We start from the raw sequence: 43,922 nt of genomic DNA, 5'->3' as shown, positions 1-43,922 counted from the left end.
TATTCGGCGGCGAGCACGGCGGTGTAGTCGTCCACCTGCTCACACAACGTTGCGACGATGTGGGCCAGTGCCGTCGAGTCATTGGGGTCAGCGCTGTCGTCCCGCATCCGCTTCGCCACCGACACCAGCCCCGGATCGCCCTCCCACCATCCGACGCCGTGACAGCCGATCCAGCTCAGGCCGGTGCCGAACAGGGCCAGTACCGGTCCGTAGGGCATGGCGTCGAGAGGTTCCAGGCCCTCGTGTTCGCACCAGTCCCCAGTCGGCGACCACCTGGCGGCGTCTGGCCACTCGGCGAGGTCGTCGGTGTCATCGGCCAGCAGCTCGTCGATGGCCGTGATGATGTCGGCGGGCATGGGTTTGAGGATACGTGGACATTGGAACACCGGGCGTGCGCCGACGTTTCGTGTCCCAATGTCCGCACGTTGTGCCGGCAATGCACGCCGAGCCACTGGGCCAGAAGCCTAGGAATTCTTTATGAACACCCCCTGTACATCTTCCGTTAACCTCTCGTTCAGCTTTACGCTAGATGTGCGTCACTTTTCGGCAATCGTCACACAGGCGGAAACCATGAGGATCAACGCACTCACCGCGGCAGTGGCCCTCGCACTCGCGGCGGGCGCAATCGCCGAAACTCCATTGGCGCACGCCGGCGCCCCGGCGATGAACGGCGTGTACCGATATACCGACGAAGACGGCGCCACCGGAACGTGGGTGATCAGCACCACGTGTACACCCGGTTGCGTCGCGCATGTGACGACCGCGCCGGGTCACGGGTTCGACGCACCGCTCGTCGACGGCCGCTACGTCGTCACGCGGGATATTCCCGAAGCCGTCAGGTGCCCCACGTTCACCACCGTGGACAGCGGCGTCGTATTCGGGGGCAGCAAGCACCCGGTCACCGTCACCCAATCGTGGGACCCCATCACTCTCACCGGCGAAGCCATCTACATCGCGAGCACCGCGCCCTGCGGCTTCGACACCACTGAGAGTTTTTCGCTGACGAAGTTCAATTAGCAACAGTGAAAACGGCGACGGAGCACTGCGCCGCCCGGATCGACTCACCATGCCGCATCGCAACGCAGACCGTCGTCGGAGGACGCCGCTTGCGCACGGTCAGGGACGACAAGTTCTCAGCAACCGTTTCTTACCAGCCAGCCATCGATCCGTTCGGCAACCTGACGCCATCCCGGTTCCAGCATCATCTCATGGCCAAGCTCTCCGAAGATCTCCGCCTCCGCACCGTATACCGTTGCCGTGCGCTGAATTTCATGGGGCAAGACCATGGCGTCGTGCTCGGCACCCAGGATCAGCATTGCGCCCGGGGTTACCCTCTTGGTTTTCACCAAGTCCAATACCAGCATGTCCAAGAATGCCCGATACGACTCGTTCTGCAACCGCTGGCGACATTCATCCACACAGGAATCGGGCGCCTGCGGAGCGAACAGCATTTCACGGGCCAGACCCTCTGTCTCCATCACCGGAGCCAACGTCATCCCTGCGTTGATCTTGGCGAATGTGAGGGGATGATGTCGAGCGATCTGCATCGTGATCCGTCGCGCGCCGGTAGGCGGAATCGGAGCAAGCAGGACGGTCCTCTCAGCCGCGTGATCCTGGAGGTAGTGCTGAAGCACGAAACCCCCCATGGAATGCCCAATGAGAACCGGTTGGGTAGGCAATTGCGCTACCACCTGGGCAACGTCGTCGACATAGTCCCGAATCCTCGTCCAGCGCAACCGTTCCGCGCCGGAACTCCGGCCATGGCCGCGCAGGCTCGGGGCATGACACTCGTATCCCCGGTCGGCGAAGAAATCCAGAAAATGGTCCTCCCAGCACCACGCCGCGTGCCAGGCGCCATGCACGAACAACAACGGCACCGGATGGCGTTCGGTAGCGGTCCCCCGGGAAATCACTTCGAGCATGGGTCTCCAAATGTTGGTAAGCGAACAGCGCTGCATCTCCCAATCTCCCCGAAATTTGCCCAGCGATTCGTTGAAAGTCCACCAAGGAGCGGGGCAGCCGGCAAGCCCGTCACCGGCTGGTGGGTCACAGTGCCGCCACGACATCCTCGGCACGGTGGAGCTGCTCGATGTCCGAGCTGGTCGGGATCAGCTGTACCTCGTCGGTGCCGATTTCCGCGAACCGTCTCAGCACCGCTGTCAGCTCGGCTTCGTTGCCCGCCCAGCCGGTGACAGGCGCCATGGCATCGACGTACTCGGCGGGGATCCAGTTCATATACCGCCGCAGATGGCGATGGATCTGGGCGCGGGCTCCGTCGGCGGCTCCGAACGCAAACCAGAACGACGTCGCCAGGTGGGGCTCGGGTTTGCCCGCCTGAGCCCAGGCTGCCCGCGCCACGTCGAACAACTCATTTTGCTTGACGACGTCGAGATCCAGTGTGGTGCCGGCCAATCCGTCAGCCCATGCCGCCGCGCTGCGGACGGTCCTGGGCCCGATGGTTCCGACGTGCAATGGCGGGCCGCCGTCCTGAACGGGCTTCGGTCCGACCGGCAGCACCGAGTCGGTGATCTTCTGTCCCGCCCACACCCGCTTCATCACCGCAACCCGCTCGGCCATCCCGCGCATCGTCTGCGTCTTGGTGTCGGCGCCGACGGCGTTGTAGTCCTCATGTCTGCCGCCCACGCCGATACCCACCGTCAGGCGTCCGCCGCTGAGCAGGTCACCGGTCGCCAACGCCTTGGCGAGCATGACGGGGTCGTGCAGTTGCGGCACGATCACCGTCGCCACCAGCCGTACCCGCTCGGTCCAGGCCGACAGCGCGCCGAGCAGCGTCAGGCTGTCGGGGTTGCCGAAGGCTATCCGCTCGCCCCAGCACAAGGACGAGAACGGACCCCGGTCGATCCTCCGCGCCCAGTCACTCAACACCACCCGATCCAGGTCGGGCTCCATCACCGGCATGGTCATACCTATCTGCACACCGACGATTCTGGCAGCCGCTCGGCGACCTGCGGCGGGATGGCGACGGCAACACCGTCTCCTCGGCGAATTGAGGTGTGGCCCTACGCCCGGCCGTACCGCCCGCGTTCCTGGTCGCGGTAGTCGTCGGCCAGCCTCACCACGTGCCCGGGCAGCCGGCCCGCGGCGACGTCGGCCAACGTCGTCGATTCGAGCACCGAGCGCATACTGGCACGCAGCGCCCGCCACAGGTCGGTCAGTGGCAGCGTCGGCCCGGAATAGGGCAGGTCACCGAGGCCGATATCGCGGACGCTTGCCAGCGGACCGTCGATGCAGCGCAGCACGTCGGCGATGGAGATGGTGCTGCCCGGCCGAGCGAGTTCGTAGCCGCCTTCGCGACCGCGGTGGCTTCGCACCAGCCGATCGGTGCGCAGGTTGGTCAGGATGTCGACCAGGAATTGCGGCGGGATGCCCTGGGCCTGGGCCAGGTCGTCGGTTTTGACCAGGGTGCCGCTCGGCGCGGCGGCCAGCTGGACCATGGCTCGCACGGCGTATTCCGCCTTGGCCGACATCCGCATGGTTGAGGATTGTGCCAGCCGCACTTCGCCCACACCCCACGGTGCCGCGAGCCGGAGCCGCGCGGGGGTTTTTCTACGGATGAACTTCGAGCATGTCGACCACGCTCTGGGCCTGATCGTCGATGCTGTAGTCCGGGGTGAGCCGCAGGTCGGGCTTCTTCGGCCGCTGATACGGACTGTCGATCCCGGTGAAACGCGTGATCTCCCCGGCGCGGGCCTTGGCGTACAACCCTTTTGCGTCGCGCCGTTCGCACTCCTGCAATGGCGTGTCGCAGAACACCTCGAATATCTCGAACCCGGCGTCGTCGTGGATCTTGCGGGCCATCTCCCGGTGTTCGGCCAGCGGGCTGATGGCCGGGACCAGAACGATCTGGCCCGAGTCGGCCAGCAGGGTCGCGACATGCGCCAATCGCCGCAGGTTCTCCGTCCGGTCGACCATGCTGAAGCCGAGGTCGGCGTTCAGGCCGTGCCGCAGGTTGTCTCCGTCGAGAACGTATGCGGGTATTCCGGCTTCGAGTAGCTTCTGCTCGACCCGCATTGCCACCGAGGACTTCCCGGCTCCGGACAGGCCGGTGAACCACACGGTCCTGCCCTGGGTCATCCGGTCCGCGGCGGTGACCAGCGACTGGTGCCGCGAGGTGTTGGGGCTGGCCTGCTGGGCCGTGACGTCGCGCAACACCATGCCCGCCGCCACCGTGCCGTTGGTGTCGGGGTCGATGAGGATGAATGATCCGGTGCTGGCGTTACGGGAGTACTCGTCGAGCAGCAGCGGCACCCGGGTGTGCAGCGAAATACGTCCGAGTTCGTTGAGTTTCAACGCCGTTGCCGTCTTGTCGCGATGCAGGGTGTTGACGTCAAGCCGATAGTCCAGCTCGGTGACCCTGGCCCGTGTCGTGCGAGTCGTATGTTTGATGACGTAGTCGCGGCCGGGTTCCAGAGCCGCATCGTCGGCCATCCAGCACACGGTCGCGTCGAATTGCTGCGCGATTCTGGGGTGGTTGTTGGTGCGGGCGATCATGTCGCCGCGTGAGATGTCGATATCGTCGGTCAGGCTCACCGACACGGCCATCGGCGGGAATGCTTCCGTCAGTGCGCCATTGGGGCCGTCGATCGCGGCGATTCGCGTCGTCTTGCCGATCGGCAGAACCACCACTTCGTCGCCGGGACGCATCACACCGCTGGCCACCGTGCCCGCGTAGCTGCGGTGATCCCGGTGCTCATAGGTCTGCGGCCGGATCACGTACTGGACCGGAAACCGCACGTCCACCAGGTTGCGGTCGCCAGCGATGTACACCTCTTCGAGGTGTGACAGCAAGGACGGCCCCTCGTACCACGGCGCCCGATCGGATTTGGTCACCACGTTGTCGCCGTCGAGCGCCGAGATCGGGATGGTCGCCACATCCTGTACGTCCAGGCGTGCGGCGAACGCGTGGAACTCCTCGCGGATGGCCTCGAATTTCTCTTTGTCCCAGCCGATCAAGTCCATCTTGTTGACCGCGAGCACGATGTGCTGGATACCCAGCAGCGAGGCCAGGAAAGCGTGCCGGCGCGACTGCTCCAAAAGCCCGTGGCGCGCGTCGACGAGTACAATAACCAGTTGCGCGGTCGACGCCCCGGTCACCATGTTGCGGGTGTACTGGATATGGCCGGGGGTGTCGGCGATGATGAATTTCCGCTTGGCAGTGGCGAAATAGCGGTAGGCAACATCGATGGTGATGCCCTGCTCGCGCTCCGCACGCAAGCCGTCGGTGACCAGCGCCAGGTCGGTGTACTCGTGGCCGCGGTCTTTGGATGTCCGTTCGACAGCCGCCAACTGGTCCTCCATGACGGCCTTGGAGTCGTACAGCAGGCGCCCGATCAGCGTGGACTTGCCGTCATCGACAGAACCGGCGGTAGCCAGCCGCAGCAACGTCGTCATCAGAAGTACCCCTGCCGTTTCCGGTCTTCCATGCCGGCTTCGGAGATCCGGTCGTCGGCCCTGGTCGCGCCGCGCTCGGTGAGCCGGGAGACCGCGGTCTCCGCGATGACCTCATCGACAGTGACCGCGTCGGATTCAACACACCCGGTGCAGGTGACGTCGCCGACGGTGCGGAACCGCACCGACGTCTCGAACACCGGTTCGTCGGCCCGCGGCTGCAAGTGCCGGTGCACCGCCAGTAACATGCCGTCGCGCTGAAAGACCTTGCGCCGGTGCGAGAAATAGATCGACGGCAAGACGATTTCCTCGGCACCTATGTAGGACCAGATGTCGAATTCGGTCCAGTTGGACAGCGGGAAGACCCGAATGTGTTCACCCTTGCGGTGGCGTCCGTTGTAAATGCTCCACAGCTCCGGACGCTGGGCTTTGGGGTCCCACTGGCCGAACTCGTCCCGGAAGCTGAAGACCCGCTCCTTGGCGCGCGCCTTCTCCTCGTCGCGGCGCGCCCCACCGAATGCCGCGTCGAACTTGTTCTCACCGATGGCACGCAGCAACGTGACGGTCTGGATCGGGTTGCGCGAGGGGAAGCTCTCGACAACCCGTCCGGCATCGATGTCGTCCTGTACCGATGCCACCACCAGACGCACACCGGATGCCGCGACCAGTTCGTCGCGGGTTGCGATGACCTCATCGAAGTTGTGTCCGGTGTCGACATGCATCACAGGGAACGGAAGCCGGCCCGGCCGGAACGCCTTGATCGCCAGGTGAAGCATGACGATGGAGTCCTTGCCGCCGGAGAACAGCAGAACCGGGCGCTCGAATTCGGCGGCGACTTCCCTGATGATGTGGATCGCCTCGGCCTCAAGCAGCCGCAGATGGCTCAATTCGTACTGGCCGGCCGCCGGGCCGGCCGCCACATCTATCGTCATAAGCCGCCATTTTCAGATCAAGTTGGCCTAATTGACCATATTTACTCTTATTACCTGACCTGGAACCAGGCGAGGTGAACGGTGTCAACGCGCGCGGGCCCGGGCCCCCGCCGTGCCAGGCCCCCAGCACCCAAAATCCCGCGAGCGTAACGCCAGTGCGAAAAAACAAACGCAAAACCGCACTGGCGTTACGCTCGCGAAGCGCCGCGGACGCTCGGGCGCACCAGCGCGGGAACTGGGGCCGGCCGGCCGCCGGGCCGCGAGCGCGCGCCGGCACCCCAAGATCCCGCGAGCGTAACGCCAGTGCGAAAAATCAAGCGCAAAATCGCACTGGCGTTACGCTCGCGAAGCCGGGCGCCCGCCGTCCGCCGCCCGCCGCCCGCCGTCCGCCGTCCGCCGTCCGCGGGAATTTACAGCGTGACTTCTTCGAGTTTGCCGGTCGCGACGTCGAAGACGAACCCGCGCAGCGACACGTGCTTGGTGACGAACGGGCTGTTCTCGATGCGACGCATCGACTGCCGGACATCCTCGGCCACGTCCGGGAACGCCTCGGCCGCCCAGGGCGGCTTGACCCCGACGTCGTCCTGGATGCTGCGCTTGAACTCATCGTCGGTGAACGTCAGCATCCCGCAATCGGAGTGGTGAATAAGGATGATCTCCTCGGTCCCCAGCAGTCGCTGGCTGATGGCCAGCGACCGAATCGCGTCGTCGGTGGCGACCCCGCCGGCATTGCGGATGACGTGCGACTCCCCCTCCTCGATGCCAAGCACCCGGTACACGTCGATCCGGGCATCCATACACGCCAGCACCGCGACATGCCTGCTCGGTGGCATCGGCAGCGGCCCCTGGAAGGTGCTCGCGTATTTCGCATTGTTGGCCAGGTAGTCGTCGGTAACCGTCACGCAGGGCTCCTCGGTATCGCGGCTTGTCATGTGCGGCGCACATCCATATCGCGCCGGATCGTACCAATGGCTCCGCGCGGTTTCGTCGGCCCCGATCGGCCAAAGCCGAATGATCCCCCGCGCCCCCCGGTCGTCACAACCTCACCGCGGCGCTCGCTACCCTGTCCCCATGCGGGGTCCCCATGCGGCAGCGTGATCAGACGTGACGCGCTTTCTGCTGCGCCGGCTCCTCAAGTACGTCGTGCTGCTGTTCCTGGCAACGTTTTTGACCTTCTGGCTGACCTCGGTGACGTTTCGGCCCTTGGACAGCCTGATGCAACGCAATCCCCGCCCGCCGCAGTCGGTCATCGACGCCAAGGCCCACGATCTCGGCCTGGACCAACCGGTTCCGATTCGCTACGCCAACTGGGTAGCACACGCCGCACATGGCGATTTCGGCAAGACGGTGACCGGCCAGCCGATCGGCGCCGAACTGGGGCGTCGGATCGGGGTGAGCCTGCGACTGCTGGTGCTCGGATCGGTCGCCGGCACCCTGCTGGGTATTGGGCTCGGCGCCTGGGGGGCGATCAGGCAGTACCGGCTCAGCGACCGCGTCGTCACCGTCTCCGCACTGCTGGTGATCAGCACACCGACATTCGTCATCGCCACCCTGCTGATCATCGGCGCGCTGCGCACCAACTGGGCGCTGGGCATCCAGCTCTTCGACTACACCGGCGAAACCTCACCCGGTGTCGCCGAGGGAACCTGGGCAGCCGCCGGGGACAGACTCAAGCATCTGGTGCTGCCGTCGCTCACCCTCGTGCTGGGCGCCGCCGCCGGCTACAGCCGCTACCAGCGCAACGCCATGCTCGATGTGCTCGGGCAGGACTTCATTCGCACCGCCCGCGCAAAGGGATTGACCCGCCGGCGCGCGCTGGTGAAACACGGTTTGCGCACCGCGTTGATCCCGATGGCCACGCTGTTCGCCTACGGAGTGGCCGGGCTGTTCGGGGGCGCGGTATTCGTCGAGAAGATCTTCGGCTGGCATGGCATGGGCGAGTGGACGATTCGCGGCGTCGCCACCCAGGACACCAACATCGTCGCGGCCATCACACTGTTCCTGAGCACCCTCGTCCTGTTGGCCGGCCTGCTCTCCGACATCTTCTACGCGGCACTCGATCCCCGGGTACGAGTCTGATGATTGTCGCTGAGAACGCGGACGCAGAGCCGCCCACCCCGGAACAGACCGGCGCAGCGGAATTCACCTCCCGACGCACCCTGGTGCTGCGAAGACTGCTGCGAAGCCGTTCCGCGGTGGTCGCCCTGGTGCTCCTGGTGCTGCTGTTCGTCGGCTGCTACGCGCTGCCACCGCTGCTGCCGTACTCGTATCAGGACCTCGATTTCGACGCACTCCTGCAACCGCCGAACACCCGGCACTGGCTGGGCACCAACGCGATCGGCCAGGACCTGCTGGCCCAGACACTGCGCGGCATGCAGAAGTCGATGCTGGTCGGCCTCTGCGTCGCGGTGATCTCGACCGGCATAGCCGCCACCGTCGGGTCGATCGCCGGCTACTTCGGGGGGTGGCGGGACGCCGCACTGATGTGGCTGGTCGATCTCATGCTGGTGATTCCGTCCACCTACCTGATACTGATCGTCTCACCGCGGACCCGGAACTCGGCCAACATCGTTTCGTTGATCCTGCTGCTGGCCGGCTTCGGATGGATGATCAGCTCCCGCATGGTCCGCGGCATGACGATGAGCCTTCGTGAACGCGAATTCATCCGCGCCGCACGATATATGGGGGTTTCCAACCGCCGAATCATCGCCCACCACGTACTACCCAACGTGGCATCCATCCTCATCATCGACGCCACCCTCAACGTCTCGGCCGCAATCCTGGCCGAAACCGGGTTGAGCTACCTCGGTTTCGGCGTCCAACCTCCCGACGTGTCGCTGGGCACCCTGATCGCCGACAGCACCCAATCGGCAACAACGTTCCCCTGGGTGTTCCTGGTTCCGGCCGGGGTGCTGGTGCTGATCCTGTTCTGCGCCAACATGGCCGGCGATGCTCTGAGGGACGCCCTGGACCCCGGCGCCGGGTCCCTACGGCGCGGCGGCGGAGGCGGCGAATGACACCGTTACTCGAAGTCCGGGACCTGGCTGTCACCTTCCCGACCGACGGCCGGCCGGTCAACGCGGTACGCGGAATCAGCTATCACCTCAACTCCGGCGAAGTGGTGGCCATGGTCGGCGAATCCGGCTCCGGCAAGTCCGCGGCCGCTATGGCGGTGGCCGGCCTGCTCCCGGAGTACGCGAACGCGACCGGCTCGGTGCGGCTGCAGGGCACCGAACTGCTGGGTATCGACGACGACGCGATGTCGCAATTCCGCGGCAAGTCCATCGGCACGGTGTTCCAGGATCCGATGTCGGCGCTCACGCCGGTATACACCGTCGGCGATCAGATCGCCGAGGCCATCCGGGTGCACCAGCGCGGTATCGGGAGGAAGGCCGCTGAACTGCGTGCGGTCGACCTTCTCGATCTCGTCGGTATCTCCCAGCCGCAGCAGCGGGCCCGCGCCTTCCCACACGAACTGTCCGGAGGCGAACGACAGCGGGTGGTCATCGCGATCGCGATCGCCAACGATCCCGACCTGTTGATCTGCGACGAACCGACCACCGCGCTGGATGTGACCGTGCAGGCGCAGATCCTGGAGCTGCTGAAAAAGGCCCGTGACGTCACCGGCGCCGGGGTGCTGATCATCACCCACGATCTCGGGGTGGTAGGCGAGTTCGCCGACCGCGCACTGGTCATGTACGCGGGCCGGGTGGTGGAGTCCGCACCAGTGGATATTCTCTACCGAGATCGTCAAATGCCCTACACCATAGGTCTATTGGGGTCGGTCCCCCGGCTCGATGCCCCGCAGGGCACCCGGCTGATCCCGATACCCGGCGCTCCCCCGTCGTTAGCCAGCCTGGATCCGGGATGCCCATTCGCGCCGCGATGCCCACTGGTCGTCGACGAATGCCGCACCGCCGAACCGGACTTGATCGAGGTTGGCACCGATCATCGGGCCGCGTGCATTCGTGTCCCTGACGCAATCGGGCGCAGCGCCGCCGATATCTACGGAGTCGACATCGGACGCAGCGGCCCGGCCCCGGATGATTCGAGAACTGTCATCCGGGTCCGCGACCTGGTAAAGACCTATCCACTGACCAAGGGCGTGCTGCTGCGCCGCAAGGTCGGGGAGGTCCGCGCGGTGGACGGCGTCAGTTTCGAACTCCTGCAGGGACGCACCCTGGGAATCGTCGGAGAATCCGGCTCCGGAAAGTCCACCACCCTTTATCAGATCCTGGACCTCGTTGCGCCACAATCGGGGTCGATCGAAGTGCTCGACGCGGACGTCGCCGCCCTGAACAAAGACGACCGGCGCTCACTGCGGCGCGACATACAGTTGGTCTTTCAGGATCCAGCGGCTGCGCTGGATCCACGGCTGCCGGTATTCGATCTACTCGCCGAACCGCTGCGGGCCAACGGGTTCGGCGACGACGAAACCAACTCCCGGGTCGCCGAACTGCTGGAAACGGTCGGATTGGGCAGGTCCTATGCCAGCCGATACCCCGCCGAATTCTCCGGCGGACAGCGACAGCGCATCGGCGTAGCCCGCGCGCTGGCGTTGCGGCCCAAGATCCTTGCCCTCGACGAACCGGTATCCGCACTCGACGTATCCATTCAGGCCGGCATTATCAATCTCCTGCTCGACCTGCAGGACGAACTGGGTCTGTCGTACCTTTTTGTCTCCCATGATCTTTCGGTCGTCAAGCACCTCGCCCACCAGGTCATCGTGATGCACCGCGGTGTTGTCGTCGAGCAGGGTGACAGCCGGCAGGTGTTCGATGATCCGCAACACGAATACACCCGGCGGCTCCTCTCCGCGGTACCGCGAACGGGACAGCGCGATGGCTAGCCGCGGACTGCGCGCGCTGGCAACCGCGGTGTTGGCCGGCACTGTGCTGGTGTCCGGATGCTCCGGAGGCACCCTGCCAACACCCCCGGGTCCGGGCACCGGCGTCCTCGGCGCCGGCAGCGACATCAACGCCCAGGACCCCGCGACTCTGCGCGAGGGCGGCGATCTTCGGCTTGCGCTCGGCGATTTCCCGCAGAACTTCAACGTGCTGCACATCGACGGCAACGTCGCCGAGACCGCAAGCCTGCTCAAGGCCACCATGCCCAGTGCGTTCGTCATCGGGGCCGACGGGTCGACAACGGTCAACACCGACTACTTCACCAGCGTCGAACTCACCGGTACCAATCCTCAGGTGATCACCTACACCATCAATCCCAAGGCAATGTGGTCCGACGGCAGTCCGATCACCTGGCGCGATATCGCCAGCCAGATCCACGCCATCAGCGGCACCGACGAGGAATTCCAGATCGCCTCCACCAGTGGCGCCGAACGCGTCGCCTCGGTGACCCGCGGTGTTGACGACCGGCAGGCCGTCATGACCTTTGCCAAGCCCTACGCCGAGTGGCGGGGCATGTTCGCCGGCAACGGCATGCTGCTGCCGGCCAGGGTCACCGCCACACCCGAGGCATTCAATACCGGCTGGCTCAACGCGCCGGACGTATCCGCAGGCCCCTTCATCGTGTCCAAACTGGACCGGGCCAAACAGCGAATCGCATTGACGCGCAACCCCAAATGGTGGGGCCGGCCACCGCGGCTGGACACCATCACCTACCTGGTGCTCGACCCGACGGCATCGTTGCCCGCGCTGCAGAACAACACGATCGATGCGACCGGCATCGGCTCGCTCGACCAGCTCATCATCGCCGAACACACCAAGGGCGTTTCCATCCGGCGAGCACCGGCACCCAGCTGGACGCACTTCACCATGAACGGCGCCGAGGGGTCGATCCTGCACGACCGCGACCTGCGACTGGCGGTCGCCATGGGTATCGACCGGAAGACGATCGCCGAGGTCGCGTTGCACGGCCTCACCGCGGCACCGGTGCCGCTGAACAACCACATCTTCGTGGCCGGGCAGGAGGGCTATCGGGACAACAGCCTGCCCTACGATCCCCAACGGGCGAGGCGAGAACTCGACGCACTGGGGTGGAAACTCAACGGCCAGTTCCGGGAGAAGGACGGCCGTCAACTCGTCGTCCGCCTGTTGTTCTACGAATCGCCCAACGCCAAGGTATTCACCCAGATCGCCCAGCACAGCCTTGCCGATATCGGGGTCAGGCTTGAACTTCAAGGACGTTCCGGCAGCGGGTTTTTCAGCAACTATGTCAACGTCGGCGACTTCGACATCGTGCTGTTCGGCTGGGTCGGCGACGCTTTCCCGCTGTCCGGGCTGACCCAGATCTACGCCTCGAACGGGGACAGCAACTTCGGCAAGATCGGCGGCCCGAAGATCGACGACGTCATCGAACAGACGTTGGGAGCACTCGATCCCGCGAAGGCCCGCGAGCTGGCCAACGACGTCGACCGGCTCGTCTGGGAAGAGGGGTTCAGCCTGCCGCTCATTCAGTCCCAGGGAACCGTCGCCGTGCGCAGCAACCTGGCCAACTTCGGCGCGCGCGGGCTCGCCGACCTGGACTATTCGGCGATCGGCTTCATGCGCTGAGGTCAATAGGTGCCGGCCCCGGACCGGTGTGCGGCTAGCTGCCCAGATCGATGCGATGCGCGCCCGCAACACCGTCGTACCTGGTGGGACTGCACGTCAGCACAATCACCTGCGCACAGTCACCGACCCTGCCGAACACCTCACTCATCGCCGCCAACCGACCGGGATCGGTGAACCCCAGTGCGTCGTCCACCACGACCGGAACGGTGTCCTCCTGGGCGACCAGTGCGGCACCGGCCAGCCGGGCCAGGATGCCGAGTTGTTCCTTCGCCCCACCCGAAAGCGACTCGTAGGGCACGGTGGTGCCGTCCAGCGTTCGGCTGAGGATCTGCAATTCACTGTCGACGTCGACCTCGAATGTCGGCCCGAATACCGGTCGGCCGAGCCGCTGCAGTTCAGCCCGGAAGGGCTCCGCATAGCGTCGTCGGGCGGTGTCGCGATGACGCGCCATCACCGACCGGAGTAGCTGCGCGGCCCTGGCCCGGGTGCCGATCCGCTCGTGTTGGGCCGCCGCATGCTCGAATTCGGTCCGGGCTGCGTCCAGCTTGCCTTTGCGTCCTTCGCTGCGCAGCACGGCCAGCTCGATGCTCAGATTCTTCAGCGTCTCGACCGCCTCGACGTGGCGGTGGCGCAACGCCCCGGCCACCTCCGATGCTTCGGCCAGTTCGGCGGCTATCGCATCGGGCGCAACCGCGGCCAGCGCCTGTTCCAAATCGGCGACGCTCAATTCCGCCGCTTTCGCTTCCCGCAGCTTGGCCTCGGCGGCCGTCTTGAGCGCCTCATCTGCAACCGACGCCCGCTCCTGTGCCAATCGGGTCACCGCCGCATCAAGCTCCGCCCGCCGCGCGGCCTCTTCGTTGCGCAGTCCTGCCGCGCGCGTATTCGCCTCGGCGAGCCGGCGAGCCGCGGAATCGGCGGATTGGCGCATGGCCTCACACCCGGCTTGAGCTGTCACGCGTGCAGTGTCGGCCGCGTCGCGTTCGGTGCGGGCGGCGGTGATGTCCGTCGGGACCGGCTCGGCGTCCTCCGGCTGATCGGGCCGCAACTCCGCCAACCTCACCCGGAGCTGTTCGATCTGGTCCTCACCGCACAATCCGATGAGCGTGGCGCTCAGCCGGTCGCGGTCGGCGGCCAATTCGCGGCGCCGTTGGTCGGCTAGCCGGGCAGCCGCTATATCGGCAACACCGGCAACCGCCAACGCATCGGCAAGCTCATGTTGCGCGGCATCGTATTTGGCGTGAATATCAAGCACTGTCGCGCCGGGTGAAACCCTGGCCGTCAGCAGCCCGACGATATCGACGTCGGTGGGGCCGGTGGCGGTCATGGACCAGCTCTGTCCGGCCGGGAGCGAAACGCGCTGGCCTTCGACGGCCAGCTCGATGTCGGCAACAGCGGTGAACTCGACAACCGCCGAAATGGACGCCAGCTGGTCACCGACGCGGTCTACATTCGCCGCAGCGCCTTCGATTCGACGCAGAGCTTCTTCGGTCAGCACCACGGCGGACAGCTGCCGGCCGATACCGTCGAGCTCACCCTGAACCTCATCGATCTTGGCGATCCTGGCCCGCAAGCGCTCCGCCTCCGCGCGGTCGGAAATCCGGTCGAGGGCGCACTGTGCGGATTCGGCGCGCTGGTGCGCCGCTGCGAGCGTACGACGGGCCTCCTCGACCGCTGCCTCGTGCTCGCGGAATTCGGTATCGGCCGCCTCCTGCTGATCGACGGCGTCTCGGAGCTCGGCCGCCACGGTGGTGACTACCTCAGTGCAGCTGTTGATTTCGACGATCAGCGCCAACCGATCCGAATGCGCACCGGAGGCCGTGACACTGGTTGCCACCGCGGCCGCCGCGACCAGCTTGGCCTCCCGCAGCGCCCGGACGAGTTCGTCGGCGCGGTTCGCCGCGGCCTGCGCGGCATCCAGCCGGGGGCTGGCCTCGCTGCACTGCCGCGACAGCTCGGCCACCTCCTTGGTGACCTCGGCATGACGTTGCACCCGGTCATCGACTTCTGTCATTGCCGAAGTACACTCGGCCACAGCTGTTTTGGCAGTATCCAGCCGGGAGATCGCGTCGGACCAGTCCCCGGTCCGACGGCCGGTCGCGGTGAAATAGCGCGCATATTCGGCATCGATCCGCTCGATCAGTAGCGGCTCGGTGCCGGACAGGGATGCTACGTCGGCGGAATGTGCGGCGACGTCGAGCGCGCGTGACAGGGCATCGCTGCCGGAGAGCTCTACCGCCTCCGTCGATGCCGCCTGCAGAACCCGCTGGGCCCGCCACAACCCGGTATCGACCGTCTCGGCCAGCATCGCCCGGACCCGCTCGTGGGCCTCGTCACCGGTCAGCTGCTCCCGGCGCGGCTCCAGGACCGTCAGCTCCGTTTCGCATTTCTTGTGAAATCGTTTGCGATACACAAATCGGTACGGTCCGGTGCTTATCTCGGCGGTGACCTCTGCGCCGACGTCGGCGTTGGCGGGCTTGACCTGCTTGACTTCCTTCTTCACCGACCGGTCCCGGGCTTCGAGCAGCAGGTCCAATGCCTCGATCATCGAAGACTTGCCGATTTCGTTGGCGCCGTGGATGACGATGACACCGTGGTCGGGAAATTCGATCTCCCGGTGCGCCACACCGCGGTAGTTCGCCATGATCAGCCGGTGCAGCTTCATGGCACACCCCGCTCGGCGAGACGGAGCAGCAGCGCCAGTGCCGCCTGGGCGTCGGCGGCGGTCTGCGACTCCCCCGCGCGTGCGGTGTCCACAAGTTCAGCCACCGCCGAGGCGGCGAACCCGCCGAGGCCGAGATCGTCGAATTCGCCATCGGCGGGAATGACCGCCAGATCGGTGTGGCGTTCCCACATTTGGAGCCAGGCGAACAACCGTGCATACCGCTCCAGACAGGCGTCGAGTTCCGCCCGGTCGGTGACGGTAAGCGCGCCCGTCAGCGCCAACCGCACGACCGTGCGTTCCTTGTCCGTCATCTCATCGAGGCTGGCCGCCAGATCGGCGATGTCCCGGCCGCTGTCTAGGTGACTGCGCACGGTGACGAAGCGCCAACGGCCAACCTTCCTGGCCTCGACGGTGACCGGGCGCTGCGGATCGCTGTCATCGATGTCGACCACCAGAACGTGACCCGGATTCACTTCGACATCGTCATAGTTGGTCACCTCCGGCGACCCCGAGTACCAGACACGACCGCTGCCGCCGACCTCGGTGAGTGAATGCTTATCGCCCAGGGCAACATAGTGAATTACCCCGCACGCCAAGGCCTGCTCGACCCCTGCCAGGCGGATCAGAGACGGCTTTCCCGGGTCGGGATCCAGGATATCGACGCCGCCGTGGGCGAGCAGAATCCGGGTGGCGTCTCCGGCGGACAGGCCGTCGAGCACCTCGGCGACCAGGTCGGTGGTGGGCACCTTCGACCGCCACGGCACCGCGACGAGCTCCAACCCAGCCCGGACCCGGTGGATTCCGGCTTGGTCGAGCACGACGACGTTGTCCGGGCATGCGGCGGTGAACAGCCCGCCGGTGTAGACCGACGAAGCGTCCAGCGGGTCGTGGTTGCCCGGCAACAGGTAGACCGGGACGCCGATCGCCCGCATGGCCTCCAGGGATTGCCCGATCACCTGCGGGGCAAGTTGGTTGTCTTCGAAGACATCCCCGGCCACCACGACGAACTCCGCACCCACCTCCGCGGCCAGCGCGCCCAGGCCGGCCACGGCATCGCGGCGGGCCGCGGAATAACGCGGCTGGGCGTCTCCGGCGAGGAAGTGCCTGGTCATACCCAATTGCCAGTCGGCGGTGTGCAGGAACCGCATCGTGGCACCCCCTTTAGGCTTCATGACTTTCAAGGCACCGCGAGTGTAGATCCGAGGGCCGACAGATCCCGGGAACCCCCGTGGTCGATAACGTGGGTCCAGTGGACAAGCCATTCACCCTGGTGTTGATGCGTCATGCGAAATCGGCCTACCCCGGCGGGGTGGCCGATCATGACCGGCCGCTGGCTCCGCGCGGGCGCAAGGAAGCCGCGTTGGGCGGCGACTGGCTGCGTGCCAATGTGCCGGCCATCGACGCGACGCTCTGTTCAACGGCGATCCGTGCCCGAGAAACGTTGGAGTGCACTCGGATCGATGCGCCGGTCAGCTACGTTCCGCAGATCTACGGGGCCGCCCCCGGTGCGGTCATCGAGACCATCAACCAGGTCGACGCGCAGGTCAACACCCTGCTCGCGATCGGACACGAGCCGACGATGTCGTCGTTGGCGCTGATCCTCGCCAACCTCGACACCGCTGACATCGCCGACGGCGCCGGCAGCGCCGCCGCGCAGAGCATCTCAGCGAAATTCCCCACTTCCGGGATCGCGGTGGTGCACTGCCCCGGCACCTGGGCGGATCTCGAACCCGGCGGCGCCGCACTGGCCGACTTCCACGTGCCCCGCTAGCCGCTGGCCGCTAGGCACTAGGCGGGCGCGTTCACTCTGCACCCTGGGCGTAAACCACTCGCACTTTTGCGCCACAGGCGCAGAGTGAGCGGGGGAGATTGCGCCACTGGCGCGGAGTCAACGCCAGGCTCCTAGGCGTTGGTGGCCAGCGTCAGCTCCATCAGTTTGATCGCCTGGCCGCAGGCATCGATGCCGGGGACCTGAGGATTCACCCACCAGCCGACCACCCCCGCCGCGTCGCTGGCGACACCGCAGGCGCCGTTGGGGTCATTGGGTTTCATCACGATGGAATCGATGCCCTGAATCGCGCGGCTCTCGATCTGATATTTGAGGTACTCCGCGACCTTGCGTTCATTGCTCAGGCTGCCCTGCTCGAACCAGAACCGGGTGATGTCGATGAGCCCGGCCGGGTTGGCGGCCTGCCAACGGCAGATAGCACCGACAAACGTGCTCTGGATGTCCAGTGGATCGGCGCCGACCGTCTTGGCCAGGATGTCAGCGGTCAGCACCTCACATTCCTTGAGCAGATTCGGGTACTCCCGCTCGGAATCGTCGTTACGGGGAACACCGGCCCCACCCGCCTTCATCGCGGTTCCGCCTACCGTCCTGGAACACCCGGGCAAGGCGGTCAGCACGACCATCAGCACCGCGACCCAGGCCACCACAGCTCGACCGACTTTTTGTCCGGTGCGCATCCATCCACTCATTTCGAATTCGCAATCGCCTGCCGGGTCAATTCCTTGGCGATATCGCACGGCGGTGGGAACGGCTTCTGGGCAAAGCTGATCGACCATTCGATGAAGTCGTCCTGAAACTGGATACCGACCTCGCACAGCGACTCGCCGAGGATCGGGTCATCGCCGACGGCGATGAAGCCCTCATGGCCGTCGATGTTGATGTCCTCGACGGTAGCGCGTGAGAGCTCCTCGGTTTTGCGTTCCCGCCCGATCGGGCTGCCGCGATACCAGGAGAAGGAAAAGTGCGGACCCATGATGCCCCCGCCCAGCAGCCACTGGCAGCCGACGGAATTCTTGGCGGTATTCATCAGCCCGGAGATCTCCGTCTGCTGGGCCACGGTTTCGTCGCTCACGCCGCCGCACTCCGGGAACATCGGCCCATGCCTACCGTCTGCGCTTCCCGCCGTCGACTCCGCCGTCGCGTCGGGGTCGCTGTCGCCGGAACCACCACAGCCGGCTAGTCCGAGGACCATGCCCGCAGCGGGCACCACGACCGCAGCAGCCCGGACCCACACCGAAAGACGCCGCACCACTATCCCTCCTGATGCCGGTCACACCATGTGCCAGCCACACGATGCACTGTAGCGCCACCCCCGCGACTCAACCACCGACACGCCACCTGATCAGGCATTTCGGCAAGAACACCTGCCCAATGGCCGGTACCGGAGCGTCCGCCGCCGGTGAAGACGCGCATCGGCATCCCGGTATGCGACAGTTAGCCAATGCTCCTGGCACTGCTGCGCCAGTACATCCGGCCCTATCGCGGGCTCGTCGCGGTTCTGATGGTGGCGCAGTCGGTCAGCACCCTGGCATCGCTGTACCTTCCCACGGTCAACGCCGCAATCATCGACGACGGCGTCGCCGTCGGCGACCCGGCCACCATCATGCGGCTCGGCGTGGTGATGCTGATGGTCACCGGGCTGCAGGTGCTGTGCGCGGTGGCAACGGCCTACTTCGGCTCCCGGACCGGCACCGGATTCGGCCGGGACCTGCGGGCGGCGATGTTCGAGCACGTCATCACCTTCTCCGAACGGGAATCGGCGCGCTTCGGCGCCCCGACGCTGCTGACCCGCAGCACCAACGACATCCGACAGATCGTGTTCCTCGTGCAAACCTCGTCGACCGTGCTGGTCACCGCCCCGATCATGTGCGTTGGCGGTGTCATCATGGCCATCCACCAGGAGGCGGCACTGACCTGGCTCCTGCTGGTCAGCGTGCCCGCGATGGCGCTGGCCGACTACCGGATCATCGGACGCATCCTGCCGCTGTTGCGCAACATGCAACGGTTGATCGACGGCATCAACCGGGTGATGCGCGACCAGCTGTCCGGCGTGCGCGTGGTCCGGGCATTCACCCGCGAGGACTTCGAACGGGAGAAGTTCGCCGCTGCCAACCTGGCGCTGTCCGACGCCGCACTGGGCGCGGGCAACTGGCAGGCGTTGATGCTGCCCGTGACCACCCTGACCATCAACCTGTCCAGCGTGGCGCTCATCTGGTTCGGCGGACTGCGCATCGACCACGGGCAAATGCAGGTCGGATCGCTGATCGCCTTCCTGTCCTACTTCGCCCAGATACTGATGGCCGTGGTGATGGCGACCATGACCCTGGCAGTCCTGCCGCGAGCGTCGGTGTGCGCCGAACGCATCACCGAGGTGCTGTCCACCCGCAGCGCGGTCACCAGTCCTGAAACGCCCGCGTTTCCCGCACGCGGGATCACCGGAGTCGTCCACCTCAGGGAGGTGACATTCACCTATCCTGGCGCCGAACGGCCAGTGCTCCACGATGTTTCGTTGACCGCGTCACCTGGAACCAGCACGGCGATCATCGGGGGCACCGGCTCCGGGAAGTCGACGCTGGTGTCACTGATCTGCCGGCTGTTCGACGTCACCGGGGGCGCCGTCGTCGTCGACGGTATCGACATCCGTGACTACGACACCGATCGGCTCTGGTCGGCGATCGGGCTGGTGCCCCAGCGCGGTTATCTGTTCAGCGGCACCGTCGCGGACAACCTGCGCTACGGCGCCCCTCCGGGGCAAGTGGTTACCGACGACCAGATGTGGGACGCGCTGCGCGTAGCCGCGGCGGACGACTTCGTACGACCGCACGGCCTGCAGATGAGCGTCGCCCAGGGCGGGATCAACTTCTCCGGCGGACAGCGACAGCGGCTGGCGATCGCCCGGGCCGTCATCCGCCGTCCGGCCATCTACGTGTTCGACGACGCCTTCTCTGCCCTGGACGTACACACCGAAACGCGGGTGCGCACCGCGCTGCGAGAGACGGCAGACGACACCACGACAATCCTCGTCACACAGCGTATTTCGACGTCGTCCCAAGCAGACCGGGTGATCGTCGTCGACAACGGTAGGGTCGTCGGCGCCGGCAGCCACGAATCGATGCTGTCGGACTGCCCCGCCTACGCCGAATTCGCCGCTTCCCAGACGTTCGGCGCCGGGGTCGGCACGGGCACAGAAGCAGGGGGAACGCAATGACCCCGCCCACCAGTGCCCGCCCCCGCAGCACCACAGCGCCGCCGCCGAACCTGCGCTCGCGCGACTTCCGGGGCTCCGCCGCCCGACTCCTCGGGCGACTGGCACCGTATCGACGACTCAGTGTCGCCGTCATCGCGCTCGGCATCGCCGGAACGGCTGTGTCGGTGGTGGTCCCGCGGATTCTCGGCCACGCCACCGACCTCTTGTTCAACGGCGTGATCGGACGGGGGCTGCCGTCCGGCATCAGCAAGGCCCAGGCGGTGTCGGAGGCCCGTATGCGCGGCGACACCACGTTCGCCGACCTGTTGTCGGGAATGAACGTGGTACCGGGGCGCGGGGTCGACTTCACCGCGGTCATCCGCACGCTGACACTGGCCATGGTGTTGTATCTGATTGCCGCCCTATTGATTTGGGCTCAGGCCAGACTACTGAACCTCACCGTCCAGCGGATGGTGGCGAGGCTGCGCGCGGATGTCGAAGACAAGGTGCATCGCCTGCCGTTATCCTATTTCGACCGGCAACAACGCGGCGAATTGCTCAGCCGGGTCACCAACGACATCGACAACATGGCGACGTCACTGTCGATGACGATCAGCCAACTGGTGACCGCGGTCCTGACCGTGTCCGGCGTGGTCGCCATGATGCTGTGGATCTCACCATTGCTGACCCTGATCACTATCGCGACCGTTCCGGTGTCACTGCTGGCGACCCGCGCGATCACCCGCCGGTCGCGACGGCTGTTCCTGGCGCACTGGACCAGTACCGGACGGCTCAACGCCCACATCGAAGAGACCTACAGCGGGTTCACGGTGGTCAAGACATTCGGCCACGGTCCGGCGGCACTCGCACAGTTCCACGAACTCAACGACGACGTCTACCGGGCCGGTTCCGGCGCGCAGTTCTTCTCCGGTCTGGTCGCACCGGCGACGGGATTCATCGGCAACCTCGGCTATGTCGGCGTCGCAGTCGCCGGGGGCCTGCAAGTGGCCACCGGCCAAATCACCCTCGGCAGCATCCAGGCGTTCATCCAATATGTGCGGCAATTCAATTCCCCGGTGGGCCAGCTTGCAGCGATGTACAACACCCTGCAGTCAGGTGTGGCCAGCGCCGAACGGGTCTTCGAACTGCTCGACGAACCGGAGGAATCACCGGATCCGGTCGAGCCCGTCATCGCGACCGGACCCGGCCGCGTCGAGTTCGAGCACGTGACCTTCGCCTACCAACCGCGGCACCCGGTGATCCACGATGTGTCCCTGGTAGCGGAACCGGGCAGCACCGTCGCCATCGTCGGACCCACCGGAGCCGGCAAAACCACGCTGGTGAACCTGCTGATGCGGTTCTACGACGTCGACGTCGGCCGGATCCGGCTCGACGGGGTCGATATCGCCTCCCTCGACAGGCATGCACTGCGTTCACGCATCGGCATGGTGCTCCAGGACGCCTGGCTGTTCGACGGGACCATCGAGGAGAACATCGCCTACGGTCGCCCGGGGGCCGGCAAGGCGGAGGTATTGGCCGCCGCACGGGCCGCCTATGTCGATCAGTTCGTACACCGCCTGCCCGACGGTTACCAGACCCGGATCAGCGGCGGTGGCGCCAACATCAGTGTCGGCGAAAAGCAGCTCATCACGATCGCCCGCGCATTCCTTGCCCGACCCCAACTGCTGATTCTGGACGAGGCGACCAGCTCCGTCGACACCCGCACCGAGGTCCTGATCGCTCAGGCAACCCGTGAACTTCGCCGCGACCGGACGAGTTTCATAGTCGCCCATCGCCTTTCGACGATCCGGGATGCCGACCGGATCGTCGTGCTCGGGGGGGGCCGGATCGTCGAACAGGGCGGCCACGCCGAACTCCTCGCCCGGCGGGGTGCCTACTACGCGATGACAATGGCCTGAGCGCGAGCCGGTCCCGGCGCGACGTACGGCGATACCGACTCGAGTTCGATGCGGTATCGCGGCACTGTTGATAGTGTCGGCGGGATTCCGGTTGGTTGAGGAGGATCATCGATGAGCGAGGCGCCCGACTCACGGGCGGGGTCGACATTCGGGCCGTACCGCCTCAAACGGCTGTTGGGACGCGGCGGAATGGGCGAGGTCTACGAGGCCGAACACACCGTCAAGGAATGGACCGTCGCCGTCAAGGTGATGACCACCCAATTCAGCAAGGACCCGGTGTTCCGCGAACGCATGAAACGCGAGGCCCGCATCACCGGACGCCTGCAAGAACCCCACGTCGTCCCGATCCACGACTATGGCGAAATCGACGGCCAGATGTACCTCGAAATGCGCATGATCGAGGGCACCGATCTGGACAACCTCCTCAAACGCCACGGCCCGCTGACCCCACCGCGCGCGGTGGCCATCATCACCCAGATCGCCTCCGCGCTGGACGCCGCCCACGCCGCCGAGGTCACGCACCGCGACGTCAAACCCCCCAACATCCTGGTCACCAAGGACGACTTCGCCTACCTGGTCGACTTCGGGATAGCCAACGCCACCACCGACGAAAAGCTGACCCAGATGGGCACCGCCGTCGGCACCTGGAAATACATGGCGCCGGAACGGTTTTCCAGCGACGAAGTCACCTACCGCGCAGACATCTACTCCTTGGCCTGCGTCCTCTACGAATGCCTCACCGGCACCCCGCCCTACCGCGCCGACAGCGCAACCACTCTGCTGACCGCCCACCTGATGGACCCGGTCCCCCAGGCCAGCGCCGCACGCGCCGGCATCCCCAAAGCCCTGGATGCCGTGATCACCCGCGGCATGGCCAAAAGACCCGAAGACCGCAACCCCAGTGCCGGCGACTTCGCCCGCGCTGCCCACGAGGCACTGAGCATCCCCGACCGCGACCACGCCGACAACATCGTGCGTCGCAGCCAGGAATCCGCCGTACCCCCCGCACCCCAGGCTACCCCCGACCAGACGGTCTCCGCCGGTTCCTGGCCACCCGCCACGCCGACGCCCAACCCGTCAGCGCCCGTATACGGCCAACACCCCTACGGTTCGGGGCCGTTGCCGTCCTATCCCCCGGGCGGCACACCCGCCTGGGCGCCCCAGGCGGGATCCAATCCTCCGAGTGGCCCGACCCCGGCACCGCAGTACTTCCAGGGCGGCGGTGTGGCCGGCGCGCCGCCACAACAACCCGGTGGCCCGGCATCCTGGAACCAGGGCATCCACCCACCGGGGAGGAAGCGCAACCCGTGGCCGATCGTGGCCGGGGCAGCCGCCCTGGCACTGGTCCTGGTCCTCGCCGCCATCGGCGCCTGGTACTTCACCCGGTCCGGTGACAAGGGGATTGCCGCCGGCCCCTCGACATCGGTGCGCACCGCGACACCCCCACCGACGACACCCTCACCGGGCGACGCCCAGCGCCAGCTGATGGCGGCACTGCCGTCGGGCTATCCGTCCGGGGTCTGCACGGCCACGACACCCAAACCGAACAGTGTTTGGACCGGCACCATCGCCATGGTCAGCTGCGGACAGAACACGAATCGGGGCGGCCCGAGCCGGGCGTTCTACGGCTTGTTCGGCGACCTGGCGACGCTGCAACAGGCCTTCGACGACGATATCGCCGCCGTCGAGTTGGCGGACTGTCCCGGGTCGGGGCCGTCTCCGGACAGCTGGCAATACGACCGCGACCCGACTGTGGCCGCCGGCATGGTCGCGTGCGGCATCTATAAGGACCACCCCAACGTGATCTGGACGAACAACAGCAAGCTCACTCTCAGCGACACGTTCGGCGATCCGGTGTCGCTGGCTGACCTGCACGATTGGTGGGCCAAATACGGCTGACCGAACCCGGATGGCACCGCCTGTGCGGGTCGCGCCGATCAGCGTCGGGGAAGACGCGAACGGTTGCAGATGCCGGCGCGCGATGGCCGCGGCCAACAATGCCGATGTCGACGTTCGAGGGGCGTTGGGCGGGGGGCGTTGGCTCGGGGGCAGGGGAACCAACGGCGCGGCCCCGGCACCGGGGTCACCGACCCGCTCGTCGCCAACATCAACCAGGAGCAGTAGGCGCCGCGTCCGCGGGTAGCCGGCGGACCCGGTACAAGGTGGTTTCGTTCTTGATGCCCTTGAGCCGACGCGGACCCACATAGGTCCATTGAAAATCGGCGCCGACACCACCGGCCTGCAACGCATCCCAGACCGATTCAGTGACCAGCACCGCGCCCGGCCGCGCCGCCCCGGTCACCCGGCTGGCCGCATTGACGGTACCGCCGAACCAATCGCCGGCCCGGCTCACCGCCATTCCCGCGGCCACTCCGGCGCGCAGGCGCGGAATGTTGTCTTCGGCGTCAACCGCCTCGACCAGCCTGAGGACGGTGTCCAGCAGGGGGGCGGGATCGGGACAAGCCAGCATCACCGCGTCGCCGATCGTCTTGACGAACCGCACCGGCGGCGCAGTCAGATCCCGCGCGAGATCGGCCAGCCGGCCGGCCAGCCGGCCCAACTCTTCGGCCGACACCATCTCCCCGAGTGGCGTGAACCCGACGAGGTCGGCGAAGCCGACAGCCACCGGGCGGGCACCGGGCATTGCTTTGCCGGCCGCCCGCTCGCCGGCATTGACCGCCTCGGTTTCCATAAGGTGCCGCAACTGCATGAACAACATGTCGTGAACCATCGGGCCCAGCAGTGGGGCGAGCTGCCCCACCAGCACCTTGGACGCCTGGGCGATCTGCAGTTCGGTCACTCCCGGGCGGATGATCGCCGACAGCATTGTGGTGCGCATCACTTCGGCGGTGCGGGAGAGGCCCTCGGACAGTTCCCGCACGACAGCCACCACGTGATCGGGCGGCAATCCCAGATCGAGGAACTTGCGCGCGGAGGCAGCCGCCTCGCCATCGGCGCGCATGTGCACAACGGCATCCGGGTCGTCGACCCTGGCCAGACCCGCGGCGCGCTGCAAACGCTGCAGCAATTCCACCTCCACCCCATGGCTCTCGCTGATCTCCCGGGTGGACACATAGGTGCCGTCATCACCGACCAGATAGCGGGCTGCCAGCAACAGCGGCGGGTTCGTCGCCGCGATCTCCTCGAAGGCGATGCCCTCACCGAGCAGCCAACGCACCAGGTCGGCGCGCTCGGCGCGCTGCGCGCCTTCCAATCCGTCGAGCAGAGGGGCGATATCCTGTGCGTCCCCGTCGGGCTGCCGCTCGTCCACCACACGTCGACACTAGCCGCCGCAGCCGTGGGTCCTGGTGACGACCTCCTCACCGCCACCCGGGCTCGCCAGCTCGGCGCGTGACCCGGTCGTCAGGACACCGGCGGGCGCCGCTGGGCCCACGGCCGGGCAGCTTCGATCTGCGCCGACAGGGAGAGCAACGTCGCCTCGTCGTAGGGGCGGCCGACAAGTTGAACCGACATCGGCAGGCCATCACCGTCGAAGTCCCACGGCACCACGGCGGCAGGCTGGCCGGTCAGATTCCAGACCTGTTGGTAGGGAACCCGTCGAGCGGCCAGCAACAGCGTTGAAACACCGCCGCGCCGTCGGTAGGCACCGATGCGGGACGGCCCGGCCGCCGTACCCGGGGTGATGACGACGTCGACGTCTTCGAAGATCGACTGGATCCGGGCGCTCAGCCTCACCTCGGCCGCACGCAGATCCGCCATCCGCCGGTCGGTGAAGAACGAGCCCAGCCGTGCGATGCCGCGGGTGCGTGCTTCCAGCAGTTCGGGGTGAGCCTGGGCGTCCGCGTCGTCGCAGATGCCGCGCAGGAATCGCGGCACATAATTGGTGTAGAGCGACGCAGGGTAGTGCGGATCTCGCAGAATCACCTCGTGGCCGAGCTCGCGCAACAACGCGCCGGCCCGCTCGACAGCGGCCGATTGCGCCCGGCCCACCCGGACCGGAAACGGCGTTGGAACCTTGGCGCTCAAGGCTATTCGCAGCTTCCCGGGCTGGCGTGCAGCCGCAGCGCAGAACTCCCCTTCCGGACCCGGCATCGTCGTGGTCGCGTCGAGGAACAACGCCGCATCCTGCACCGAGCGGGCGATTGGTCCATTGACACTCAGTCCCTGCCAGGCGTCGTCGTGCGGATCCAACGACACCCGTCCGCGCTGCGGCTTGAGCCCGTACAGGCCGCACCAGGTTGCCGGGATACGGATGGAGCCGCCGCCGTCGGAACCCAGTGCCAGCGCGGCCAGACCTGCCGCAACCGCGGCGGCGCTTCCGCCGCTGCTGCCGCCGGGCGTCCTCCGCGGGTTCCACGGATTGCGGGTGGCCCCGAACGTCAGCGATTCGGTGAACGGCATGATCATCAGCTCGGGCACCGCGGTCTTGCCGAGAATGACCGCCCCCGCTGCACGCAGCCGGCGAACCACCTCGGAGTCGTCGGTCACTGCCGGCCCGTGTGCGCCGCTGCCAAAGGTCGTCGCCTCCCCCGCGACGTCGACGTCGTCCTTGATGGCGATCGGCACGCCCAGAAGTGGATACCGCACACCTTCGTCCAGGAGTTCCTGGGCGATCTGCGCCTCCTCGCGTGCAGCGTCGTAGCGCACCACCCGGTAGCAGCGCAGTTCACTGTCCAGACGTTCGATCCGCTCCAGATAGACCTCGAGGAGTGCGGGGGCTGTGATATCGCCATCGGCCAGCATGCGCGCCTGCACGGCCGCACCGGCGAACGCCAGATCCGTGGGGTCCACTGCCGCAGGGTATCCCGACGCACCCGGTGGTCTCGGGCTGCCACTCCGAGGGTCCAGTACGGTGACGGCATGTCCTGCGTGTTCTGCGCAATCGCGGCCGGCGACGCTCCGGCCGTCGGCATCTACGAGGACGACGGATACCTCGGGTTCCTCGATATCAGGCCGGTGACCCGCGGGCACACACTGGTCATTCCCAAGCAACACACCGTCGACCTGGCCGACACCCCGGCCGATACGCTGGCCGGGATGATCGGCGTCGGCCAACGCATAGCGCTGGCCGCCAAGACCACCGAACTCGCCGACGCGACGAACATCGCGATCAACGACGGCCGCGCCGCCTTCCAGACGGTGTTCCACATCCATCTGCACGTCGTGCCCCGGCGCAACGGAGACAGGCTGTCCCTCGCCAAGGGGCTGGTCCTGCGCCGAGACCCGGATCGCGAAGGTACCGCGCGGATTCTGCGTGACGCGCTGGCTGGGCTCGACGCCTCCGGTTGAGACGGTCGCGGGTGAGCTCGGGGCTTTCACTGTGAGTGCAGGGCGACGGTCTCGCCGCTTCTCCGCCCCTGCTTCACCGTGAAAGCCGTGGGTTCACAATGGAAGCCATACGCTCACAATCAACACCAACGTCAATGCGGTGCGGCTGGCCGGCGACCACCACGGCGACAACAACTGGGAATCTTCAGCGATGAAAGCGATCGCCCGCCGGCCGGGGATCGCCACGGAGACGCCGCGGATGCCGATCGCCATGCCCGATTCACGGCCCGCGGGACAGGCGATCAGTGCCGGCCGAATGGTGGCACACACCGAATATCGCGGTGTTCGGTCCTAGTAGTTCATCAACGTGAACGAGTTCACGATCATCTCGAACTGCTCCTGCGATATCGGCGCGCCACCCGGAACGCTGTCGGTGGCCAGGAACTGGGTGCGCTGCGTATAGGCGTGGAACCGCTTGAAATAGTTGGCGAACCCGAGCCCGTGATCCAGCCGCGCCAGCTTCAGCTCACCCGCCAACACGCAGGCCCCGAGTAGCGCCAGGCTGGTCCCCTGCCCTGCCAGCGGAGAGCAGCAGTACGCGGCGTCCCCCACCAGTGCGACCCGCCCGATCGACCAGTGATCCATCCCGATCTGCGACATTTCGTCGAAGTAGAAATCCGGGGCCGCGCGCATCAATTCGAGCAACTGGGGGCGGACCCAGCCGTCGTCGGCCATCCGCCTCTCCACTTCGGCGAACTGAGCTTCGGTGTCGCGGTAGTCGATTCTCAGCTCGGGATCCATGAACCCCAGCATCGCGCGCGCCTCGGTATTGTGGCGGGCACTGTAGACCCCGGCCATGCCGGCATCGCCATAGTGCCACCGCTGCCAGTGGTCCAACCCCAGGAAATTGGGGACAGTGAAGATCGCCGCAAACGTACCGAGCCGCTTGATGAATCGCTCCTCGGGGCCGAACACCAGCTGGCGCACGTTCGAATGCAGGCCATCGGCGCCGATCACCAGGGCGAAACTGCGCTCGGCCGCGTTGCGGAACCTCACGTCGACGCCCGGGCCCGCGTTGTCCAGCGACACAATCGTGTCATCGAAGAAGAATTCAGTCGTCGATTCTATTGCACCATAGAGTAATTCGATCAAGTCATCACGCAGCAACTCGATGTCCGGGTTCTCGATCGGACCGCCGGTCGGCGTGGATTCGGTGTCGGCTGACAGTTCGTTTCCGTCGCGGTCGACGACGCTGGAGCCCCGGATTCCGGTCCGGCGTTCCTCCGCGGCGGCCCGCAGGCCCATGCGGTCGAGGACTTCCAGTGCCGGGCCGCGCACGTCGATCGCTTGGCCCCCCGGCCGCAGCCCGGAATGGCTTTCCACCACCGTAACCGCATAGCCGTTGCGCCCGAGCCAATATGCCGCGGTGAGCCCGGCGACACTGGCCCCGGAAACCAGAACCGACTCCACCATTATTTGATCCCCGCCAGCTTCTTTGCGTCTACGAAGACGTCATCGAGCATTGCCGGAGTCAACCTACCGGTAAACATGTTCTGCTGGCTCGGGTGGTAACAGCCCAGCACCCGCACACCCGATGGGTGTTCGGCGGCGACGCCGTGCCCGAACCGCGGTCTGGGTTTTCCGGCGTCGCCGGGCAGTCGCAACGCGATCTGCCAAGCGAACCCACCCAGCGCGACGATCACCCGCACATGAGCGGCCACCAGACGCCATTCCGCAGCCAGCCAGGGCGCGCAGGTGTCGCGCTCAGCCGGGGTCGGAGCGTTTGCCGGCGGGGCACATCGCACGGGTGCGACAATGCGAACCTTGCTGGTCTGCAACCCATCCGCGGCATCAACACTCGTCGGCTGGTTTACCAGCCCGGCCCGGTAAAGCGCCGCGTAGAGCTGGTCGCCCGACCGGTCGCCGGTGAACATCCGGCCCGTTCGGTTGGCACCGTGCGCGGCAGGCGCCAGGCCGACGATCAGCAGCCGCGGCCGCTGCGCTCCCCAGCCCGGCACCGGGCGTCCCCAATACGGCTGATCGGCGAACGCACGCCGCTTCACCGCGGCCACTTCCTCGCGCCAGTCGACCAGCCGCGGACACGCCCGGCAGACGCTTATCGCCGCGTCCAAGCCCGGGATCGAGGCTGCCCCGGTCGCCAGGTTGAGGACGTCGGCGGCATCGGCAGCGGTCGGGGTCTGCGCCGTGGCGTGATCGTCCGGCCAACCCGAGCCGGGAGCAACGGGCGAGCTGAAGCCCTGGCCGGTCCTGGGGTGGGGATGCACAACTCCATGGTGCATGCCCGTGCTGCCGATCATGGCCACCGGGGTGTAGCCAGCCACCCCGCCGAGCGCCACCCCGCCGAACGTGACGCCACAGTCCCAGACGCCACCGAGAATGACTGTGGCGTCACGTTCGGCGGGGTAGCGGGGGTGGCTGGGGTGGCTGGGGTGGCGGGGGTGGCTGGGGTGGCGGGGGTGGCCGGCTAATCGCCCATCGCCTGTGCGAGTTCGGCGGCGAAGTCCGACGCCATGTCCTCGTCGAGGGTCGCCGAGGTGACGCGAATGCCATGCCGGGGATGCGCCGGGTCGACAACAAAGATATCGCCCGGCTGCACCGCCCAACCCGCGGCCGACAGGTGGGACACGGTCGCGGCTACCGATTCCGCATCGGGCAGCGGAACCCAGAGGTTCACGCCGTCGGGTCTGCCCAATGGGGTAATACCATGTTGGGCAAGAGCTTTCACTAGATTTCTACTTCGGAGAGCATAGGCTTCGCGGGCCCGCTCGAGCTGATTCGCCACGGCACGGTCGTTCAGCAGTTGAGCGGTCGCAGACTGCAGCAGGTGGCTCACCCAGGTCTTGCCCGCACGTAGCCTGGCTCCCAGGATCTGCGCCGTGCACTCGTTGGTGGCGACCAGCGCAACGCGGATATCGGGGCCCAGAATCTTGCCGACCGATCGCACGAGCGCCCAGTTGTGGGTCGACGGCGGAGTCACCCCGCAATACGGGGCCGCTGACACCAGTGAGAAGTAGTCATCTTCGATCACCAGAACTTCCGGATGGGCTGCCAGCACCCGGCGCAACTGCGCGGCCCGCCGGTCATCGATGGACACCCCGGTCGGGTTGTGGGCCCGGGGTGTGACGATGATCGCCCGCGCACCGCGGTCGACGATGGCGCTGCGCAGGCCGGCCGCCGTTATTCCGCGCTCGTCGACCGCGATCGGGATCCGGTGGTAGCCGTTGAGGCGTACGGTGCCGATGCTGCACAGAAAGCACGGGTCCTCGACAGCGACTACGTCCCCGCGGGTGAGGTGCGCGTTCAACACCCGCTCAACGGCGTCGACCGCGCCGTGGGTGACCACCATCTGCCAATCACGTTGCCGAGCAGTCAGATCCTCGGTGAACATGGGGGTTGCGACTTCCAGCAAAGACTCATCGATGGCTGGCGAACCGTAGAGCGCCGCCTGATAGCGCACCCGCCCGATTACCTCGACGAGGCTGGGCAGGAACTGCGGATCAGGATTTCCACTGGCAAGATCGACGAGCTCGGGCGGCGGCAGCCGCACGGTAGCCACATCCGGCACGCCAGCGACCGACGTTCCTCGCCGCCCCCCGGACTCTACGATCCCACCGGCGATGAGCTGGCGATACGCTGCGGCAACCGTATTGCGATTGACCCCCAGCCGGCTGGCAAGCACCCGGATCGGGGGTAGAACCTCACCCGGGTTCAGGTCTCCGCGCGACACCTGAGTGCGGACACAGGCCGCGATCTCGATGGCTGTGGAACCGGTTATCGGGGTCACGGGAATGAATCTACCGCCCCACCCGGTCTTCCACCTTTTGTCCTATGGCAAAATTTTGTCCTATGACTTACCGCTGTTATGTTCGTCGGGTCCCCAGCTCCGACACGTTGGAAACCGCTGATTTCCGGTGAGGATTGCCGCACGATGGTCGACCAGCTACAACCGCTGAAGCACACGCCGCACTCAATGGGCGAACAAGCGCTCGCCCTCATCGGTCGTCAGGAATGGCTCGACCGACCCAGCTACCGGTTCGAGAACATCCTCAGCTTTGTTTTCAATGCGTTCGGCAGGGCACGCAACCGGATCACCAACATTCTCAACGGGGTATGGCTCGGGCACCCCGCGCACCCACCTCTGGCTTCCCTGGCCAGCGGCGCCATCGGAACAACCGTCGCCCTCGATGTTCTGCACGCACTACCGCGGCGGCCCGCCACCGAAAGGCTCGACGCCGAGCGCTTTGCTCAGCGCGCCCTGGCCATCGGGATTGCCGCCAATCTCGGTTCCGCGGTCACCGGAGTCACCGACTGGCAGCACACCCACGAGGAGAACCGGCGGGTCGGGTTGGTGCACGGCCTGCTCAACCTGCTGGCCACCGTGCTCTATATCTCCTCCTGGCTGGACCGTCGCCGCGGCCGCCAACTACGGGGAGTGGCGACCAGCGCAATCGGATACGCCATCGCCGCGGGCAGCGGATATCTCGGCGGCGCGCTGGTCTTCGGCGCCGGCATCGGCATCGACCAATCCGGGCCCAGGCTGCAAACCCAAGAGTGGACTCCGGTGCTGCCCGAGGAATCACTGAAGGAAGGCGAACTGACCCGCGTCGAGGTCGACGGCGTCGGACTGGTCGTCTGCCGCAGCGGCGATCAGGTGTCGGCCGTCGGCGAATTCTGCCCTCACCTGGCGGCACCCATGGCAGACGGCTGGCTCGACCGGGGCCGCATCGTATGCCCATGGCACGGTTCGCAATTCGACACCAAGTCGGGCCGAGTGGTTCGCGGTCCGGCCGCGGCACCACTTCCCTGCTACCAGACCAGGCTGAACAGCGGCATGGTCGAGTTGCGCGGCACACACGACGGAGGCATCCACCGATGAACGCGTACGACGTCCTGACCGACCATCACAATATGCTGCGCGGGCTCGGAAAACGCATGCTTACCGCGCCCGCCGGAACACCCGAGCGGCAGCGTTGCCTCGATGAGCTGCTGATCGAATTCGACATCCACATGCGCATCGAAGACGACCTGTACTACCCGGCCATGGCCGAGGCCACCCGGCTGATCGCGATCGCGCACGCCGAGCACCGGCAGATCTACGACCAGTTGGCTGTGGCGCTGCGGACATCACCGAAATCGGCCGACTACGACGCCGAATGGAAATCATTCATCACCGTGCTCGAGGCGCACGCCGACGAGGAGGAACGCGACCTCGTCCCGCCCCCCGCCCCGGTCGATCTTAGCGACGAGGAGCTGGAGACGCTCGGCCGCGACATGGCCGAGCGGATGCAACTGCTCCGCGAGTCGCGCCTTGAGAAGTTCCACGTCAAGGCGCGGTCCACCCTGCTGAGCAGGTTCTGACCCGGGCCCTCGCCCCCGCCGGCTGCGCCCCCCGCCGCCTGCGCTCCACCACCCCCCAGCCTGCCGAGCGGAACGCCACAGTCACCGACACCGCCGAACGTGACTGCGCAGTCACGGTGGACGCCTCCGGCGGGGCTTGAGGTGCGCCTGCGTCCCGCCGCTGCTCACCGAGCGGGACTGCACAGCCATGCTCCGCGCGAGGCACGACGCAGGTCGCGCGGCGGCACCCCGCAGCGCCGTAGCATCGACCCCGTGGATTCCGATGTGCTGGCTGGCCTGATCGACGGCCTACCCGAAGGCGTGGTGATCACCGATCCGGAGATCACCGGCGGCTACCGACAGGACCGCGCCTTCGACCCGGCGGCGGGCAAACCGCTGGCCGTGGTCCGGCCCAGACGCACCGATGAGGTGCAAACCGCCCTACGCTGGGCCGCCGCCCACCGGGTGCCGGTGGTGACCCGCGGGGCCGGCAGCGGCCTGTCCGGCGGGGCAACAGCCGTGGACGGCGGGATCGTGCTGTCGACGGAGAAGATGCGCGACATCACCATCGACCCGGTGACCCGCACCGCCGTCTGCCAACCGGGCCTGTTCAACGCCGAGGTTAAGAAGGCCGCCGCCGAACACGGGCTCTGGTACCCGCCCGATCCGTCGTCGTTCGAGATCTGCAGCATCGGCGGCAACATCGCCACCAACGCCGGTGGATTGTGCTGTGTGAAGTACGGCGTCACCACCGATTACGTACTCGGTATGCAGGTGGTACTGGCCGACGGCACCGCGGTGCACCTGGGAGGGCCGCGCCTGAAGGACGTGGCGGGGCTGAGTCTGACGAAGCTGTTCGTCGGCAGCGAGGGAACGTTGGGCGTGGTCACCGAAGTGACGCTGCGGCTGCTGCCGGCGCAGAATGCATCGAGCGTGGTGGTGGCCAGTTTTTCATCGCTGGATGACGCCGTGGCGGCCGTGCTCGGGGTCAGCGGGCGGCTGCGCCCGTCGATGCTGGAGTTCATGGACTCGGTGGCCATCAACGCCGTCGAGGACACCCTGCACATGGACCTCAACCGGGATGCGGCCGCGATGCTGGTGGCGGCCTCCGATGAACGTGGAGCCGCGGGGGCCCAGGACGCCGGGACCATGGCCGCGGTGTTCGCCGAACACAATGCGACGGAAGTATTCTCCACCGACGATCCCGACGAAGGCGAAGCGTTCGTCGCCGCGCGGCGGTTCGCCATCCCCGCCGTCGAGTCGAAGGGGTCACTGCTGCTGGAGGATGTCGGCGTGCCACTGCCCGCACTGGGAGATCTGGTCACCGGAATCGCCCGGATCGCCGACGAGCGGGAAATGATGATCTCGGTGATCGCCCACGCCGGCGACGGCAACACACACCCACTGCTGGTGTTCGACCCCGCCGACGCCGCGATGGCAGAGCGGGCGCAGCTCGCCTATGGCGAAATCATGGATCTGGCAGTCGGATTGGGAGGCACCATCACCGGCGAGCACGGCGTCGGCCGGTTGAAGCGACCCTGGCTGGCCGACTATCTGGGCCCCGAGGTGATGGATCTCAACCGGCGGATCAAGCAGGCGTTGGACCCGCTGGGCATACTCAATCCCGGGTCGGGGATCTGAAGCAATCGCCTAGGGCCGCACCACCGGGCTGCCCCGATTGCACGGCCCTGCGCACGCGGGCGGACGCGCTCAGGGCCGCACCGCCGGGATGCCCCGCTGCCGGGCCAGCGCGGCCAACCGCCGGTCGAACGTCGCGATACCGGCACGGTGAGCCTCGGCAGCCAGCAGGACGCAGCAGTCCGGCATCTTCAGCCCCGTCTCGGCACGCAGCCGGGCCAGCGGAACCGAGGTCTCATCGGGGAACGACAGCTCACGAACTTCCAGCGCGGCCAGCGCAGCGACCACTGTGTCCAACCGGCCGTCGCGAACCGGTGCGACGAGTACTTCGGCCAATGTCAGGGGGTTGACGGCGAGTTCTTCGTCAACCGCGTCGGCAATGAACTCTTCGGCCGCCCCATGGTGGGCGTCATCGCCGGCCAGAAACGCGATGAGCACACTCGCGTCGAGAACGATCACTGCGGCCAGTCTTCGCGCAGATCTTTCAGATAGGCCCGGCCGTAGACCCCGGCAAGAGAGCCGCTGTAAGCGCGGACAGCGGCCAGCCTGCGGCTGCGGCGTTCCTCACGGGTCCGCTCCGCGGCGCGATGACCTTCGAGGGCCAGACGCACCAGCAGTTGCGGGCGGCTCAGGTCCGGCCACCGCGTTGCAGCGGTGTCCAGTGCCCGGGCCAGATCATCGGTCTCGGTGACGAAATGGCGTGGCCGCGTCGTTGGCATGCACGGAGTGTATCACCGATGAAATATGGTGCTACACCTGTGTGTCCAAGTCACCCGCGCGTCCGGCACCCGCGCCCCCACCACTGCCTATTGACATATCAATATCATTGTCGTATCTATACGACATGACAGCATTATTGTCTCATCAGAACACCGGCGATGCCCCCGCGAAGTTCGAGCTGTGCACCGCCGAGACCTGGCCGAACCCGTGGCCGATGTACCGGGCGCTGCGCGACCACGACCCCGTGCACCATGTCGTCCCACCGTCCCAGCCCGATCACGACTACTACGTGCTGTCCCGGCACGCCGACATCTGGGCTGCGGCCCGCGACCACGAGACGTTCTCCTCCGCCCAGGGCCTGACGGTCAACTACGGCGACCTGGAAATGATCGGGTTGCAGGACAACCCGCCGATGGTGATGCAGGATCCACCGGGGCACACCGAGTTCCGCAAGCTGGTGTCGCGGGGGTTCACCCCGCGCCAGGTCGAGGCCGTCGAACCCAAGGTGCGCGAGTTCGTCGTCGAAAGGGTTGAGAAAATCCGCGCCGACGGCGGCGGCGACATCGTCGCCGAACTGTTCAAGCCGTTGCCCTCGATGGTGGTTGCCCACTATCTCGGTGTGCCCGAAGAGGATTGGGCGCAGTTCGACGGCTGGACGCAGGCCATCGTTGCGGCCAACACCGCCGATGGCGGCATCGCCGCTTCGCTGGAGACGGTCGGCGACGCGGTGGCGACGATGATGGGCTACTTCACCGACCTGATCGAGCGGAGGCGCAGCCAACCCGGGGACGACACCATCTCGCACCTGGTGGCGGCCGGGGTCGGCGCCCACGGAGATGTCGCCGGTGTGCTGAGCATCCTGGGCTTCACCTTCACCATGGTCACCGGCGGCAACGACACCACGACCGGGATGCTCGGCGGTTCGATGCCGCTGCTGTACCGGCGGCCCGATCAGCGCCAACTGCTGGTCGATGATCCCGGACTCATTCCCGACGCCGTCGACGAACTCCTGCGGCTGACCTCACCGGTGCAGGGCCTGGCCCGCACGGTCACCCGCGACGTGACGATCGAGGGCACCACGATCCCGACGGGGCGCCGGACGCTGCTGCTTTACGCCTCGGCCAACCACGATGAGCGCCAATACGGCCCGGACGCCGGCGAACTCGACGTCAAACGCCGGCCACGGAACATCATGACGTTCAGCCACGGTGCACACCACTGCCTGGGATCGGCGGCGGCACGCATGCAATCGCGGGTCGCATTGACCGAACTACTGCGCCGCTGCCCGGATTTCGATGTGGACGAGGCGGGCATCGTGTGGTCGGGCGGCAACTACGTCCGACGCCCGCTGTCGGTGCCGATTCGGGTCACCGCCTGATGCCGCGCGGTAGCGGCGGCCGCGACTGGCTGGCCGAGCGCCGCACCGAAATCGCGGCAGACCGCATTCTCGACGCCGCCGGCGCGCTGTTTGCCGACCGGGACCCGACAGCCATCGGCATGAATGAAATCGCCAGGGCCGCAGGCTGTTCCCGTGCCACCCTGTACCGATACTTCGACAGCCGTGAAGCGTTGCGCACCGCGTTCGTACACCGCGAGGCCCGCCGGCTCGGCAAGGAGATCCTCTCCGGGATCGAGGGTATCGCCGACCCCGCCGACCGGTTGATCGCTGGCATCCTCACCTCGTTGCGGGCGGTTCGCGAAAATCCCGCGCTGGCCGCGTGGTTCGGGTCCACCCGACTGCCGATCGGAGGCGAACTGGCGGCTCAATCGGAGGTGATCACCGCCCTGGCCGCCGGATTTCTCAGCACGGTCAAACGTGATCTGCCACCGGTCCCCGACCAGATGGCGGGGCACACCGACCCGGCCGCCCTGCAGCGACACGCACGCTGGACGGTCCGGGTGATCGTCTCGCTGCTGATGTTCCCCGGCACCAGCGACGCCGACGAACAGGCCCTGATCGCGGAGTTCGTCGCACCGGTGCTGACACTCAGCCGGACCTGACCCTGGTGCACCGGTTCAGCAACCAGGCCAGCGGGATCGTCACCGCCACCGTCACGACAAAAAGGTTCAGCATCGGGCCGGTGTAGACATGGGCGCGAACGATGTAAACCATGGCGAACTCCATGGTCACCAGGTGGATCAGGAAAATCTCGTAGGAGATCTCACCGAGCCACACCATCGGCCGGCTGGCCAGGAACGCCGAATACCACCCCTGGTCGCCCAGCGCCAGCGGAGCCACCGCCAGCGTGGCGATCACGGTGTAGAAGACCGTCTTCCACAGCGCCTCGGGCAGCGATGCGGGCGAGGTGGTCGGCGCACCCGCGATCGGGGTGGCGACGATGAAATAGCAGATGACCGCCAGCGGGATGGCCGCGAAGGCGTAGCACCGCACCCCCATTCGCTGCAGGACCGTCAGCAGCATGCCCCCGAGAAACCAGGCCAGATACGTCGGCAACCACAACCGGGCGCCGTCGGGAAACCGGTGGTCGGCGTGTACCAGTGTCAACCAGCCCGGGCTGATCAGCATCAACGCGACGATGGCCGCCACCAGTAGCTTCGGCTGCCAGCGGCGCCGGCACAATTTCACCAGCAGCAGGTAGGCCAGTATCGGGAGCAGAACATAGAACGACGCCTCCACGGCCAGGCTCCACATTTGGGTCAGCCCCTGATGCAGATATTTGCCGAGGTAGCCCTCGGTGTAGATCTGGGTGAGCGTGAGATTTCGGACCAACCCCACCCAGCTGTGCCCCGGGTTGGGCCCGGCATCCCGGAAGTGGTACAGCAGGTAGGCGAGCAGCACGGTCACCACGTAGGCCGGCATGATCCGCCGGACCCGGTGCCGGGCATACCGGTTCAGCGACGGCGGCGGTCCGCCCGTCGCCGCCGATTTCACCCACGGCCGAAACAGCAGGAAACCCGACAGCACGAAGAAGATGGGAACGCCGATCTCCATCCTGGCGCCGGCCATACCCCAGTAGCCGTGGGTGTACTTACCGGTGGTGTAGGCGGCGTGGGTGCCCACCACCAGCAGCGCGGCCAGTGCACGGACACCGGTCAGCGATGCGACCCGATCCACGTGGGAAACCTGCTCGAGCCCCCCCTGGTCCTCTTGCTCCTCGGAGAGGGTCATGTGGCGCGTTTGCCTCGCGGTTTGCCGCGCTTTTTCGAGGTCGCGTGCTGCCCGGACTTCTCGGGTGCGCGCTGCGGCCGGAGGTCGATCAGCACACCCGAGATCCGCGTCTTCTCCAGCTTCTTGAGGGTGGCGCGGGGCAGCTTGGCCGGCAGCTCCACCAACGAATGGTCCACCGCGATGGTGATGTGCCCGAAGTCGCTCCGGTGCAGGCCGCCTTCGTTGGCAATGGCCCCCACGATCGCGCCGGGGCCGACTCGGTGCCGCTTGCCAACCGAGATACGGTAGGCGATCAACGCCTGGTTGCGCTTCGTCTTGTCGAAGGGCTTCGTTTTGTCGAAGGGCTTCGTCTTGTCAGCGGAATTCCCGGGCCGCTCCCGGCGCTCCCGGCGGGATTCCGGCGGCGGATCGGGCTCCAGCAGGAATGCCTCACCGTCGCGGGACTGCAACGCCAGCGCCGCGGCGATCTCTGCCATCGGGACGTCGTGCTCGCGCTGGTAATCCTCAACCAGCCTGCGGAACAATTCGATGCCGCGCTGCGCGAGCGCGTCGGTGATCGAGTCGGCGAACTTGGTCACCCGCGAGGCGTTGACATCCTCGACCGTAGGAAGCTGAGCTTCGGTCAAAGTTTGCCGGGTGGCTTTCTCGATCGCCTTGAGCAGGTGTCGCTCGCGCGGGGAGACGAACAGCAGGGCTGCTCCTTGGCGGCCGGCCCGGCCGGTGCGGCCGATCCGGTGGACATAGGACTCGGTGTCGTGCGGGATGTCGTAGTTCAGCACGTGCGTTATCCGCTCGACGTCCAGGCCCCGGGCGGCCACATCGGTGGCGACCAGGATGTCGATGCCGCCGTCCCTGAGTGCGGCGATGGTCCGCTCCCGCTGACCCTGGGGAACGTCGCCGTTGATGGCCGCTGCAGCGAAACCGCGGGCCCGCAACCGCTCGGCCACCTGCTCGGTGGCCTGCTTGGTGCGCACGAACACGATCATCGCCTCGAACGGCTCGACCTCGAGGACCCGCGTCAGTGCATCCATCTTGCGGGGTCCTGCCACCTGGATGTACCGCTGCGAAATATTCTCGGCGGTAGCGGTTTTCGCTTTCGAGGTGACTTCCAGCGGATCGTGCAGATACTTGGCGGTGATCTTGCGGATAGCCAGCGGCATGGTCGCGGAGAACAGTGCGACCTGCTTGTACTCCGGAGTTTCGGCCAGGATGCGGTCCACATCCTCGGCGAACCCCATGGCGAGCATCTCGTCGGCCTCGTCGAGCACCAGGTAGTCGACCCGGGACAAGTCCAGCGTGCCGCGCTCCAGGTGGTCGATCACCCGGCCCGGAGTACCGACCACCACCTGCGCGCCCCGCTTCAACCCGGCCAGCTGAACGGAGTAGGACGAACCCCCGTAGACGGGCAGCACGTTGAGCTGCCGCAGGTGGGCGCCGTACCGGCCGAACGCCTCGGACACCTGCAATGCCAGCTCGCGGGTGGGCGCCAGCACCAGCGCCTGGGTTGCTTTGCTGGCGGTGTCGATCCTGGACAGTATCGGGATGGCGAAAGCGGCGGTCTTACCGGTGCCGGTCTGGGCCAGGCCGACCACGTCGGTACCGGCCAGCAGGGCCGGGATGGTCGCGGCCTGAATGCCCGTCGGCGACTCGTAGCCGACGTCTCCGACCGCCCGCAGCACCGAAGGGTGAATCTGCAGTTCGGCAAAGGTTTCCGGGAGGGACTCGGCAGCGGTCATCGCCCTGGAAGCTTAGCTGTGCAGCGACGGGTCTTCGCCACGGCGCCCGGGCTCCGACACGCCGATGCGGCCGGCCACTGCCGCACGCACGCGAGCCGATAGCGGTACCGTGCCCGATGTGTGGTGGCTTCCCGATCGTGCGGCACCACTGGCGGCGGCTTCCGCGGTGGTGCTGGCGGCCGCCGTGGCCGGATGTGGTTCGGGGGATTCGACAGTGGCCATCACCCCGCAGGCCCCGCAGCCGACGACGCCCCCGACCATCGGCGCCCCGGATCCCACGGCTCCACCACCAGCTGCGTCCACTTCACCCACCAGCGGCGATGCTCCCGCAGACCCGTGCGCGGTCAACCTCGGCTCGCCCACGATCGCCAAAGCCGTCTCGGAGCTGCCGCACGATCCGCGCAGCCAGCAGCCCTGGAACCCCGAGCCGCTGGCGGGCAACTACAACGAATGCGCCCAGCTGTCCACGGTGATCGTCAAGGCCAACACCAATTCCGAGAGCCCCAACACCCGTGCGGTCATGTTTCACCTGGGCAAGTACATCCCCCGGGGGGTGCCCGACACGTACGGCTTCACCGGCATCGACACTTCGCAATGCACCGGTGACACGGTGGCGTTGACCTACTCCAACGGCCTGGGGCTCGGCGCCGCGGTGAAGTTCCATTGGAACGGCAGGTCCGTCGAAGTGATCGGCAACGCGACCGGCGGCGCAGGAGCGGGCCGCTGACCGTCGATGCCGGTACCTTCGGCGGCGTGGGCGGTCGATAGCGATCGGGCTGTCCCGACTCCTCTCCCGGCTGCGCTCCCGTCGTCCCCCTCCTACGGTTCCCGGCGAAGGAGGTATTCGACGTAGTGGTCGTCGCCATCCAGATAATCGCCGTCGTCCGGGAGTTCATGGTCGGGGTCCTTGCCCGACGGGGTGCCCGCACCGAAACGCCATCTATCGCGCACCGCATCCAGCGCCCCGGTCAACGACAGCGTCGCAATGATCCCGAACAGCCCGATGAACGCGGGCAGCAACATCGACTGCGACATGGCGGCCGAGAACGGCTCGCGCAGGAATCCCGGCAACTGCAATGTGCCGCCGTCTTCGGAGTAGTCGGCGGCCTCGTACCAGCCAGGCATCTCGGCGGCGATCCGCCACGTCATGAAGGCGGCCATGCCCGCACTGCCCAGCACCGCGCCGAACTGGCGGGTGGCGTTGTACGCCCCCGAACCCGCCCCGGCCTGATGGGTGGGCAGGTTGTGCGTCGCGGCAGCGGCCAGCGGCGACCAGACGAACGCGTTGGCGATACCCAGCAGGATGAGCGGCAGCACCAGCCGCCAGATCGGTGTAGCCGGCGTCAGGTCGATAGCCATCCAGGTCAGCGAGATCGCCAGCGCGGAGAAGCCGAAGCCGAGCAGCGGCACCGGATGCATCCTGTCGATGACGGCACCGACGACCGGCGCCAGGACGCCGTTGAAGATCGCCATCGGCGCGATCAGCAACGCGGTACGCGTCGGCGACAGACCGCATGCCGACTGGGCGTAGAACGCCAGCGGCAGCATCATTGCCGTCGACGCGAACGAGATTATGGCGACACCGACACTGCTCACGCTGAAGTCACGGTCGGTGAAGATTCCCAGCGGGATCAGCGGTGCGTGATGGTTGACCGACTGCCACCAGACGAACGCCGTCATGAATCCGGCGCCGGCGACCAAGACCGCCCAGATCCACGGAGCCCAGCCGGCCCCTTCGCCTTCCTGCAGTCCGAAAACCAGCAGAAACATCCCGGCACCGGACAACGCGACGCCGATCAGATCGAATTCCTGCAGATGGACCGGCAGCTCCGGAACCAGCCAGAGCGCCAGGGCCACGGCCAGCACCCCCACCGGAACGTTGATGAAGAAGATCCACTGCCAGCCCAGGGCGTCAACCAGAACCCCGCCCACCAGCGGACCGATCAGACTGGCCAACCCGGCAGTCGCCCCCCACATGCTCATCGCGGCCCCGCGACGGTCCGCGGGGAAAATGCGGGTGATCGTCGACAACGTCTGTGGGGTGAGCACTCCCGCCCCGACGCCCTGCACGACCCGGGCCGCGATCAGCATGCCGGCCGTGCCGGACAGGCCGCACCACACCGATGCCGCGGTGAAGGTCACCAACCCGATCAGGTACATGTTCTTCGGGCCGAACCGGTCTCCCAGCCGCCCGGCGACCAGCAGCACCACGACGTATCCCAACAGGTAGGCGCTGGTCACCCAGACCACGGTGTCATAGCCGATTCGCAGGTCGGCCATGATCGTCGGGTTGGCGATGGTGACGATGGTCGAGTCGACCATGATCATGAAGAAGCCGAGCATCAGCGCCCCCAGCGCCGCCCACGGATGCCCGGATATCCCGTTCCCAGCCACCCTGCTCCTCGCCGTACTCAACGCCTGGCACCTCGTTTCGAATCCCGCCCGCATTATCCCCGCTGCGTTCGAGCACGCCGGACCGGACCATTTCCCCGCAGACGCTAGCCTGGGTGAACTCCCTTGCAGAGAGAGGCACCATGAGCGCTGGCGAAGACACATCGGTAACGGCCCTCCCGCCCGAGGACCACAAACTCCCCGAGGGCCGGCCGAAGCTGACCACCCGGACATTGGCCCAGATCATCGAACGCAGCACACACGTCCAGGGGCCGGCAGCCGAGGCCTACGTGGGGAAGCTGCGTCGCTCGTTCCCCGGAGCCGACCCGGCCGAGATCGTGGGCAAGCTGGAGAAGCACTTCCTGTCGGTGGTGATGGCCAGTGGCGCGGCCGTGGGCGCGTCCGCCACCCTGCCCGGGGTCGGCACCCTGGCAGCGTTGTCGGCTACCGCCGGAGAAACCGCATTCTTCATTGAGGCGACGGCCCTGTTCGTACTGGCGGTCGCCGCGGTCCACAACATCCCGCTCGACGAGCGCGAGCGCCGGCGCGCCCTGGTGCTGGCCGTACTGGTGGGCGACAACAGCAAGACAGCGGTCTCGGAGTTGTTCGGCAACGGTCGCACCAGCGGCAGCTGGGTATCGGAGAGCCTGGCCACGCTGCCGCTGCCCGCCCTGTCAAAGCTGAACACCAGGATGCTCAAGTACGTCGTCAAACGAGTCACGCTCAGGCGGAGCGCGCTGATGTTGGGCAGGGCGCTGCCGGTGGGTATCGGCGCGATCGTCGGTGGAGTCGGCAACCGGATGATGGGCAAGAAATTGGTACGCAATGCGCAGGCGGCATTCGGTCCAGCGCCCGAACACTGGCCGGGAACGCTGCACCTGCTGCCGCCGGTTCCCGACGCGAGCCAAAGCGAGTAGCCCTGACGTCTGGCTAATTGCGGGCAAAGCGCTAGCCTTTATGGGTCTAACACGCCGGCCGGCGCAAGCCGACCGCCCGGGGTGTGGGACGCCCAGCTCGGGTCAACGGTTCCGCTCGATCTAAGCGATAGTGCGTGCAGGACTGACGACTAGACAAGAATCGAGGCGAACAGCGGCCGTGGCCAACATTAGTTCACCATTCGGGCAAAACGAGTGGCTGGTCGAGGAGATGTACCGTAAGTTCCGTGACGACCCCTCCTCGGTCGACCCCACCTGGCATGAATTCCTGACCGATTACAACCCCGAGCCGGTTCCCGGCGGCCCGGTTCCGGCGGACGGCGCCGCCTCAGCCGCTCCGGCCCCGCCGGCCGCCCCACCCGCCCCGGCCGCCCC

General features: G+C 66.6%; 40 protein-coding genes. 18 read left to right on the top strand and 22 right to left on the bottom strand.

Annotated features, from left to right (window positions below):
• The coding region (locus ACK5M9_RS16225) for a hypothetical protein (protein WP_416894159.1) at nt 1–356 on the bottom strand (356 nt) is incomplete at its 3' end.
• A gap of 214 nt (nt 357–570) precedes the next feature.
• Here ACK5M9_RS16225 and ACK5M9_RS16220 point away from each other — a divergent pair.
• Nucleotides 571–1,017, top strand: coding sequence for a hypothetical protein (locus ACK5M9_RS16220; RefSeq protein ID WP_416894158.1), 447 nt, complete (start codon nt 571–573; stop codon nt 1,015–1,017).
• Nucleotides 1,018–1,133: 116 nt separating this feature from the next.
• Here ACK5M9_RS16220 and ACK5M9_RS16215 read toward each other — a convergent pair whose 3' ends face one another.
• From ACK5M9_RS16215 to ACK5M9_RS16190, 6 genes are all read right to left on the bottom strand, one after another.
• Nucleotides 1,134–1,922, bottom strand: coding sequence for an alpha/beta hydrolase (locus ACK5M9_RS16215; RefSeq protein WP_416894157.1), 789 nt, complete (start codon nt 1,920–1,922; stop codon nt 1,134–1,136).
• Nucleotides 1,923–2,046: 124 nt separating this feature from the next.
• Nucleotides 2,047–2,925 carry an LLM class flavin-dependent oxidoreductase gene (locus ACK5M9_RS16210; protein ID WP_416894169.1) on the bottom strand — a complete coding sequence of 293 codons (879 nt, stop codon included), beginning with the start codon at nt 2,923–2,925 and terminating at the stop codon, nt 2,047–2,049.
• A 95-nt stretch (nt 2,926–3,020) separates the two neighbouring features.
• Complete coding sequence (locus ACK5M9_RS16205) at nt 3,021–3,494, bottom strand: Rrf2 family transcriptional regulator (protein ID WP_416894156.1); 474 nt, start codon at nt 3,492–3,494, stop codon at nt 3,021–3,023.
• A 73-nt stretch (nt 3,495–3,567) separates the two neighbouring features.
• Complete coding sequence (cysN, locus tag ACK5M9_RS16200; RefSeq protein ID WP_416894155.1) at nt 3,568–5,412, bottom strand: sulfate adenylyltransferase subunit CysN; 1,845 nt, start codon at nt 5,410–5,412, stop codon at nt 3,568–3,570.
• The gene (gene cysD / locus ACK5M9_RS16195) at nt 5,412–6,341 is read right to left on the bottom strand and encodes a sulfate adenylyltransferase subunit CysD (RefSeq protein ID WP_416894154.1); all 930 of its coding nucleotides are present in this window, start codon (nt 6,339–6,341) and stop codon (nt 5,412–5,414) included. Before cysD ends, cysN begins: the two co-directional genes overlap by 1 nt.
• A gap of 410 nt (nt 6,342–6,751) precedes the next feature.
• On the bottom strand, nt 6,752–7,243 hold the full coding sequence (locus tag ACK5M9_RS16190; protein ID WP_416894168.1) for a beta-class carbonic anhydrase: 492 nt from the start codon (nt 7,241–7,243) through the stop codon (nt 6,752–6,754).
• A gap of 202 nt (nt 7,244–7,445) precedes the next feature.
• Here ACK5M9_RS16190 and ACK5M9_RS16185 point away from each other — a divergent pair, with 202 nt between their 5' ends.
• From ACK5M9_RS16185 to ACK5M9_RS16170, 4 genes are read left to right on the top strand one after another with little or no spacing between them, the layout of a single operon-like run.
• Nucleotides 7,446–8,420, top strand: coding sequence for an ABC transporter permease (locus ACK5M9_RS16185; RefSeq protein WP_416894153.1), 975 nt, complete (start codon nt 7,446–7,448; stop codon nt 8,418–8,420).
• On the top strand, nt 8,420–9,358 hold the full coding sequence (locus ACK5M9_RS16180; protein ID WP_416894152.1) for an ABC transporter permease: 939 nt from the start codon (nt 8,420–8,422) through the stop codon (nt 9,356–9,358). Before ACK5M9_RS16185 ends, ACK5M9_RS16180 begins: the two co-directional genes overlap by 1 nt.
• A complete protein-coding gene (locus ACK5M9_RS16175; protein WP_416894151.1) occupies nt 9,355–11,190 on the top strand; it encodes a dipeptide ABC transporter ATP-binding protein in 1,836 nt (611 codons plus the stop codon). The genes ACK5M9_RS16180 and ACK5M9_RS16175 overlap by 4 nt, the downstream gene beginning before the upstream one ends.
• The gene (locus tag ACK5M9_RS16170; RefSeq protein WP_416894150.1) at nt 11,183–12,853 is read left to right on the top strand and encodes an ABC transporter family substrate-binding protein; all 1,671 of its coding nucleotides are present in this window, start codon (nt 11,183–11,185) and stop codon (nt 12,851–12,853) included. Before ACK5M9_RS16175 ends, ACK5M9_RS16170 begins: the two co-directional genes overlap by 8 nt.
• Nucleotides 12,854–12,887: 34 nt before the next feature.
• Here ACK5M9_RS16170 and ACK5M9_RS16165 read toward each other — a convergent pair whose 3' ends face one another.
• The gene (locus ACK5M9_RS16165) at nt 12,888–15,515 is read right to left on the bottom strand and encodes an AAA family ATPase (protein WP_416894149.1); all 2,628 of its coding nucleotides are present in this window, start codon (nt 15,513–15,515) and stop codon (nt 12,888–12,890) included.
• On the bottom strand, nt 15,512–16,663 hold the full coding sequence (locus tag ACK5M9_RS16160) for a metallophosphoesterase family protein (protein WP_416894167.1): 1,152 nt from the start codon (nt 16,661–16,663) through the stop codon (nt 15,512–15,514). Before ACK5M9_RS16160 ends, ACK5M9_RS16165 begins: the two co-directional genes overlap by 4 nt.
• Before the next feature lie 128 nt (nt 16,664–16,791).
• Here ACK5M9_RS16160 and ACK5M9_RS16155 point away from each other — a divergent pair, with 128 nt between their 5' ends.
• Nucleotides 16,792–17,286, top strand: a complete 495-nt coding sequence (locus ACK5M9_RS16155) for a SixA phosphatase family protein (RefSeq protein ID WP_416894166.1) — start codon at nt 16,792–16,794, stop codon at nt 17,284–17,286.
• A 131-nt stretch (nt 17,287–17,417) separates the two neighbouring features.
• Here ACK5M9_RS16155 and ACK5M9_RS16150 read toward each other — a convergent pair whose 3' ends face one another.
• Together ACK5M9_RS16150 and ACK5M9_RS16145 are read right to left on the bottom strand one after the other, a co-directional pair.
• Nucleotides 17,418–17,993, bottom strand: a complete 576-nt coding sequence (locus tag ACK5M9_RS16150) for a DUF3558 domain-containing protein (protein WP_416894148.1) — start codon at nt 17,991–17,993, stop codon at nt 17,418–17,420.
• Complete coding sequence (locus ACK5M9_RS16145) at nt 17,990–18,496, bottom strand: DUF3558 domain-containing protein (protein ID WP_416894165.1); 507 nt, start codon at nt 18,494–18,496, stop codon at nt 17,990–17,992. Before ACK5M9_RS16145 ends, ACK5M9_RS16150 begins: the two co-directional genes overlap by 4 nt.
• Before the next feature lie 249 nt (nt 18,497–18,745).
• On the opposite strand from ACK5M9_RS16145, the gene ACK5M9_RS16140 reads away from it, so the two are divergent.
• The 3 genes from ACK5M9_RS16140 (at nt 18,746) to ACK5M9_RS16130 (ending at nt 24,309) form a co-directional block, all read left to right on the top strand.
• Nucleotides 18,746–20,512, top strand: coding sequence for an ABC transporter ATP-binding protein (locus ACK5M9_RS16140; RefSeq protein WP_416894147.1), 1,767 nt, complete (start codon nt 18,746–18,748; stop codon nt 20,510–20,512).
• Nucleotides 20,509–22,410 (top strand): ABC transporter ATP-binding protein, encoded by a 1,902-nt coding sequence (locus tag ACK5M9_RS16135; protein WP_416894146.1) that lies wholly within the window; start codon nt 20,509–20,511, stop codon nt 22,408–22,410. The genes ACK5M9_RS16140 and ACK5M9_RS16135 overlap by 4 nt, the downstream gene beginning before the upstream one ends.
• Nucleotides 22,411–22,521: 111 nt before the next feature.
• A complete protein-coding gene (locus ACK5M9_RS16130; RefSeq protein WP_416894145.1) occupies nt 22,522–24,309 on the top strand; it encodes a protein kinase domain-containing protein in 1,788 nt (595 codons plus the stop codon).
• 208 nt (nt 24,310–24,517) lie between these two features.
• Here ACK5M9_RS16130 and ACK5M9_RS16125 read toward each other — a convergent pair whose 3' ends face one another.
• Entirely contained in the window at nt 24,518–25,681 is a 1,164-nt protein-coding gene (locus ACK5M9_RS16125; protein WP_416894164.1) for an adenylate/guanylate cyclase domain-containing protein, read from the bottom strand.
• A 92-nt stretch (nt 25,682–25,773) separates the two neighbouring features.
• Complete coding sequence (locus tag ACK5M9_RS16120; RefSeq protein ID WP_416894144.1) at nt 25,774–27,162, bottom strand: amidase; 1,389 nt, start codon at nt 27,160–27,162, stop codon at nt 25,774–25,776.
• A gap of 69 nt (nt 27,163–27,231) precedes the next feature.
• Between ACK5M9_RS16120 and ACK5M9_RS16115 the strand changes: the two genes are divergently transcribed.
• On the top strand, nt 27,232–27,660 hold the full coding sequence (locus tag ACK5M9_RS16115) for an HIT family protein (protein ID WP_416894143.1): 429 nt from the start codon (nt 27,232–27,234) through the stop codon (nt 27,658–27,660).
• A 93-nt stretch (nt 27,661–27,753) separates the two neighbouring features.
• Here the strand turns inward: ACK5M9_RS16115 and ACK5M9_RS16110 are convergent, their stop codons facing one another.
• The 4 genes from ACK5M9_RS16110 to ACK5M9_RS16095 form a co-directional block, all read right to left on the bottom strand.
• Nucleotides 27,754–27,912: a hypothetical protein gene (locus ACK5M9_RS16110; RefSeq protein ID WP_416894142.1), complete on the bottom strand. Its 159-nt coding sequence runs from the start codon at nt 27,910–27,912 to the stop codon at nt 27,754–27,756.
• A 78-nt stretch (nt 27,913–27,990) separates the two neighbouring features.
• The gene (locus ACK5M9_RS16105) at nt 27,991–29,109 is read right to left on the bottom strand and encodes an FAD-binding protein (RefSeq protein ID WP_416894163.1); all 1,119 of its coding nucleotides are present in this window, start codon (nt 29,107–29,109) and stop codon (nt 27,991–27,993) included.
• Nucleotides 29,110–29,111: 2 nt separating this feature from the next.
• On the bottom strand, nt 29,112–29,939 hold the full coding sequence (locus ACK5M9_RS16100; RefSeq protein ID WP_416894162.1) for a uracil-DNA glycosylase: 828 nt from the start codon (nt 29,937–29,939) through the stop codon (nt 29,112–29,114).
• 185 nt (nt 29,940–30,124) lie between these two features.
• Complete coding sequence (locus ACK5M9_RS16095) at nt 30,125–31,444, bottom strand: aminotransferase class I/II-fold pyridoxal phosphate-dependent enzyme (protein WP_416894141.1); 1,320 nt, start codon at nt 31,442–31,444, stop codon at nt 30,125–30,127.
• Nucleotides 31,445–31,630: 186 nt separating this feature from the next.
• On the opposite strand from ACK5M9_RS16095, the gene ACK5M9_RS16090 reads away from it, so the two are divergent.
• From ACK5M9_RS16090 to ACK5M9_RS16080, 3 genes are all read left to right on the top strand, one after another.
• On the top strand, nt 31,631–32,536 hold the full coding sequence (locus ACK5M9_RS16090) for a Rieske 2Fe-2S domain-containing protein (RefSeq protein WP_416894161.1): 906 nt from the start codon (nt 31,631–31,633) through the stop codon (nt 32,534–32,536).
• Nucleotides 32,533–33,018, top strand: a complete 486-nt coding sequence (locus ACK5M9_RS16085; protein ID WP_416894140.1) for a hemerythrin domain-containing protein — start codon at nt 32,533–32,535, stop codon at nt 33,016–33,018. The genes ACK5M9_RS16090 and ACK5M9_RS16085 overlap by 4 nt, the downstream gene beginning before the upstream one ends.
• A 252-nt stretch (nt 33,019–33,270) precedes the next feature.
• The gene (locus ACK5M9_RS16080) at nt 33,271–34,638 is read left to right on the top strand and encodes an FAD-binding oxidoreductase (RefSeq protein WP_416894139.1); all 1,368 of its coding nucleotides are present in this window, start codon (nt 33,271–33,273) and stop codon (nt 34,636–34,638) included.
• A gap of 69 nt (nt 34,639–34,707) precedes the next feature.
• On the opposite strand, the gene ACK5M9_RS16075 is transcribed toward ACK5M9_RS16080, so the two are convergent.
• Together ACK5M9_RS16075 and ACK5M9_RS16070 are read right to left on the bottom strand one after the other, a co-directional pair.
• Nucleotides 34,708–35,094: a type II toxin-antitoxin system VapC family toxin gene (locus tag ACK5M9_RS16075; RefSeq protein WP_416894138.1), complete on the bottom strand. Its 387-nt coding sequence runs from the start codon at nt 35,092–35,094 to the stop codon at nt 34,708–34,710.
• A complete protein-coding gene (locus ACK5M9_RS16070) occupies nt 35,091–35,354 on the bottom strand; it encodes a hypothetical protein (RefSeq protein ID WP_416894137.1) in 264 nt (87 codons plus the stop codon). Before ACK5M9_RS16070 ends, ACK5M9_RS16075 begins: the two co-directional genes overlap by 4 nt.
• A gap of 125 nt (nt 35,355–35,479) precedes the next feature.
• On the opposite strand from ACK5M9_RS16070, the gene ACK5M9_RS16065 reads away from it, so the two are divergent.
• Nucleotides 35,480–36,733 carry a cytochrome P450 gene (locus ACK5M9_RS16065; RefSeq protein WP_416894136.1) on the top strand — a complete coding sequence of 418 codons (1,254 nt, stop codon included), beginning with the start codon at nt 35,480–35,482 and terminating at the stop codon, nt 36,731–36,733.
• A complete protein-coding gene (locus tag ACK5M9_RS16060; RefSeq protein WP_416894135.1) occupies nt 36,733–37,356 on the top strand; it encodes a TetR/AcrR family transcriptional regulator in 624 nt (207 codons plus the stop codon). The genes ACK5M9_RS16065 and ACK5M9_RS16060 overlap by 1 nt, the downstream gene beginning before the upstream one ends.
• Here ACK5M9_RS16060 and ACK5M9_RS16055 read toward each other — a convergent pair.
• Together ACK5M9_RS16055 and ACK5M9_RS16050 are read right to left on the bottom strand one after the other, a co-directional pair.
• The gene (locus ACK5M9_RS16055) at nt 37,343–38,485 is read right to left on the bottom strand and encodes an acyltransferase family protein (RefSeq protein WP_416894134.1); all 1,143 of its coding nucleotides are present in this window, start codon (nt 38,483–38,485) and stop codon (nt 37,343–37,345) included. The genes ACK5M9_RS16060 and ACK5M9_RS16055 overlap by 14 nt on opposite strands.
• Nucleotides 38,482–40,221, bottom strand: a complete 1,740-nt coding sequence (locus ACK5M9_RS16050; protein ID WP_416894133.1) for a DEAD/DEAH box helicase — start codon at nt 40,219–40,221, stop codon at nt 38,482–38,484. The genes ACK5M9_RS16055 and ACK5M9_RS16050 overlap by 4 nt, the downstream gene beginning before the upstream one ends.
• A gap of 109 nt (nt 40,222–40,330) precedes the next feature.
• On the opposite strand from ACK5M9_RS16050, the gene ACK5M9_RS16045 reads away from it, so the two are divergent.
• On the top strand, nt 40,331–40,948 hold the full coding sequence (locus ACK5M9_RS16045; RefSeq protein WP_416894132.1) for an LppP/LprE family lipoprotein: 618 nt from the start codon (nt 40,331–40,333) through the stop codon (nt 40,946–40,948).
• A 92-nt stretch (nt 40,949–41,040) separates the two neighbouring features.
• Here the strand turns inward: ACK5M9_RS16045 and ACK5M9_RS16040 are convergent, their stop codons facing one another.
• Entirely contained in the window at nt 41,041–42,564 is a 1,524-nt protein-coding gene (locus ACK5M9_RS16040) for a DHA2 family efflux MFS transporter permease subunit (protein WP_416894160.1), read from the bottom strand.
• A gap of 191 nt (nt 42,565–42,755) precedes the next feature.
• Between ACK5M9_RS16040 and ACK5M9_RS16035 the strand changes: the two genes are divergently transcribed.
• Nucleotides 42,756–43,529, top strand: a complete 774-nt coding sequence (locus tag ACK5M9_RS16035) for a hypothetical protein (protein WP_416894131.1) — start codon at nt 42,756–42,758, stop codon at nt 43,527–43,529.
• Between the two features lie 178 nt (nt 43,530–43,707).
• Nucleotides 43,708–43,922: 2-oxoglutarate dehydrogenase E1 subunit family protein (locus ACK5M9_RS16030; protein ID WP_416894130.1), on the top strand; the 215-nt coding region annotated here is incomplete at its 3' end.

Origin of the sequence: Mycobacterium sp. (assembly GCF_047975165.1) — a bacterium.
In the GTDB taxonomy this organism is placed as follows: domain Bacteria; phylum Actinomycetota; class Actinomycetes; order Mycobacteriales; family Mycobacteriaceae; genus Mycobacterium.
The sequence above is the reverse complement of the archived record's forward strand: the minus strand, read 5'-3'. Positions and strand labels throughout refer to the sequence as shown.

Bases quoted from the DNA above. Each gene is read 5' to 3' on its own strand.
- ACK5M9_RS16090 (WP_416894161.1), top strand. From the start codon at position 31,631: ATGGGCGAACAAGCGCTCGCCCTCATCGGTCGTCAGGAATGGCTCGAC.
- ACK5M9_RS16205 (WP_416894156.1), bottom strand. From the start codon at position 3,494: ATGCGGATGTCGGCCAAGGCGGAATACGCCGTGCGAGCCATGGTCCAG.
- ACK5M9_RS16135 (WP_416894146.1), top strand. From the start codon at position 20,509: ATGACCCCGCCCACCAGTGCCCGCCCCCGCAGCACCACAGCGCCGCCG.
- ACK5M9_RS16175 (WP_416894151.1), top strand. From the start codon at position 9,355: ATGACACCGTTACTCGAAGTCCGGGACCTGGCTGTCACCTTCCCGACC.
- ACK5M9_RS16130 (WP_416894145.1), top strand. From the start codon at position 22,522: ATGAGCGAGGCGCCCGACTCACGGGCGGGGTCGACATTCGGGCCGTAC.
- ACK5M9_RS16140 (WP_416894147.1), top strand. From the start codon at position 18,746: ATGCTCCTGGCACTGCTGCGCCAGTACATCCGGCCCTATCGCGGGCTC.
- ACK5M9_RS16055 (WP_416894134.1), bottom strand. From the start codon at position 38,485: ATGACCCTCTCCGAGGAGCAAGAGGACCAGGGGGGGCTCGAGCAGGTT.
- ACK5M9_RS16180 (WP_416894152.1), top strand. From the start codon at position 8,420: ATGATTGTCGCTGAGAACGCGGACGCAGAGCCGCCCACCCCGGAACAG.
- ACK5M9_RS16040 (WP_416894160.1), bottom strand. From the start codon at position 42,564: ATGCTCGGCTTCTTCATGATCATGGTCGACTCGACCATCGTCACCATC.
- ACK5M9_RS16110 (WP_416894142.1), bottom strand. From the start codon at position 27,912: ATGGCGATCGGCATCCGCGGCGTCTCCGTGGCGATCCCCGGCCGGCGG.
- ACK5M9_RS16150 (WP_416894148.1), bottom strand. From the start codon at position 17,993: ATGAGTGGATGGATGCGCACCGGACAAAAAGTCGGTCGAGCTGTGGTG.
- ACK5M9_RS16210 (WP_416894169.1), bottom strand. From the start codon at position 2,925: ATGACCATGCCGGTGATGGAGCCCGACCTGGATCGGGTGGTGTTGAGT.
- ACK5M9_RS16035 (WP_416894131.1), top strand. From the start codon at position 42,756: ATGAGCGCTGGCGAAGACACATCGGTAACGGCCCTCCCGCCCGAGGAC.
- ACK5M9_RS16050 (WP_416894133.1), bottom strand. From the start codon at position 40,221: ATGACCGCTGCCGAGTCCCTCCCGGAAACCTTTGCCGAACTGCAGATT.
- ACK5M9_RS16070 (WP_416894137.1), bottom strand. From the start codon at position 35,354: ATGCCAACGACGCGGCCACGCCATTTCGTCACCGAGACCGATGATCTG.
- cysN (WP_416894155.1), bottom strand. From the start codon at position 5,412: ATGACGACGTTGCTGCGGCTGGCTACCGCCGGTTCTGTCGATGACGGC.
- ACK5M9_RS16145 (WP_416894165.1), bottom strand. From the start codon at position 18,496: ATGGTCCTCGGACTAGCCGGCTGTGGTGGTTCCGGCGACAGCGACCCC.
- ACK5M9_RS16160 (WP_416894167.1), bottom strand. From the start codon at position 16,663: ATGCGGTTCCTGCACACCGCCGACTGGCAATTGGGTATGACCAGGCAC.
- ACK5M9_RS16060 (WP_416894135.1), top strand. From the start codon at position 36,733: ATGCCGCGCGGTAGCGGCGGCCGCGACTGGCTGGCCGAGCGCCGCACC.
- ACK5M9_RS16170 (WP_416894150.1), top strand. From the start codon at position 11,183: ATGGCTAGCCGCGGACTGCGCGCGCTGGCAACCGCGGTGTTGGCCGGC.
- ACK5M9_RS16065 (WP_416894136.1), top strand. From the start codon at position 35,480: ATGACAGCATTATTGTCTCATCAGAACACCGGCGATGCCCCCGCGAAG.
- ACK5M9_RS16220 (WP_416894158.1), top strand. From the start codon at position 571: ATGAGGATCAACGCACTCACCGCGGCAGTGGCCCTCGCACTCGCGGCG.
- ACK5M9_RS16215 (WP_416894157.1), bottom strand. From the start codon at position 1,922: ATGCTCGAAGTGATTTCCCGGGGGACCGCTACCGAACGCCATCCGGTG.
- ACK5M9_RS16165 (WP_416894149.1), bottom strand. From the start codon at position 15,515: ATGAAGCTGCACCGGCTGATCATGGCGAACTACCGCGGTGTGGCGCAC.
- ACK5M9_RS16115 (WP_416894143.1), top strand. From the start codon at position 27,232: ATGTCCTGCGTGTTCTGCGCAATCGCGGCCGGCGACGCTCCGGCCGTC.
- ACK5M9_RS16155 (WP_416894166.1), top strand. From the start codon at position 16,792: ATGCGTCATGCGAAATCGGCCTACCCCGGCGGGGTGGCCGATCATGAC.
- ACK5M9_RS16100 (WP_416894162.1), bottom strand. From the start codon at position 29,939: ATGCACCATGGAGTTGTGCATCCCCACCCCAGGACCGGCCAGGGCTTC.
- ACK5M9_RS16085 (WP_416894140.1), top strand. From the start codon at position 32,533: ATGAACGCGTACGACGTCCTGACCGACCATCACAATATGCTGCGCGGG.
- cysD (WP_416894154.1), bottom strand. From the start codon at position 6,341: ATGACGATAGATGTGGCGGCCGGCCCGGCGGCCGGCCAGTACGAATTG.